The sequence below is a fragment of the Stygiolobus caldivivus genome (assembly GCF_019704315.1).
Lineage (GTDB): Archaea > Thermoproteota > Thermoprotei_A > Sulfolobales > Sulfolobaceae > Stygiolobus > Stygiolobus caldivivus.
Genome location: NZ_AP024597.1, coordinates 2,623,186 through 2,678,806, shown reverse-complemented (window position 1 = coordinate 2,678,806; position 55,621 = coordinate 2,623,186). Strand labels below are relative to the sequence as shown.

Sequence of the window (55,621 nt, the reverse complement as noted above, 5' to 3'; positions counted from 1 at the left end):
CCTCGACTTCTTTTACACCGTTTTGCTGGGCTTTAGCCTTAGCGTTTTCTACGTCAGTCTTAGCCTTATTGTAGACCTGTTGGATGACTTCACCAGGGATCGGTGCCACACCCATTCCTAGTAGTGCAGCTGTATCGACTACTTCTACTACATCGAGTTTAGCACCGTACTTGCTTGCAAGGTCTATTGCGACATCCAGTGCTCTGATCGCGTGATCCGAACCATCATATGCTACGAGAATTTTTTTAAACATACATGATCACTTTCTATTTCTTAGAATCCATTTAAAAAACTCACGCTATATTAATATTACCTACCTTTAGGGAGCGGGTATACACGTTTCCCTTTACCTCCTTATCTTTACCTATTCCCCCGATAATTCCCTTTAACATATCCTTTAAAGTGCCAGTAATTACGACTTCTCTAATTGCGACCTGATTATACCAAGCTACAGAACCTACTACTGAGAACTCACCAGTATCGAAATTGCTTGTATGAACTCCCTGAACTTGGTCTATGACTACCGTATCCTCTTCAGCGTCAGGGGCTATATCAATGTCGAGTATTGATGAAGAGATTACCGGTAATGAAGAATAAAACCTAGAAGATGAATGTGTATTAGCTTTTCCAGCCCTATTTGCCCAGTATGTATTAGATAGAAATGTCGTTACTTTACCATCACTCACTATTCTCGTCTCTTTAGAGGGTAAGCCCTCGCCGTCAAAAGACCTGCTATACGGAGCCCAGTTTATATTAGGATTATCTATAATATTTAATTTCTCACTTAAAATTTCACCTTCTTTTAACGTGCTCTTACCCCTATATACGTTCTCTAAAGACACCGCATAAGATAAAAGTGGAGACAGTAGAGAGGAAATAGCTTTAGGAGTAAAGACTGCTTCTTTAACTTTCTTGTCCAACACCGTCCTTTTCTTAAAGATCTCCCCTTTCTTTCTTGCTTCATCTACTATTTTCTGGGGGTCTAATTTAGATAAATCCCTGACGGTAATACCCTCATAAAATTCAGGTGTTATGAAGTCGTCACGCTTAAAATTAAATACTACCGAAACACTACCTAGACTCCTCTGTTCATTAACGTCAACACCCTCTGTGCTTATTACCTTAACTTCAGACACTGTAAACTCATAATATTCTGCAATTACATTTGCAAAACCTCTGATTTCTCCCAATACTCCTTCATATTCCTTGACCTTTTCTCTAACTTCGTTAAGCTCAAAGAACTTAAGGTTAATTCTATTTACCTTTTCAGGTGAAGGGAGGACGTTGAATTTGTCCTCTTTAGAAGCTTTAGAACTTTCTATAGCTAAATTAAGTATACCTTCATCGAGGACGGTAGAATAAGCAAAACCTACCCTACCGTCTTTGATAACTCGTAGCCCATAGCCCTGGTCGACGAGGTTGAAAGAATAGAACTGTTCCCCTCTCTTAACTTGGAAATTTTTAGACTTTACACTATATATCTCCGCTTCGTATCCCAAGTCTTTCGCTCTCTGGATTAACGTATACTCATCAACCAACTACACCACCCACCTTCATCTTCTCTACTTTTACATAAGCTCCTCCTGTCCCTACTGGGACAGATTGCCCCTCTTTACCACAGAACCCCGACCAAAAATCTAACTTATTAGAGATAGCTGTTATGTTCTTTAGGGTCTCCAATGTGTACCCTGATATCCCGACCAGCTTAGTAGGTCTAACTATTTCCCCGTTCCTTATCACATATCCTTCTTGGATACCGAACTGAAAAGTACCATCAGGACTCGTTTGACCTCCGTGTGGTGAAACCAGTAAAAGCCCGTTCCTTGTATCCCTTATCATTTCTTCATATGAGTGTTCACCGGGCGCTATGAATGTATTTCTCATCCTAACAATTACCGGGTTCCTGAAGTCCTCAGCCCTCGCATTACCCGTAGGCTTTTGACCCAAATATGCTGAGTAAAATCTATCGGTTAAATACTCGTTTACAACTCCGTTCTTAATTATATATACGTCCCTCCCTTCAACCCCTTCATCATCATAAGTTACAACACCTATTGCAGACGCGTAGTTTTGAACTGGAGAATCAATGATGTTCACAAACTCCGGGGCTATAGTTTTTCCCCTTAAGGGGTGTAAAATCCCGTTTATTGCTAAATCTGCTTCAGCTAAATGTCCTACAGCTTCATGTGCAAATACACCTACTACATCAGGTGCAAGGACTACTTCATAACTATCTGCCTTAACACTTTCACCTATGAACTGGTTCTCTATCCTTCTCTTTAACGTCTCTAGTATATTTTCCTCTCCTATCACTTCAATAGGATAACCCATGTAAGTGTACCTAGAAAACGTAGCAGAAGCTAAGCTATCTCCTTCTCTTGCAGTAATTACTATGGAAAGCCCAGCAATTGTATAGTTCATAGATATATCCCTTTCATCTGTACTCTGGTACTCCCTTCTTACCTCACTTTCGTGATACCTTATTGAAACACTCTTAATTCTGTTATCAAGACCTATTAGCTTCTCCCTCAACTTCTTGAGGTCGTTCATCTTCTCTTCAACGCTTTTATTTAGCTCCACTTTTGGCTTGATTTCAACCTTGTCGTGTTTAGGGGGTAAGTATACTATATTCACCTTTTCGTCCCCTACAGCACTATCTACTGCGTCCTTAACGTCGTCCCTCGTTAGCTCTTTACTAGATGAAAAGTACCCCCAGTTACCCTTATAGAGAACTCTTAAAGAATACCCGTCATCTACACCGTTCGTAGAGACGATCTCTCTATCTTCCGTTACTAAGAGCGATAATTCTTTCACCCTTATACGCCTTATGTCCGCAAAGGTGGCACCTAATTGTTGGGCGTAGTCCAATAACGAGTTCATACTTTTAACCACGCTAAAAGAGTATAAATTAATGAATGTGGAAAAGATTAGCGTATCTATCCCAAAAGAACTTTACGATAGACTCGAAAAGTATATGCAGACTAGTGGTGTTAGCGATAGGAGTAAAATTATGCAAACCGCTTTAAGAGACTTCCTTGACGAAAACGAGAGGGATGAAACATATGTTATTGGCATTATTAACATCGTCTATGATAACGAAAGTACGGCTAAGGTTACCTCAGTGCAACATGAGTACGAGAATAAAATAATATCTGTCTTACACGTCCACAGGGACGAGAAGTGCGTTGAGGCAGTCGCAGTAAAAGGTATGAAGTCGGAACTTGTAGACTTAGTAAATAAGTTAGCGTCCATCAAAGGTGTGAGCAAAGTAAAGTTAATAGTGTCAGACGTGCAAAATAACTCGCATGCCTAAGATAGTAGTTAGCGAAGACGCGAGAAAATTAGGCGTCTTTATTTCTTATACTGAAGTCACGAGTATAGTGGTTAGACCAACTGAAGGTGAACTTGAAGAAGAGATGAAAAGAATAGAGGAGAAATATAAACATATTAACCCAGAGTCACTGAAGGAGGACCCAGTAGTTAGGGCATACAGAGATTTCTATTGGAAAATAAATATAGACCCTACGAAGACGAGACCAAGCGGAGAGGCCCTCAGGAGGAGGATATCGAGAAACGGTAAATTACCCCGTATTAATAATGTAGTAGATATAGGGAATTTAGTAAGTGCAGATACATTAGTTCCTATAGGTATATATGACGAATCTAGGTTCAAGTATCCTATAACCCTGAGGTTAAGTAACGGAACTGAAAATTTTTACGGTATAGGTAAGAAAGAACCGGAAAAGGTCGCACCTAATATCCCGATATTAGTAGATAGTGAGGGGATTGTAATGCACATATATCCGCATAGGGACTCCCAACTCACCAATGTGATCGAGACTACTAAAGACGTACTTATTATCGGGGCTGGAGTTTTAGGTGTTAATAACGATCTGGTAAAAGAGGCGACTAAGAGAGTGGCAGAACTACTAGTTAAATATGCAAATGGTAAGTGGAATAAGGAGGTGTCGATTTTATGAAAGTCTTGGTAGCAGGATATGGTAATGTAGGTAAGGCTTTTGTAAAATTAATCTTTGAAAAGAAAGGTAAGTTGGAGGAGCTTAAGGACATAGAAATAGGCGGAATTGTAAATAGAAAGGGAATTATGGTAGGGTATAAAGACCAGTTCACCGTGGACATCGAGGGAGATGTTTTTACAGCATACGAGAAAATAAAACCCGATATAGTAGTCGATACAATGTCAGCAAATTATAAGGACGGTAATCCGTCTTTAAGCCTTTACAAATTAGCACTGAAGGATGGGACTAGTGTAATTACTACGAATAAAGCTCCTCTTGCGCTCGCGTTTAATGAAATAATGGGACTAGTTGGGAAAGGTAGGCTTGGGTTCCAAGGAACTGTCATGAGCGGTACACCTTCAATAAACTTACTGAGGATACTTCCGGGCTCCGAGGTGAAAAGGATACGGGGGATCCTTAACGGCACCACTAATTTTATCCTTACAATGATGTATAATGGGCAACCTTTCGAATCGGCATTAAAAGAAGCTCAGAGATTAGGGTATGCTGAAGAAGACCCTACCTTAGATATAAACGGTTTTGATGCTGCCGCGAAGTTAACCATCTTGGTTAATTTTGCGATGAAGAAGAGTGTTACCATAAGAGATATAAAGTTTACAGGGATACAAGGCATAAAAGGGGCATATGACGGACATAAGAAAGTCAAGCTAATTGCTTATGCAGATGAAAACGAGATCGAAGTGTCACCAAAGGTGCTTACTCCTGAAGACCCTTTATACCACATAGATGGGGTCGAAAATGCTTTAGAGATTATGACTGATATTCAAACCACCATAATTAGGGGGCCCGGAGCTGGGCCTATTAATGCAGCCTATGGTGCATTCTCGGACCTTATCCTCTTAAAAAGGAATTTCATTTAAAACGTTTTATAATCTCTTTACTCTACTGTAGCAAAATTGGTATGAATTAGAAGGAGTTCTAATAACCTAAAATAATATATTAACATTTTTCTTCTTTTTTCTTTTTTCATATTATTTTTAGTATTATAGCTACCATGAGAATTATAGCAAGATAAGGCGATGAAAACTTAAAGGACCTCCACGCCTCGTCTTTTGTTGGATTCTTCAATAATTTAAAGTTATAGTATAGAAGAATAGACGAGAATATGGCTGTTATTATACTATACACGATCCCTAAATAAACAGATAGGTATAAGGCAAAGGGTATCATTAAGATGTTTGATATTGCAATAGCCTTTGCAGAAGTTTTCTCGTCTACCAAAACCGGCAACATAGGTATTTCGGCTTTAGCATAATCATCCCTAAATCTTAGTGCCAAAGACCAGAAGTGACCTGGTGTCCACATAAAAACTAAAAGCCCTAACATAAGCGATTCTATATCAAATGCATTTGACGATGCTGCATAACCAGCCCATGCTGCAGCACTACCTGCCAGACCTCCGATGACTATATTCCACCACGTCCTGGGCTTAAGCCATATAGAATAAACTAGCACATATACTAAAAATCCTAAGGCAATAAATAGAGATGTAAGCAGATTATCTAACAGCCCTATTGCAGTTCCCGTAATGGCTAAGAATATCCCGACCATATAAGCTTCTTTTTTGCTCACTTCACCTTTTACAGTAGGTCTCCATGAAGTCCTTTGCATAAGCTTATCTTTTTCTATCTCTAACCCACCATTGATTATCATACCACCCCCGGCGGCTAGACTCCCTCCAATCAAAACTGGAATAACGTAAACCCATGACATTATATCTGTCACTTTAGTAAGGCCCAATACAAACCCTGTGAGTGCAGCCATGTCAAGTAGGCTTATTACTCTAGGTTTAGCGAGTTTAACGTAATCATTTAATTTCCTCGAAAAGGTAATTGACATCTTAAAATAACATTCGGTCTTCGAATTAAAAAATTTATTACAAATAATAGCTAACATTTTAAATCTATAAAATATTGTGATAATGAGACAAATTTAAATTATATGATTATAGGTAGAATGAAAATAGTTAAACTTTAATTTAATAGCTCATAGTTACCTTTAAATCTGCATTCTTATCCTTATATATTTTCACTTCTACACTAGTATCCCCACATCTTTTTCTTAAGATTATATATCCTTCCTCTTCTTTTACTGTAACCCTTAAATTACCGCAATTATTCAAAGCTTTTAATTTTAGTAAATAGGGAGGTTTTAATCGCTTTAGTGCTTTGCTATATACGTAGTCAAAAAGTTCTGTGGGACTTTCAAAATCTAGTGTTTTGACTGGTACTTTAAATATGATTTCTATGTAATACTCATTAACATTCACTTGTAAAGCTTCAAATTTTCTAGTGTTAAAATAAGCGATAATTAGTGGAGCGACGCTTACTATAGCTATGATCTCAAGGAGAAAATTTCTAAAATAATAATAAGAAATAAGAAAAGTAGAGAGTAAAGATAAGCCTACGGTGAAAGGTATATATCTTAGGGTTTCAACGAAATCTTTAAGGTATTCGGAAATAGAGAAAGAAGCTATACTACTCCCGGCATAAGGTATGACGCCTAAGAAAGCATAATAAAGAGGTTTTTTGTCCTTATCCATAGGTAATATTAGGGGAATAGGATTTAAAAGTCTTTTTCAAAGAACTTTAAATAAGGATTGGAGAGAATTTAGATAAAAATACCATCTATTGAATTTATTAATTCGTCTTTTACCTTACTCAGATAAAAAATTGAAAGAAACTATTTACCTTTGAAGCTAGGACTTTTTCCTTTCAAAGAATGCATCTATTCCTCGCTTAGCTTCTTCACTACTAAATACTACTCCCCAGCCTAAACTCTCCATGTTGAGCCCGGCTAAAATGGGGATATCTAGGCCTTGGTTTACAAGTAACTTAATTATCCTTAGTGCTACGGGAGACTTATCGGCAATTTTCATAGCTAAACTCCTCGTCTCCTTCTCGAGGTCAACCAAGGGTACTACTTTATTGACAAGGCCTATCCTTTCAGCCTCTTTAGCTGGGATCATATCACCAGTCATCATCATCTCCATAGCTTTTCCTTTCCCTATAAGCCTAATAAGTCGCTGAGTGCCCCCGAAACCTGGGTATATCCCTAGGGTTATCTCAGGAAGCCCTAACTGCGATTCCTCAGCTGCTATCCTTATGTCACATGCCATAGCTAGCTCTAACCCACCTCCCAGAGCATAGCCGTTAATCATAGCTATAGTGGGCTTCGGAATATTCTCTATATAATCCATTAATTCCCTACCTTTTCTTGCAAATTCCCAAGCCGTTAGACCGTTTAACGATTTGAATTGAGTGATGTCTGCACCAGCACAGAAGGCTTTCCCATTCCCAGTTATCACTATTACTTTTATTTGGTCGTCAAGGACTAAGTCGTCCACAGCTTGTCTCAAGTCTTTAATTAGTTGGTCATTTATAGCGTTACGTTTATCCGGTCTGTTAAGGTATATCCAACCTAATGGAGGTTCCTTCTTTAACTGGACTGTGTCCATCATAATCTATATAGAGATGGACATAAAAAAGTTATATAAATACTGGTTCAAACCTTTCCTCAAAAGCATGTTTAGATAGCTTTCCCTCTATTGGTAATTTATAACCGCAGTAAGAGCACCTCATGTCTTCGGTCAGGTGCCACTCTAATATCCTGAAACCGTCCCTACGTATTACCATCTTTCCACAGTTAGGGCAATACGTATTTTCATAGGGATGACCGGGTACATTTCCTATATACACAAAACGGAACCCTATCTCCCTCGCTAATTTATAATGCCTCTCTAGTGTCTCAACTGGCGTCCACGGTATATAGTCTAACTTGTAATCTGGGTGAAATCTGAGGAAATGAATAGGGACGTCGGGCCCCACAACATCGATCAAAGTATTGAGTAGTTTCTTAGCAGCATCAAGATCATCACCGATTTTAGGAATTATGAGGTCTGTTATTTCTACGTGAATACCATAAGATTTTAGTTGCCTGATAGTCTCTATTATAGGTTCCGGTCCTGAGGCACCAGTATATCTTCTCATAAATTTCTCTTCTCCGTTGCCTTTAAAATCAATAGTAACAGCATTAAGAAAATCCCTTACATAATCTACTAGTTCATCTGTCCAATACCCATTACTTACCATAGTGTTAAAGAGCCCGTATTTCCTGGCTATTACCCCAGTGTCATGTGCAAACTCAGCAAATATAGCAGGCTCATTATATGTGTAGGTAATACCTTCAGCTTCATAAGCCCTTGCTAAGTCAACCAACTCTTGAGGAGAGAGTTCCTCGCCTTCAGCTCTTCTCCTCTGACTGATATCAAAGTTTTGGCAATACATACACATCCAGTTGCATCCAAAAGTAGAGAAAGAGAATACCTTGGAACCGGGATAGAAGTGGACTAAAGGCTTCTTCTCAATGGGGTCTATATGGGCAGCTGCCACTTTACCGTAAACGTCTAAGTAAAGTTTACCGTCTTTAACACTCCTAATCCCACAGAACCCTCTCTGCCCCTCTCCTATAAAACATCTCCTAGCACAAGCTAGGCACCTCACTCTGTTCCCTTCTATCTTATACAACGTACCTTCCTTCGCCATTAAGTTATTATATAATACGCAATCCTTATAAATACATTTCTTTTAGAATACAGAACATGATAAGAAAAATATACTATTACAAGAAGGAAGGAATTTCATCTGATTTAGATAGTATTAAGGCGGTACTGAGACAAAAGGGGGTAAAACTAATAGATATTAGAGTATGTAAATATGTTGAAATAGACTTTTTTGATGAAGACGACGAAGACAAAGTGGTAAGGCTTTTAGGTAAACCGCTTTTCACAAACTGCGAGAGGTGTAGCTTTGAAGAGCTCTTTTTTAACTTTAGGTTTTGGGAAGCACATGAAGAATTAGAGAAGAAATGGAAAGTTGAGGAAGACATACAAAAAAAGAAATATTTACAATCGCTTATCTTGATCTCTGCTTCTCTAATAAAGTATTGCAAAGGCGAAGTTAACGTCTCCGATAAACTACTATCTAATGCGTTATCTCTTATAGCCGAACTTCCTGAGGAGCTCCTTCCTCTCTTTTATATCAATTTCGCTCTCGATCCCTAAAGGCGTATATCCGTCTACTACGCCTATAACTCCTCTTCCTTGGTCTGTCTCAGCAACTAGGACTTGTAGGGGATTAGCGGTAGCAGCAAAAATCCTTACGACTTCTTCCACGTTTTTTATTCTGTTTAGGACATTTATTGGATAACCGTTCTTTAAATAAATTACAAAAGTATGCCCTGCTGCTATTTTCATAGCAGTCTCTTGGGCTTTTTTAATTAACTCCTCATCATTTCCGTCCCATCTAATAAGCCTTTTGCCACTAGCTTCACAGAAGGCTATCCCGAATTTTAATGTCGGGCTTGAAGATGCCAATGTCTCATACAAGTCTTCAACAGTCTTAATAAAATGAGATTGCCCTACAATAACGTTAGTACCTTCAGGTATTTCTACTCTCACAACATCTATTTTTACACTCATCATAAGTTGTAGATCCTAGAGAAAAATAAAATCTAACTGTGAATCAGGCGAGGACCACAACATCACTTTTCAGGCGTACTCCGCGTTCATCACGACTTTAAGTACGCATAATCCAATACAACCTCTGTGTTGCCGTTTACATTTATATTTTTAGTAATGTGAAATACCGTGAATAATAAAGTGTATCCGCCAGGCTTAACGTAAAACACCGCGACACCGCTACTATTTGTCAAAGTCTGGTTTAGGAATTTTCCATTATAGTACAGCCATATATCAGCAGAACCTAGGGGTCTTGAGCCGCCCCCGAAAGGACCGTAGTTAACGAGGATTTTGACTACTAACTTATATTCCCCATTAGGTAAAGGAGTTCCTCCCAGGTTTTGTGAGTATATCACCGTCTTATATGAGCTATTAGTCACGTAAACTCCTATAGCTGTCAATATTATGACTATCAAGGCCAACACGAGGTATATGCTATTTCCCATCGGTAATGTTTGTTTAAGCCTAATATATAAGTTCGTTCATCAATAGAGTGTGTCCAATAAGCTGTGGGAAGCGTTCAGAGTATCTTTGAGGAACGACAAGCACCTAATTAGGCGTTATATAATTCTCGGTGCCTTTGACGGGATCTTGGTAGCTATCAGTGTACTGCTAACATCCGTCTTGGCTAGAGAAAGCACCCCTAAAATAGTTTCAGTAGTCGTATCTGGGATTATAGGTGTAACTATATCTTCGATGTGGAATACGATGGTGGTTGAGGTCAAAGAGAAAAGAGAAGAATTAAGACAACTAGAACTACAAATGATGAGAAAATTAAAAGGCACTATCTATGACTACTCGTTTAAAATATCTATAATCTTAACTACACTGTCCCACTCTCTCTCCCCTTTTTTCGGTCTAGTCAGCCTTATAGTATATTTGAGTACACGAAGTATTATGTTAACAGTACTGATCTCAGCGGTTATCCTTTCAGGTCTAGGTATACTATACGAAGGTGACCTAAAAGAAAAAATAGGGACAGCGATCTTGATGTTCATAGCCGGAATAGTAGCGTCATTGCTTTCTATTCTTATATCCACCAACCCGTAATACTCCAACACCCGAACCTACTGTAGAGTTCGATACAGCTTTTCTTATCTCCTTTATTACATTTTTCGCATAAAGGTATATAGTCATTTACGGTCTCTTCATCACAAACTACTCTGCCGCATATTTCTACACATTTTCTCCCTTCAATCTCAACGTAACATTTAGCCACTTTCATGCACCTTTTTAAACTTTTTAAACAATATAAACATATGTCTAAAGTCCTTCAAAGAACCGACAAACAAGGGGATATTGTAGATAGGAGAGAACAAATTAGGCAAATAATAAATCAAATTGAAAACGAAAGCGAAGACCTCAAAGTAGTAGCTTTTATGGAACATACTACACCCCCAGAGACTGTAAAGCCAAAGGTAATAAAGTTCCAACAAGTAATAAAACTTCTTAGGGTATTAGCTGAGGATAATCCTATAGAGAAAGGAGTAGCAAAGGTAATGTTCTATTCACCATCAACAGGTAGATCTAGAGGGTTAACACCAACTATGATGCCAGGCTTCCAGTACATTAAAGCTGGAATGCAGACTAAACCGCACTCCCATAATATGGCATCAGTCTACTTAGTAGTTAAAGGTAAAGGCTACAGTATAGTGGACGGTAAGAAGCTAGAATGGGAAGAGGGAGATGTATTTGTAGTACCGGCTAATATGGTTCATTATCACGTAAATACCTCTAAAGAAGACGCAGTATTATTTGATGTGACTGATTCGGGGCTACTAGAGAATTTAGGAATATTAGAATTTAGAGAAGAATAGAACCAAATAAAAATAATAGAGTAGATGATATATTGTTTTTTATCCTTTCTATTTTATCCTATTTTATCACACTTTACCCCTAAGCAGCTTTATTAGAGATATGAGTTTCTCATCTCTCCACTTTGAAATTTCCTGGAACGACTTGCCCTTTAGGAATTCGTATTCTTTCATCTGCTGCACAGATCTCACCACTCCAGTGTACGGGAATTTATCGTATTTAGCTAAAGTATACATCCATTCGTTAGCACCATATCCAAAGCCTCTACTAAAGAAGTATTCTAATCCTCCTTCTCCTCCACCGAGGTGGTAAGTTAAGAACGGACCCATAAAAGCCCACCTGAGACCTATTGCGGCGGTCATTACTTTATCGATATCTTCTACGGTGGCTATCCCTTCATCGACCAAGTAAACAGCTTCTCTAAATAGAGCAAACGCAAGCCTATTACCCAAGAAACCTGGGACTTCCTTTTTCAGAACCACAACTACTCTCTCTAGTTTGTTTTCCATAAACTCCTTCGAGGAGTCTAATACTTCCTTTGATGTCTTTTCTCCGGGAACTATTTCAACTAGAGGTAATAAGTGAGGGGGGTTCCATGGGTGTATGATCACTCCCCTCTCAGGATGCCTTGGCATTGCCTTCTGTATTTCCGTCATCAATAAGCCTGAAGTACTACTACCCAGTATTACCTCTTTGTCCAATTTCTCGTCTAGTTCTTTAAAAAGCTTCTTTTTAACGTCATATTCTTCTATTACAGCCTCTAAAACTAGGTCTGTGTCCTTGATAGCTTCATCGAAACTAGTTGTAGGATGGATAAACTTCATATAATAATCCGGTTCTTTCTCTACTAATTTATTCTCATGCAATACATTCAAATAACCTTTTATTTTAGCTAACCCTTTATCTAAGGTTTCTTTCTTCTCGGTATAGAAATAGTTCTCGTAGCCTTTTACAGCCAAGAGAGTACTCCATCCTGCTCCTATTACTCCTGCACCAATCACAGAGACTTTACGTATCTGTCTCATAGCTTTTAAAAAAGTATAAAGAGTATAAGTATTTTTTGTCCAAAAACAGTATAATTATGCGATTGCTTTATTTATTAATTAATCCACTTGAGTCATGAAATGGATATTACGATACAAATAAAGGAATATGTCGAAAAGATAACACCGAGGTTACAAGAGAGGTTTGACAGTAGAGAAAAATTACTATTATTATCTAGAGAAGTAATAAGGTATGCTGGTGAAACGATATCACTGTCACATAAAATGAAGGAGGAAGAAGCTAGTAAAAAGTACCAACAGGCTATACAAAAACTAAAAGAATTACAAGAAGTTGTTAATAATTTTCCTGAGCTTTTATATGGTGATGTAGGTACAGCGTTTCAAGAAGTAGCTGAGGCTAGTGTTGTTTATTCAATATATTTCGGTCAAAAAATACCTACTGGTGAGGAGCTGGGGATCCCCGATGTTTACTACGTCTTAGGAATAGCTGATGCTATAGGTGAATTAAGGAGAAGGGTACTGGAGTTGCTAAGGAAGAGAGAAGTAGATAAAGCTGAAGAGACGTATGCAGTTATGGAGGAACTTTATGAGATCCTATGGGAACTTGAATACCCGAAAGCCCTAGTGCCAAACCTGAGGCAGAAAATAGATTCTCTTAGGAGGCTTTTAGAGGAAACAAACCACGACTTATTCTTAGCTCACTTAGAATAAGCCTCTTTAACATAATCCACTAGCCTTTCTGGGACATTAATATTAGTCGCTACCATAAACCCCTTAAATTCAGGTACATCATTAAGCTCATTGACTACATAACCCTTAGAAGGGTGTTCAAGTATATCTATAGATACGAATTCTCCGCCTACAACACCTACTGCTTTCAACACCGTTTCTTCCAATTTACTGTCGACGTCTATCTTAGATGGGTATCCACCCAAGGCAATATTAGCCCTCCACTCGTTCGGGGGTATATTCCTAGCATAACACCCCAGTAATGTCTTACCCATTACTATACACCTTATATCCCTTCCTTTATACTGAATATACTCTTGGACGATATGTACCTTTAAGGCTGAATTGCCCATTAGTTCTCTATGTTCTACTATAGTTTTCCCTTCAAAATTATCTCTGATTAATGAGACTAGCCTACCCCAGCTACCTATTGGGGGCTTATCGATCAGTGGGAAACCTTTTTGCTCATACGCCTTAAGTGTAGCATCTGGAGACATTGCTATAATTGAGTCTGGAATCGGTATACCGTGTCTGTAAAGCCTGGAGTATGTTAGGATCTTATCGCCACATATATTTATCGCATCAGTTGAGTTAATTGTGTGAACTCCTGCTGCTTCAAATACTGCCGAAGCATAAAGGGCTCTATACATACTAACTGGTCTAATTATAGCTACATCATACCTGCCTAGTCCTTTATTGAATGGTATTGGTTCTTGGCCTACATTAATAATGTCATATGGTACTTGCTTGGTGTCTAATGCCTTTGCTATTAGCTTCTCCTCTTGCCTTATTATATCTACTATTAAGGCTACTCTCATATCCCCGCACCATATTCCTTAAGTTCTTTAAATGTTAACCTATCTTGAATAGAAAAAGATTTAGTTATTTCTGCTCCTAACCTACCATTTAAAATTATGGGTACGTTATAATCGACGGCAATACGCCTCACCTCATAATCTAACTTCTTAAGATATCCATCAGTTACTACAATATCAACTTTTCTATCCCTGATAAGCGTTATTGCTTCTTTTATCCCAACGCTTTCAACTCCTTCAATCTCTGCACCTTGCAGGGTATAAGTAACTACACCGTATTCATCCAAATTTTTAGCTGCTAAAGCCAAGTACTCCTTGTTGCTTTTACCGTATACTAGAGCTGTTGTACCCCTTGAAGGGACTTTATTTGGGGTCACAGCTAACCAGCTCTTGAGTAAAGCATCATAGAAATCCACACCTAAAGACGCAGCTTCTCCAGTGCTCCTCATTTCTGGGCCTAAGAAGGGATACGACCCTTTTAACTGAGCCCATGAGAACTGTGCGGACTTAACTCCCCAAGCACTTGGCTTCAACTCTTTAAACCCATCGAAACTATATCCCTTTAAAATACCTTCTAATGCTAGTGTTATGATATTCTTTCCAACAACCTTACTGCTAAATGGCATAGACCTACTCGCTCTCAAGTTTAGTTCTATAATATACGGTTCGCCGTCCTTTACTACGAACTGAACGTTAAATGGCCCTTTTATCTCTAGTTCACGCATTATAGCATATACTTCATTTTTCATTTTATCGACGGCATTTTCGCTCAACTTCCTATACGGAATTGAGATAGTAGCGTCTCCGCTATGCACTCCAGCTTCTTCTATATGTTCCATCACTATCCCATACACCCCCTTACCGTCAGAAGCACCATCTATCTCAGCTTCTATGGCGTTCTCTATATACTTTGAAATTACGGCAGGGTGTTCAGGTGATATTTCGGCAGCTCTCCTGAGATATACTAATAGCTCATTATCGTCATGGACTATCTTCATTGCTGAACCGCTTAACACATAGCTCGGCCTAACTAAAACAGGGTAGCCCACTCTTGACACAAATTTCTTCACTTCTTCTATTGACTTAGCTGAAATCCATTCTGGCTGCTTTATTCCCAATTTGTCTAATAATTTAGAGAATTTTTCTCTGTCTTCCGCGTTGTCTACGCTTTTACCCGAAGTGCCTAAAAGCCTTACACCCTCGTCTTCTAGCTTCTTTGAAATACTGTTCCCTATTTGACCTCCGGTAAACGTAGCTACATAATTAAACTTCTCTTTCCTAACAATGTCTAAGACCCTTTCAACGTTAATCTCGTCAAAGTAGAGCTTTCTAGTTATGTCCCAATCCGTAGAAACTGTTTCTGGGTTATAGTTAAGTATTGTAACTTCATCAAAATATTGCTTTGCCGAATCAAGTAGAGAAACTACACTCCAGTCAAATTCTACCGATACGCCTATCCTAAAACCCCCTGCCCCTATAATTAAGAGTTTTGAGCCAGTATCTGAAAATTCGATATCGTCCTCCGTCCCGTTATAAGTTAGATATAAATAGTTTGTTACGGCAGGCCATTCTCCTGCCAAGGTATCTATCTGCTTTACTTTAGGTTCTATCCCTAGCTTTTGCCTTAGTAGCCTAACCTCTCTCTCATTAATGTTCATTGCCTTTGCTATCTGGTAATCACTGAAACCTAACTTCTTAGCTTTAAACAGAGCCTTTTCATCAATCCTTTTAGTTTTCTTTAGCTCCTCATAAAACTCTACTACATTCTTAATTTTATTCAGAAAGAACTTACTAACACCAGTAGCGTCGTATATCTCGTCTATCGTAGCCCCTTCTTTAAATGCTTTAGCTGCATACAAGAACCAATAAGGCCTTTTGTTTTTAAGGCTCTCAAGGGCTTCTTCTTTTTTCATTCTAGATTCATAGATCTTCCCTCCGACTAAACCCGGTTCACCTATATCTAACATTCTAACGGCTTTTTGCAACGTCTCTTCAAATGTCCTACCAATGCTCATAACTTCACCTACACTCTTCATTTCAGTGGCTAGGCTTTGCTCTACATTTTCAAACTTATCTAAGTCCCATCTAGGGATCTTAACGACTAAATAGTCAAGGCTCGGCTCAAAGCAAGCACATGTAGAACCGGAGACTTTGTTTAACACCTCATAAAGGTCATAACCTAGTGCCAATTTAGCCGAAACGTAAGCTAAAGGATACCCCGTAGCTTTACTAGCAAGTGCACTCGATCTAGACATCCTAGGGTTTGTCTCTATTACGTAATAGTTATAACCCTTAGGGTCTAGAGCGAATTGGACGTTACATTCACCTATCAGACTAATAGATCTAGCGACATCAATAGACATGCTCCTCATATCTTGGAACTCTTTGTTATCCAATGTCTGGCATGGCGCTATTACAGTAGACTCTCCCGTGTGAGTGCCCATCGGATCTAGGTTCTCAATGCATGCTATTACAGCAGAGTTACCGTGCTTATCCCTCATCACTTCGTACTCCAATTCGACCCAGTGATAAAGGTATTTCTCTATTAATACCTCGTGGATATAACTTTGGCTCAGAGCCCTACCTATATCCCTTTTTAGGTCTTCTTCATTCCACGCAACTGTAGAACCTCTTCCACCAAGATTAAAACTTACCCTGACCATTACTGGGTAGCCTATCTGTCTTGCCTTTTCTAATGCCTCTTCTTCGTTTCTAGCTGAAAGACTGGGAGGTACTGGTATACCTACATCGATCATAGTTTCCCTAAATTTCTCCCTGCTGAGCGCTTTCTCGATGCCGTCAATGGGAGTCCCTAACACTTTAACACCATATCTTTGGAGTACGCCTTTTTTGAATAAATCAATACCCACATTCAAGGCAGTCTGACCGCCAAAGCCTATCATTATAGCATCTGGTCTTTCTCTCTCTATTACCTTCTCTACAGCCCACCAGGTCACTGGAAGTAAGTACAGTTTATCAGCAAACTTATAGCTAGTCTGAACTGTGGCTACGTTAGAGTTAACTAAAATTGTTGAAATCCCTTCTTCTTTCAACGCTTTCAATGCTTGACTCCCTGAGTAATCAAATTCCGCAGCTTCAGCTATCTTAATTGGACCTGAACCAACTAATAGGACTTTTTTAATTGACTCACGCATTTTTAACCACCATCTTCTTAAATTTATCAAAAACCCATGTTACGTCCCAAGGTCCTGGCCTTGCCTCAGGGTGGAACTGCGTAGTTATTATAGGCAGTTTTTCGTGAACCCACCCTTCTACTGTCCCGTCATCCGGGTTGTAAAACCACATCTTAGTGTTAGGTGGTAGGTCTTCTTTAGATAGAATACCATAACCGTGGTTATGGGTGGTGATATAACACTTATTGTCAGTAGTGTCAATAACAGGTTTATTTACTGCTCTGTGTCCGAATTTCATCTTTTTCACCTTACCGCCCAATGCTATCGTAGCGATCTGGTGACCTAAGCATATACCCAAGATAGGGAGTTTATATTCAACTATTTCTCGGAAGTTCTGAGATAAACCTACAAGTAGGTTTGGATTACCCGGACCGTTCCCGAACACTATCCCCTTGGGGTCAAAGTCAATTATCTTATTAACAGAATAAGAGCACGGTACTCTGACTATAGTAAAACCCCTCTGATATAGTTGATATAATATACCGTGTTTAACACCACAATCCACTAAGACTACTGTTTCCTCTGATTTACCTTGGTGTATAATTGGGGCTTTAGGAGAAGTATATTGTGTAAAATCGATTTCATCATATCTTTTCTCTAAATATTTTTTCACATCAATGTCACCAAAATCTATGCCAGACGATATTACTCCCATCATAACTCCATAAGACCTTACTTTTTTCACTATTGCTCTGGTGTCTACTCCTTGTAGTCCCGGTATCCCCTCCTTTTTTAACCATGTGTCCAATGTCATTGATGAATTCCACTTAAATGGTTCAGTGTGTTCAGCTACTACTACCCCCTCTACCTGGATCACTTCTGATTCAAAGTTAGTTAATATCCCGTTTACCGTATTTTTCTCAGGAATACCGTAATTTCCTATAAGAGGATGTGTAAAAACTAATATCTGGCCTCTGTAAGAAGGATCGGTCAGGCTATCTGGGTACCCGTTCATTGCAGTAGTAAACACGATTTCTCCTGCTCTAATACCCTTAGCCCCAAACCCACTTCCTCTAATTATCGTCCCGTCTTCTAGGTATAGAAAGCCTGTACTTTCACTGTAGGATTCCATCTTCTATCACCTTAAGTTCCGAAATTTTATCTATAAATTGTGATTTATATTCTTTAAATATATTCCATTTTCTTTCTAGTTTGTCTTTCTTAAAGCTTATCTCGTCTTTAATTAGTTCCGGGTTTGGAGAGCCTATTACTGCCTTTTTTTCTATAGAAGTTTTAAATGAAATTTCTGACTGAAAAGTGCCCGCTTTAATCTTGTTAGCAACCTCCATATAAGCTTTTCTATAGGGTATTCCGGTAAGAGCTAAGTCCTCAGCTACGTCAGTTGCCGTTATACTTTTATCATCAAACTTGCCTATAACTTCCATTTTTTCTAATACGTCCTTTACCACATAAATAGTCGGGATCACATGTTTTACACATTCCCAATAATGCTTGTTAAGTTCTTGTAAGTCCAAATTATAACCTGATGGTAAAGCTTTATAAATAGTCATCAAAGACATAAGATGACCTAAACATTCACCTACCTTAGTCCTCAAGACCTCCATAGTAACTGCATTCCTCTTTTGGGGCATTAGACTGCTGGTACTTACGTGGGTGTCAGGAAGCCTTATAATACCTATAAAGGAAGATGATAAGAGCACAAGGTCTTCAGACAACCTACTGAACACTAACATCATAAGAGTTAATGAAGAGATTGCAGAAATCAAGTCTAACCTCGACGCTGTCGCTGAAATCGTGTTATAAACTACTCCTTCAAATCCTAATAATTCAGCTTCCCTTTTCCTATCGAGTTTTACATTAGTACCTACGATCGCCCCGCTCCCTAAAGGGCTTCTATTCACGAGTTTTAACGACGTGAAAAGCTGGTCCCAGACGGAGTCCAATTCTTCATCTACGTAAAGTAAGTAATGGGCAAGGGACGAAGGTTGCGCAGGCTGGAAATGAGTATAAACGGGAAGGAGTATATCTGTGCTTTTTTCAGCTCTGGACAATAAAGAGGAACGTAAATTATATAGTGCCTCAAATACGTCCACTAACGCATCTCTCATTTTTAACCTCAGAGCTGTAGAGACATGATCATTCCTACTCCTACCTAAGCCTACCCATCCACCTTCTTCACCTACCATCTTTATAATATAGTCTTCAAGTGCCTCATGGACATCTTCATAGTCCCCGACGTACTCTCTAAAAGAATTTATTGCCTGTAATATTTTCTTTGCCACATCCTTTTTTATATAACCAGATAGGTAAAGTTCAATTACATGGGCCTTCATTACCGTTTTTACTTCCTCAAATATCTCTCTGTCACTCTCGTTAGAGGAAGTGTAAGTTACTACGTAATCTTTCTCTGATCCCCATTTACGATATAACATATCACTCACTTCTTACCTCTCTAGTTAGGAGCGAATGCATGCCGAATATCTCTATGAACCCCTTCGCCATCTCATCCGTAGGATACCAGCCTTTGTTATAACTGGCAATTTTATCAGAGAAAGGTGAATATTTGGGTTTCCTACCTAGTATCCTCATTCCGCTACCTTCTATTTCTACCTGAACCTCTCCTGAAACCCATTTGTTTAAGTTATCTCCAGCTAACTCAAGAGTTTCCCTTAGTGGTTCATACCAGAGACCTTCATAAACAAGGTCAGACCACTGAGCGTCAATTATCTTTTTGAACCTAAGTTCTAACGGAGAATATGTAGATTTTTCAAGATCTTTATGGGAATATATTAGGACTAGTGCTGCAGGTGCTTCATACACTTCTCTGGATTTAAACCCTACAACTCTGTTCTCGAGGTGTTCTACCCTTCCGAATCCTCTAGACCCAGCTACTTCATTTAACACCTGGATCAATTTCACTAATTCCATTTTTTCGTTATTTATCGCTACGGGGACACCTCTTTCGAACTCAACAGTAAGTTTAATTTTTTCAGTGCTTTTCCTTTTAGTCCATTCAAAAGCGTCCTCCGGGACTTCTACTGACGGATCGGATATTATATCCCCTTCTATGCTCCTCCCCCATAAGTTCTCATCGATACTGTATTTACTACTTTCTGACTTAACCGGTATGCCCTTCTGTTTTGCGTATTCTAGTTCAGTCTCTCTAGTCATCTTCCATATCCTAGCAGGTGCTATGATCCTAGCCTCCGGGTATAGAGCTTTAACAGCTAGGTCGAACCTGACTTGATCATTACCTTTTGATGTAGACCCGTGGGCTATAGTATCAGCGTTTTCTTTTCTAGCTATTTCGACTACTTTTTGGGCTATTAACGGTCTTGCTAACGCTGTAGCTAATGGATATACATCTTCATACAGAGCGTTCATTTTCACCGCGTATGCTATAAACTTCTCTGCAAACTCTTTTTTTGCATCGATTGTGTAGTGTTTTTCGGCACCAGCTATATATGCCCTCTTTTCTATATCATCAAAATTATCTTTTTGCCCTACGTCAACGGTGACTGTTATAACGTTAGCGTTAAAGGTTTCCTTTAACCACCTTATGGCCACTGTCGTGTCTAGCCCGCCTGAATATGCAAGGACTATTTTCATTTCCGTTTTTACAAAGAAAATTTAGTATTTAAGATATGGTTATCATCAGAAAAACGAATTCTTTATGAAGGGAATGTTAAGGCAGTCCTTTAGCCCTTCTTTCTATGGACGTAATAATCTAGGGCTTGTCTTAAGAAGTCGGTTCGACTGTCTAAGCCTAGTTCCTCTGTATACTTATCTATTTTTGAAACAATATCTTCTCTAAGTCTCACACTTACAACTTTTTTCATATTCTCAGTAAAAAATAGTCTTACCCTCTTAAAAGAGTAACCTTTAAAAAACATCTAATAAAAAGCGTTTGAATTCATTAAAAACTTTTAACTTACTGAAGTAAGTATTACAGCGTTCTTATCTTTCTTGTATTCTTCTAACCTTTCTGTCATAGTTTTTATCGTAGCTGTAAGTATGTCCTTGTGGTATTTTCTAACATGTTCCTCCGCATCTTCTTTAGGAACAGAAATATCACAAATCGTACACGTATATAATTCGTCTTCGCCCTTCTTGACTATCGGTTTAATGTCCTTTGATATTTCTTTAATAATCGGAATAATCTTCTTTGCTCTTGACTCACTGCCACTCTTCTCTATAATCCTCTGTGCATAACCCCTAAGCTGATGTTTTGATATTTGATACTCATAAGCTACTGATGCAGGGCCTTCTCCTTTCACTAAATATTTCTCTAGAGCATCTATTATGTAGTCGCTACCTCCTAGTATTTTTAATGCTATATAATTAATTAAAGATTTTGTATCCATCTGTTTCATATATAGTCACTAGACACCTTTATTATCGCCAGAGTTTAAAAGGACTACTGTTACTTTTTAAAAATTAAGAACTTGATTCTTATATGTAGTTATCATTATTCCTTCTCCTTCCTCTACTCTTCCTAATTCAAACACTTTTTCAGTTTTACTTAAAATCTTTATAACTTCGTCCTCTTTTTCTTTATCCACAAACAGAACCATACCTATACCCATATTAAAAACTCTGTGCATCTCTTTGTGAGAAACTCCGCTATTTTCTATAAGTTTAAAAATATCGGGAGGCTCGGGCAATCTAATGTTAATTCGATAAGCTGTTATCCTCTTGAGTTTTGAAAATGAACCTCCGGTAATATGTGCAGCAGCTTTTATCTTTTCAAAAACCGATAATAACGAGTTAGAGTAAATACGAGTAGGCCTTAAAAGTTCCTCTGCCCACTTATCTAAATTGATTTTCCCTTCATCAATAAGCTTTCTAACCAACGAGTAACCATTAGAATGGATCCCATTACTCGCCAGCCCCAATACCACATCACCAGGCTTCACATCATTTCCGGTCTTTAATTTATCTGCTATCCCGACTACTGAACATGATAAATCATAACCGCTAATCACCCCGGGCATTATAGCTGTCTCACCGCCAACAACCACTACATTGGACTCATCTGAACCTTTTTTTAAACCTTTCATTACCTTTTCGACCACGTCGTCCATAGGTTTTTCTAGTGCTAAGTAATCAACTAGGGCTAATGGTCTAGCCCCTACACACGCTATATCATTTACATTCATAGCCACACAATCTATCCCGGTAGGTTCTATTATCCCCGTTTTTAACGCTAGTAAAGTCTTAGTCCCTACACCATCTACATGCATTACAATATACTTATCCCCGACCTTTATTGCACCGGCATAATGCCCTATCTTTATTGGTAATTCTGATGAAGAAAGATAAGACGAGATAAATGAATGGTAGCCCCTCAATTTATCTAAATCAACACCGGCTTTAGTATAATCACTCACCAAAGACCACCATTTGGAGACCAGTCAGCAGAGACGCCTAATATTCCGGCCCTCTCTCTAGCTTTATAAGTGTATCTTACAATTTCAGCTTTCTCCACTTGTGTATCTATACTATTACCGATATCATGCCTGTAGATTAGTTTAGTATCGGAAGAGATCATTGAGAAACATTGGTCTAGTCTTTTACTAGCATTATTAAACTCGTCGATCACCACTAGTTCTAATGCCCTCGAACCTTTAGTCACTAGAGACATACCTTCTATAGCTACCGAGCCAAAATATACTTTGCAACCTATTTCCCTCATTTTAGGCAAATCTAAGGAGATCTTGTGGCCACTCGCCATCTTTTTGTCTAAAGGGTAGCCGAGGGGTGCTACAGCCCTTACAATTGAGGGCTTTTCCGTTACATTTATCTTAGCCTTACTCAAATGTCTAGTAGCGACCATTTCAAGTATTTCGCCAAAATCGCCTTCTAGCCGAGGTATTATAGCAGAGGCCTCTGGGTCTCCCAATCTAGAATAATACTCTATAATTGTAGGACCCCATAAACCCGTTAACATCATCTGCCCAGATAAAATACCTATGTAGTCTTTTCCAGTTTCTTTCTTAATAGCCTCAGCAGTAAGCCTTACTATGTCTAGCGACTTTGAATACTCCTCTTCATTTATAAATGGGAGTGACCAACTTGGGCCAGATATCGATCCCATACCTCCAGTTTCAGGACCTATGCCGTCCTCATAGGCGTTTTTATAATCTTGGGCTAAAGGTAAAGGAAGATACGAGTATCCATCTGTTAATACATGGAGTGTATATTCTGGACCGTCAACTTTCTCTTCAATAATAAGTTTAACATCGTCCTTAACTAAACCCGCTATACGGTCTACTCCTTTGCTTAAGGCGTTTCTCTTTTCCTCGCTTAAATAAGCCTGAAGGTCTGCGACCACTTTGACGCCTTTACCTCCTACTTGTTCCGAGGGTTTTATAGCTATTGAGCCACCAAAATCAAGAATAAATTTCGAGGCTTCTTCTAAGTTATTAAACGCTTTAAATCTAAGCCTGCCTGGAATTTCGTATTTCCACATTAATTGCCTCATCCATACCTTAGATTTCTCTATCATTGCGTCTTCCTTATCCGGCCCTACTACCGGAATTCCTTCTTCCCTGAAGACGTTGGCAATCCCTTCAAATAAAGGATCCTCTGGCCCTACTACACCAAAATCGGGACTGGTATCCTTTATTACTCTTCTTACCTCCTCAGGCGATAAAATATTCCCGAGATAGTACTTACCGCCGGTGTTATTTACTACTTCCTTTATGCCGGGGTTAGTATATGTGGATAGTGCGTATACCTTATAACCTTTACTTGACTTACCTAGAGCTTCTGCTAATGCGTTTTCCCTTGCACCGTCTCCTATAAGAAGGACTTTAGCCATACTTTACACCTCCTTAGGGTAAAATTTGGTCATACACCCTACGCATAAATTCCTATGACCTATTACTTTATATAGCCCTTCTAGGCTTAACCAGTAAATTGAGTCCGCACCGATAACCTTTGATATCTCTTCATCCGTCAGGTTAGCAGCAATGAGGTCTTTTTCTTCAGGCACTTCCATACCGTAAGGGCAATAAGACACGAGCTTGGGACTACCTATCAGGACGTGGACTTCCTTAGCCCCTAAAGACCTTAAACTGAAAATTGTATTCTTTAATGTCCTGCCGGTGACCATAGAGTCGTCTATTAAAACGATCCTCTTTCCTTTTACAGAAGCCTTTATTGGATTAAGTTTAAGTTGAACGCCGATAACCTTAAGAAACTCGTCTGATGCTAGCATCGTCCTTATAGGACTCCCGGTCCTTGTAAAGCCTAATGCGAAAGGTATCCCGGTCTTCCTTGAATATCCGATCGCATATGGGATAGCTGTATCCGGTACCCCGATGACAACATCAGCTTCTATCTTCCTCTCAGAAGCTAATTGTTCACCTATCTTTACCCTGATATCGTATATATCAGCATTGAACACGTGACTGTCGATCCTGCTCTGATAAATAATGTCTATGGAACAATACTGAGGTTTAGCTTCCTTTATTTTAGCGTAAGAGACACTGTATTGGTCTATATAGACCATTTCACCTGGCGCGATCTCTCTCTTAAACTCACCACCTATTACAGAGATCCCTGAGGTCTCTGAAGACAGTATCGCTAAGTCAAACCCGAACCCACCGATCTCGAGGGGTTTTATTCCACTCTCATCCCTATACCCTATCATCCTGCCGTCCTTTGTTAAGAAGACTAATGAGAAAACGCCTTTACTTTCCCTCAATCCGCTCTCTGGATCTTTATATATACTTCTGAGGAGGTTTTCTGGGTCTCTCAATACTCCATCTATGACTGCAACGCCGTAATCCGTGACCATTGGGTAACCTCCTTTGGTTCCGCTATATCCTACGCCAGACCAACCCTCTAGTCCCTTTATATCTAAATCCTCTGGCGCTACATTATCTAGAACTGTAGAAAACCCTTTTTCATTTAGAGCCGTTATACCGCTATAGGAGTAGCCTCTGTGTTGTAATCCTATTAGACCGTAGTATAGGAATTTGCTTACATTCCATATCTTATCAAATGCGTATATACCTAGTATTCCACCCATCAAGTTCACCTCTTAAATATAGATTCTAACTGGGACATATTATACGAAAATTTTAGGGGATATACCCCAGAAAAACATGCATGACATAAGTCCCTCCTGCCTATTGACTCTATCATCTCCTCTATAGTAAGGTATTCAACTGAGTCAGCCCCTATTTCAAACGCGATTTCCTTTTCAGTTCTACCATAAGCTATGAGTTCATTAGATGTAGGAAAGTCTATCCCCATATAACAAGGGTAACGTATTTTAGGGGAACCCACTCTGACATGGACTTGTAATGCACCATTATCTTTAAGCAGTTTTACTATCCGCTTCATAGTATTACCCCTAACTATAGAGTCATCTATTAATACTATTCTTTTACCCCGCACAACTTCACTTACTACCCCGAACTTTTCCTCTAGTACACTCTCTCTTTTATCTTGAGTTGGCATTATAAATGACCTCTTAGCTACCATACTCCTTACTAAGGCAAGTTCTAGGTGGGTTCTAGCTTTTCTGGAATAGCCGATAGCTATGGGAATTGATGACTCTGGTATCGGGACTACTATATCCGCATCAACGTAATGCTTTTCGGCTAGGATCTCTCCTAACCTAATTCTAGCATTATAAACTGAAATTCCGTCTATTTTAGAATCAGGTCTTGCAAAGTATATATATTCAAACGAACAGAAAGAAACACTACTAGTTGAGACAATTTCACTTTCAATATTTCCTTCTTTGTCTATGTAAACCATCTCTCCGGGTCTTATATCTCTAACCACTGTTCCTCCCAGTTGCCTTATGGCGGAGTCTTCCGATGCAATAACATAACTGGAACCTATTTTACCTAGGACTAAAGGCCTAAACCCTTTTGGGTCCCTGAAGCCGACCAGTTCACCTGCCGAGGTTAGTATTACTATTGAATATGCACCGTCAGCTAAATCGGTGAGTTTCCTAATTCCAGATTTTATATCATTGCTTTCACTTAGTACTTTAAGAATAAATTCGGTATCAGTCCTAGTCCCAAACTTATAATAATTAGGAATAGTACCGTTAAACGCAATTGAGATTTTACCATTACTGAGGGGTTGAGCCTCATCAATTGTACCCTTTCCAGTAGTGGAATACCTAACGTGCCCAATGGATAGATTAGAATTTCTAAGGAAAATAGGGTCTATAGCGTCTTCTACTAACCCCATCCCCTTTAAGGTCTTAATTCCGCTATCTAAATACGAGATGCCTGCAGACTCTTGACCCCTATGCTGTAAAAGTTTTAGCACCTCGTAAGTGACTAAAGTAGCCTTATCGTCTTTACTCCACACTCCTACTATACCACAATGTTCTTTAATCATTTTCTATCACCCTGAAGAAATAATTATAATAATTATCGATCTCTTTACTTAATTCGAGCGACTTATCATCTATTTTAAGTACACCACTGCTCTTAGTCACCTTACCTATCACAGAGGCTATTACTCCCTTTTTGTTTTCTAAAAACCATTCGGGCTCTTTTGTCAGGACTATAAACCTTCCGGTGGATTCCGAGAATAGCTTTACTAATAAATCATCTCCTATATCAGCCTTAATCCCATTACTCCTTATATCGACCCCATATCCTCTTACCAATATCGAAAATAATGCTGAAACGAGGCCTCCCCTACCAATGTCTTTGGCAAACAATATTTTACCTCGGTTTATCCCTTGGACTACTAACTCGCTCGCAACAAGATCTTCGTTTAACCTTACTTTAGGAGTTTCCCCGAAATTACCATACAGTTTAGACAGGAAAGTACCCCGCATCTCGTCTCTTGCCAGCCCAAGCATTACAATACTTAGATCTTCTTCAATACTACCTCTTAGGAGTTTGTCCTCAACTAGCCCTGCCATTACTACAAGGGGTGTAGGCTTTATTGCTTTACCCTCTTTATTCTCGTTATAAAATGATACCTTACCTCCGACTACTGGAGTATTGAAAAACTTTGCTGCCTCAGCTATGCCCCTTAGGGCTTCCACAAAAGTATAATATACCTCAGGTTTTCTAGGGTCGCCAAATTGCAAATGATCGACTATTCCGATCCCTTTAGCACCTACGGTAGCTAAATTTCTATAAGCCTCGGCCACTATGTATTTTCCACACTCGTAGGCATCATTTTCACATAAATCCGGATTTGCGTCACCTTTAACAGCTAATAATTTTCCGTTCGGTAAAGCTATTACCGCGGCATCTGCTTCTCCCGGTTTGATCACTGTTGATGTCCCTACTTCATAGTCAAACTGCGAATATGCCCATTCCTTACTTACAAAATCTGGATGAGAGACTACTTTTCTTATCGCTTCTTCTATGTCAATCTTAGGCCTCTCAATTGAAGGCCTTTTATGTTTTCTAACCTCCCACATGAAAAGAGGAGGAGATACTAATAGTTCTGAAGGCAGATTAACTATTTCTTTGCCTCTATAACGAAACCTAATCACACTGTCATCTGTAAAGTACCCTATTTCAGCGCAAGGGTATTCGTAATATTCAAATTCAGCACAGATTTCCTTTACCCGTTCTTCTTTTACAGCAAATAACATCCTCTCTTGGGTTTCAGATATTAAGATCTCTTCCGGTGTCAGATCACTGACTCTGAGCGGGACTCTGTCTAAGTCTACGACTGCACCGAACCCATTAGCCATCTCGGTAACTCCCACGACTAATCCTCCACCGCCTAAGTCTTTGATAGCTTCAACTTTATCGGCTATGGATAGTGTAACGTCGAGTACTATCTTCCCTGCGAACGGATCAGCAATTTGTACGGCACCTATTTCATTTTCTCCGCTTAATTTCCTAGAAGCGAAGGATGCACCGCCTAGTCCGTCTAACCCGGTTAGCCCAACTATAACGATCTTGAGCCCAGCTTGTTTAACTACGCTGGGGACGATCTTATCTTTTCTAACTACACCTATTCCAGCCACATCAACTAGCGGGTTATCGTCGTATGTATCATCGAATGAAAGCTCTCCACCGACTACTGGTACACCTATACTGTTACCGTAAAACCCTATTCCTCTAATAATATTCTTTAACAACCATCTATTTCTTTCTCTATTTAAATTCCCTACCCTTATCATGTCTAAGAGGGCTATAGGAATTGCACCCTTGCTTATTATGTCTCTAATTATACCTCCTACACCCGTAGCTGAGCCGTTGAACGGGTCTATTGCAGAAGGGTGATTATGGCTCTCTAACTTCAAAACAATAGCCCAGCCATCTCCCACATCTAGTGCTCCTGCGTCCTGCCAATCCTCAATCCCCATCACTACTCTTTCTCCGCTACTTGGAAAGCTCCTAAGATATACTTTAGACGACTTGTAGGAACAGTGTTCAGACCACAAAGCGTCTATAGTTGCCCACTCAGCTTCATTTGGCTCCCTGCCTAACCTCTTCCTAGCTATTTCCATTTCAAAAGGGGAAAGAGTGAGCTTTACCATTTCTTTAACCCCCTAAATAATAATAGACCGTCTGTCTCTCCGTCAGGTGACGTAAGCTTAAAAGAGGCCCTCTCAGGGTGCGGCATCATACCTATTATATTTCCTTCCTCATTTGCAATAGACGCTATGTTTAAAAGAGAACCGTTAGGGTTATATTTTTCATCTACCTCTCCTTTCGGTCCTACATAATAGAGTACAGCGAACCTCTCTGCCCTACTTGGGTCATTATGATAATACCTACCTTCAGAATGAGCTATCGGCATTTTAATGATCTCTTTTTCAAGACCTCTAGTAAGGACTGTATCTTTTCTACCTACTTTAAGGTATACCCACCTACTCACAAACCGCAAATTTAGATTAGGTAAAAGGGCACCTTCTAAAAGCCCGCTTTCCACCAAGATCTGAAAACCGTTGCAGATGCCAATTATTATTTTCCCTTCATTTGCCATTTCTTTCACTTTTTTTATAGTCTCCGTACTTGCAGCTATACTCCCGGCTCTGAGGTAGTCTCCGAAACTGAACCCGCCGGGTAGGATTACAGCTCCATACTTATCTGGATCAAAGTCCTTAAACTTTACAATCTCGGCGTCTACAGATGCCTCAACTAAAGCCTTGTATACATCTACTTCACAAGTGGTGCCAGGGAACTTAATGACTGCTGTTTTCGTCCCTTATCACCCTTACTATAATCTTATGGACTATTGGGTTGTAGAGCCTTCCTTGTTCAGCTATTGTTTCCACTACTTTTTCCGCCTCCTCGGGGTTTGACGATTCTACCTTGAAAAGGATATATTTACCAGCCCTTGTATTCTGTATATTTTTGCTTATTTTTTCCACTACATATTTCTGTATAGTTTCTCCTTCTGGGTCTCTTATCCCATCCTTATTTAAGATGATTAATTCTACGTTGTATATCATTTTCATTCTTTACCTCATGTGCTTATTCTCTTAAAAAACTCCTCGTAGTTTTTCTTTACTGTATCTAGGTCAGCACCTTTTCTGTACACGTCTTTGTCGAGGATCCTTAAAGTATCTTTTTCCCTTATTCTCATCGAATCTAACGTTATTTCGTCACCTATAACAAGTCTATCTTGGTATTTGCCAAATTCAAGTTTAAAATCATAGAGTAAAAGTCCCTTTTCAAGGAAGAACTTGTATAATACATTATTTACTTGTTTCATTACTTCCTCTACTTGCTCGGCTTCTTTTCTGCTAAATAACCTAAAATATTCCATGTGTGAGTAGTTTAGAAGTGGGTCATGCCTCTCATCATCCTTTAAGAAGAACTCTATTATAGGTGGGTCAAATCTTTCGCCTTCTTTTATGGGTAGCCGTTTCACTATACTCCCAGTAGCGATATTCCTCAGGACTACCTCCACTGGGATCATTTTCAACTTTTTCACGATCATAGTCCTCTCATCATACATCCCTACGTAATGAGTTTCTATACCTTTAGACTCTAATAACCTAAATAAAATCGCGGACGTCTGTGCGTTTAAGACCCCTTTTCCCGGTATCTCGTCCTTTCTTGCACCATCGCCCGCTGTTATAGAGTCTTTGTAATAGAGTAAATAATGGTCTTTATCATAATCATACACTATTTTCGTTTTACCTTCACTGACCTTTGTGAAATCCATAATCGACATTTCATTAAATAGTATAAAAATCTATTGTAGATGGAGGGAAATTATTCACTTAACCAAGTAAAAGACATTATTTTATTTTGCGATAAACCAAAATAGTAACCATGAGCGAGATAACTATTGACGATTTCGCAAAATTAGACTTAAGAGTAGGGGTCGTAAAAAGTGCAGAACACATAGAAGGGACAAAATTACTTAGATTAGAGGTAGACCTTGGGGCTGAAACTAGACAAATAATTAGCGGGATAGCGGAATTTTACACACCGGAAGAGATAGTAGGAAAGAGAATAATAGTGATTGCTAATTTAAAACCTAGAAAAATAAGAGGGTTTGAAAGTCAAGGTATGCTCTTGGCAGCAGGATGTAAAGAAGATGAAGAGAAAGGAATAAAACCTAGGGTTATAACAGTAGACGGGGAAGTACCCGCAGGAACAAAAGTATGTTAAACCCGTTTGAAAAGATAAAAATCCCGCCCGAAGTAGAAGATTTTATAAAATCTTATATTAATAAGCTACCATCAATTGGAGGGACTACAGTAAAGGATAGGGAAATAAGAAGAATTAAATCATTAGAAGATTCTCTCTCTCGCTATACTGATTTTATAAACACGTTTCCGAGGATTGATAAGTTACACCCATTTTACCAAGAAATGGTAAAGATCGCTTCTGGCGGAGACGTTGATAAGTTAAAGATGTGTTTAGGTGCTATAAATAGGGCTGTCTTGTTATCAAGAAAAATTACAAGACAGTACATTAGTCTTATCAGGAAAAATCCAGAGGAAGAAGCTAATAAGTTGATGAGACAGTGTGTTGGAAGAGTAAGTTCAATCCTTAGGCAAAGAAGTGAGTGTGTAAGTTGGTCCATTAAAGTAGCTAAAACACTAAGGAAGTTAAACGCCATAGACCCATCCCTACCTACAATCATTATTGCAGGGGCTCCTAATGTAGGCAAAAGTACTCTGGTAGGGAAAATTTCAAGTGCTAAACCTGAAGTCGCTTCCTACCCATTTACGACAAAGGAGATCCACGTAGGACACATAGATATGAGGGTCTATAAAGTCCAGGTTATTGACACACCTGGTATCCTTGACAGACCTATGTCAAAAAGGAATAATATAGAATTACAAGCTATTAATGCGATAAAGAACTTAGAGGGTATTATTCTGTTCATATTTGACGTATCTAAAACTTCCTTATACGGTTCTAAGGAGCAGATCGACCTCTATAAAGAGGTTAAGTCGCTAGGCAAAAAAGTGATCCCGGTTTTGAATAAAATAGACGAAAAGGACGAGAACTTGTACACAGAGATAAAATCAGAGACTAACGCCCAGTTTGAGATAAGTGCGGAAAAAGGAGAGGGCATAGGTGAGCTTTTAAATTATGTATTATCCTTAATCAAAAATGAGATCGGAAATAAAATACTGGATTAGTGAGATTTTCCAATCGATTCAAGGAGAAGGCGAAATAATAGGTACGCCTTCTAATTTCATTAGGCTCGCGGGGTGTCACTTGAGATGCATATGGTGTGATACTAAATACTCATGGTTTAAATATGAAGGAGAACTGATGACTATACCTGAGATTTTATCCAGACTTCATAAAAGCCTCCCACTTACCACAATTACCGGAGGAGAACCATTACTTCAGGACATTTTACCTCTCGTGGGCGCTATAAAAAATATTTTAGGTCAAAAAGTCCTGGTAGAGACAAGTGGCACTATAACTCCTTCCAAAAAACTTATGGAGTTAGTGGATATTTTTTCTGTATCGCCTAAGCTAACTAACTCAGGATATAAGTTTAATTATGATTTTAAAAACCTAAAGTGGCCAACGTACTACAAATTTGTAATATTAAATCCAGAGACAGACCTCAAAGAAGTTATTAATTTCGTTACAGACAACAAGATACCCCCTGAAAGAGTGATCTTACAACCCGATGGTAGAGTACCTAACTATAAGGAAGCACTTAAAAAATTAGCCGACACTGTAATGGAACTTGGTCTCCCCTTCAGAGTACTCCCCCAACTCCACAGGATTATCGACTATAGATGATGCCACACTGTCTTTTAAGCGCCTCAACTTTTCTTTCCCTTTCTGCAATACTTCAAGTGAAATTCCAACTAATTCCTCTAACTCTTTATAACTTAAAGAAGGGGACAGATAATGAACCATTTTTACTCCAGTCCTAAGCTCTACTAAAATTCCTTTATTATTTGATGTTAAGATCCCGCTGTGTTTAAAACCGGCTCCCCTAGCTGTCTTTATTATATTCCAGGCTTCCTCTTGATCTTTCGTATACACATGAAGTATAGGACCTTGAACGATAAGCCATAGCCTCCTTACATACCCCTTAGAGATAGTATCCTTTAGATCCTCAAGGGAAAAGGTTATGTGGTTCTTATAAACTACTGTAGAATCTTTTCTTTCCCATGGAAGATAGGAATCTACAATAGATACCCTACCACTACAACTACTCTGAGTATAAGCCTTTTCCCTCTTAAAAAATACCTCAAGTACATCAAATATATCTGGGTCTAAGTAACCGATTTCTTTATCCCTCATTATCCTTTCCCAAGCCTTCTTTTTGTACTCTTTCCACTCATCCACGAGTCTTTTTAGTAATATGAGCCTAAAAAGTATTAATGAATAAGATAATGGAAAAATTTCTAAGGGCTGAAGAAGCGGTAATAAGGGTCAATGAGGACGAAATATCGTTACAGGAACTTTACGACGATATACCTATAGGAGTTAGGGTAATTATAGTTAGTGAAAAAAATAAGAGGAAAAGAGTCGTAGATTTAGGTTTATTAAGTTTTATTCTTAAAAATTGCAAAGATGGGGAAAAATTCGTTAAAGCATACATAGACCTTTCGAGGTCGTTAAATGACATAAAAGAGGACTTCGGAGTAATTACAGAGTTAGAATACCTTTCTTTATGCCCAGAAGAAAAATTAAAGACGTTAGATAAGGACTTGGTTAGCGTTTTACAAAAGCTTAAAACCCATCTATCGAGGAGAAATAAGGAAAGTCATGAATTATGATGTAGTAGTCGTAGGCGGAGGAATAGGCGGATTAACTACAGCAATAAGGAGCGCTGAACTAGGTAAAAAAGTAGCTATAATAGAAAAGGAAGAGCTAGGGGGAGAATGTTTAAACAGAGCGTGTATACCGTCAAAGACTCTTATAGATGCTGTAAAACTCGTGTATAAAACAAGTAAATCAAACTGGATCAACGGAAAGGTTGAAATTAATTACGATAAGTTAGGTCTGTTCAAAAATGAAATAATTAAAAACGTCAAAGATTCCTTTACTTCAGTCCTATCAAAATACCATATTGACGTAATAAAAGGACAAGCTTCAATAACGAGAGAAGGCGAGATAGAAGTTAACGGGAATACGCTTACCACTGATATGACGGTTATAGCGACGGGCTCAGAACCACTTTCGCTGGCAGATTTCCCACTTAACGGGAGGAATGTAGTAGACCCTTGGACTGCGATGAACTTACCCTCGTTACCTAACGATATAATTATTGTGGGCGGAGGGGTTGCTGGAGTAGAACTTGCTACTCTATTTAGGGCTATGAATAAGGACGTAACTATCATCGAATTAATGCCAAGGTTACTCCCAGTACCCGGAATAGATATAGAAGTTGCTAATGAAGTTAAGAAAAGATTAGAAGAAAAAGGGGTTAAAATATACTTAAATACGAAGTCGAAAATCCTAAAAAGTGAGGACAAAGTAATTTTTACTGCTCAGACGCCTTCTTCTACGGAAGAGGTAAAGGGGGATTTAGCAGTTATAACTATAGGTAGAAAGCCCGTAGTTAACGGTATTGACCTCAAGGCTATAAAAGTGGAGACTGACCAGAGAGGGTATATAAAAGTTGATAGCAGAGCTAGGACGTCTAACCCTAAGGTTTATGCTGTAGGCGATGTAGCTGGAGCACCTCTTTCAGCAACTAAAGCATGGAGACAAGGAGTCGTAGCAGGTGATAATATAGGGGGAAAGAATAACGAAATGCCTAAGTATATACCCTCTTCAATATTTGCCGATTTAGAAATAGGGGTGGTAGGACAGACAGCGGAAGAGCTTAAAAAAGCTGGTGTTGAGGCGAGGGAAATTAAAGTCTTCATGAAGGAGATACCTAGAGCTTGGACTCTTAATGAGCCAGAAGGATTCCTCAAAGTTTATGTAGACTCTACGGGGAAGATCTTAGGTGCTAACATGGTAGGAGAAGGAGCTACGGAAGTCATAAATACACTAGCTCTAGCGATGGAATTATCTCTTAAGTTGAGTGATCTTTACAGAGTACAATTCTCTCACCCCACGATATCTGAGGTTATTACCGAGATATCCCAACGTGGGATTTACGGAGAGATTTATTAACATTATTGACCTTTTGTTATCCCATAGTGAGTGATAAAGAGCTCAAGCAAGTGAGAAAACTTTTCAAGTTTCTCTTTTTAGTCTCGAGAGGGGGTAGTACTAGGATAAAAATAGTAAAATTGTTAGAAACCTCTCCTATGAACGCAAATCAGATAGCTAAGCAACTTTCTATGGATTATAAGACTATTACTCACCATTTAGAAGTTTTAACTGAAAACCAGATAGTATATAAAGAAGGGGATGGCTATGGAGCACTATTTAAATTAACGTCGTTCTACCGCATGTACAGTAACGTCTTAGATGAACTCCTTAAGGAGTCTAAATCCTCTTAAATGTTTAGGCTCAAATCTGAGTATTTGTGAGGAGGAAGAAGACACTACCAGAGCTTATTGCCGATGTTAAGATCACAATTAACAAAATAGACTTTTGGATATCTAGAATAGATAGTAGAGTAAAGAACTTAGAGCAGTTATCCCTATCCAATATAGGGAGATTTCCCTATCTCAGTAAAGAATATATAAAGGAAGCTGACGTGAATAAAAATATAGTTTCAAAACTATTTCAACTTAAAGTAATTCTTGAAATCCTTGAGATAAGACTTGAGACAGTTCTAATCTTGGGTGAACTGAGGGGTTATCTGGCACCTGTATTAGAGGCAGTAAAAATTATAAAAAAGGATATTGGTATGTCGATTGAGTTTACCCCGCTTATAGATGAGATCTTAGACTCATTGATACCAATTATAAACATAGATAAATCCTTTATACCAAACATATCAGAAGAAGCTAATAAAATACTCTTAGAGTCCGAAAATATTGCTAAACAGGAAGTCGATAAAAAATATAAAGTCTCACAAGCGAGTATATAGTGAAAATAGACTATGATAAAACCTATAGTGAGAAAAATTCAATTAACGGGTGGCTCAACATATATCATATCACTTCCTAAAAGCTGGGTAAAGGAACACTCCCTAAAGCCTGGAGACGAAATTGAAATACGACAGGACAAACAACTAAGGCTAATTCTATCACCGAGGAGTAGCGAAGCAGACGAGAGAAAAGAGAAAATAATTACCCTTAACTGTAGTAAGCCCGACCTGTCTTTTGTAATAAGGGAAATTATATCTTATTATATGGCTGGCTATTCCCTAGTTACCGTCTCTTGTAGTAAATTTACAGCAGATGACAGGGAGACAATAAAAGACGTTATAAGAAAAAGGCTCTTAGGAGCTGAGGTTATAGACGAGAACGCTAACAGTTTGATGATACAGTTCCTAGTAAATGAAAAGGACTTATCTTTGACAAAATCAATAAGTAGAGCGTTTAATATCTCTTATAACATGCTGAGGGACTCAATGGACGCGTTATGGGAGGGCGACGAAGAGCTAAGCAAAGAGATCTCTGACAGAGACGATGATGTGGACAGGTTTTACTTTTATACCGTTAGGCAACTGTCACTAGCAGTTGAATACTCGGAGATTTTAGAGAACGAAGGATATAATCTTACCCAGCTCATTAACATATTCTCTGTAGCTAAGTCTATAGAGAGGATCTCTGACCATTCAGTAAGGATATTGCAGCAACTCAGTACCCTGAAAAAGCTTGAAGACAAAAGAGTTTATGACCACGGTAAGACCAGCGCTGAATTTTATAAGACATCCATAAATGCTTTCTTTAACAAAGACGGTAATATAGCACACGATGTTATTAAAAAAGAATATGATTTATTAGGCTCTAACTCGTCCATATCTCAGTCAATTTTATCATCACAAGTCGACCCTAAGAAAACTGGTTCCCTTCTGATAATAATGGATTCACTTAGAAGGGCGATTAGGTACTCTATCGATATAGCTGAGGCTACGATAGACCTACTAGCTAAACAAAACGAACCAACCGCAGAGCTAACTGATTGAACCTAGAATTCTTATATCCTCCTAGTACCTCTTCTAACGTCTTGCTCTTCTTTGTGACCTTGGCTAGCTTCTCTAATTCTTTTTGGTCTTCTATCGTGAACACCCCTCTCCTATAAATCAACAAGGCACATTCATCAGTAGTTACCCCAACTAATAGGTAATTCTTCACAAACAAGTAAGACGCTGTTTCGAGATCCTTATGCGAAAAAATACAGATATTAGGATGAGTATGCGTAGATGAAATTGCTGATGGATGAGGAATTACCACTTTATCCTCTTCTCCTTCAAGGACTATATAGTTCCCGTCGTTCAGCAAAATATTGATAAACTCTATCTCGGTCTCTTTAGTCCTAGAAGCATAACTCCTCATAACAGAGCTAATGAAGCTGATGTAATTCTTTGTAAATTCGTCATAGAGAACTAAGTAGCTTAGCTTCCCCTTCCCTTTCTGACTACCTTCCGCTCCGGACTCCGTATAAAGTTTTTCTAAATCTGTTGTGGGCTCTTCACCAATTTCCTCATGGATTTCTTCTGCCTTATAGATAAGGCCGGCTAGCTTTGCAAGCAATATACTTTGTGCGTTACTTTCTATCTTTTGGAACTTTTTTGCACTCATTTATTTTTGCCTCCTGCTTCTCCTTTATCTCTAGACTTATCCTTTCTGGCTCATTTGACGAATATATACTTCTACCTATTATCTCGAAGTCAGCCCCGTTACATATAGCGTCACCGATTTCAGCACCTTGAAAACCTACACCAGGTGAAATAATTATCTTCTGCGGGAAGTCTGCCCTGACATTCTTAATCATCTCCGGTCTAGTAGCACCAACCACAAAACCCTTAGGATTTACCCTTTCCGCGATATTTTTCAGATAGGGGTAAAAGGAATCATTCCACCCTTTGTGTGACATAGATAATACGAGATAAAGCCCTTTATTTTCTCGAGATAGATATGTCATTAAGGAATCAAGAGCGCCTTCATAGCCTATAAAAGAATGAGATATGAAAGAATCAGAAAGGTCCCTCAATGCGCTTACTATACTAATCATAGTAGAATCTATATCCGCTAGTTTCAAGTCGAATATTACCTCATCCCATTTTAATTTGTATACTTCTCTCAGATAACCTAACCCGCCTTGTAATAGAGTAACATAACTGAATTTTACCCTAGAGATATACTCCCTTATTTTTGTAAGGGTGGAAAGACCTATTACACTATCTAACGCTAAAATAATTCTACTCAATATTACTCACCAAATAGTCCTTAATTACCTTCTTATCGCTTTCGCTAACAAGTTCTGAAGAGAGGAGATAATTGAGTATCTCACTGATCTTGTATACAGAAATAAGCTCCACATCAACGTTCTTTAACCTCTTTGAAGCGCCTTCTTGTCTATCCACTATTGCTAAGGCATAATTCACTATACCGCCAGCTTTCCTCACTTCCTCAATCGCCTTTAATATAGAACCTCCAGTCGTCACTACGTCATCGACAATTATTACTTCTTTATTCTGTACATCAGCTTCAATCAGGCGGTCAGTACCATACCCCTTTTTTTCACTCCTTATGTATCCTAACGGTTTCATGAGTTTACATGCTAAAAAAGACGCAAAAGGCACTCCTCCAGTAGCTATACCTAAAATCATATCAAACTCTATCCCTTTGAGAAGCTGTATAGCTTTATTCGTTACATCACTAAATATTTCCGGATAGTTTGGTAACCTCCTTAAGTCTAGGTAATAAGGGCTTACTTTTCCAGATGTAAGTATGAAATTACCTATTAGAAGCAGTCTTTTTTCTAAAAGATTTTTCGCAAAGTCCATCCCTGATCGGCTAATTATTTAACGTAAAAGACTTTAAATAATCTTCCAAACAACCATTTTCAAGGGCTTTTGTGAAAAATATAATCTCTTCATACGACTTCACGAGGGATGAAATAATCCAAATTTTTGAACTCGCCACAAAGTTTATCAGAGAGCCTCGAAATGAGACGTTAAAAGGTAAGACAATCGCCCTAGCCTTTTTTGAGCCAAGTACAAGGACTTATCTGAGTTTTAATAAAGCTATAATAAACCTAGGGGGCAACGTAGTAGGATTTTCTGGGAGTGAAGGCACTTCTGTAGCCAAAGGAGAAAACTTGGCTGATACTGTTAGGATGCTGGATAATTACTCAGAAGCAATTGTAATCAGGCATAAGTTTGATGGTGCTGCTAAGTTTGCTTCAGAAGTTACAGATAAACCGGTAATAAATGCTGGAGATGGTAAGCATGAACACCCTACGCAAGCGTTAATAGACCTTTTTACGGTATATAAAAACTTTGGGACAATAGACGGATTAACGTTCGGAATTTTAGGAGACCTAAAATACGCTAGGACAGTAAATAGTTTACTGAGAATGCTTACAAGGTTTAAGCCTAAAGGCGTGTACTTAATTTCTCCACCCCAATTAAGGGCTAGAAATGAAATACTAGAAGAATTAAACTATCCTTATAGAGTCACTTCCGATATAATAGATGTAATCGAAGACATAGATGTACTTTACGTCACAAGGATACAGAAAGAGAGGTTCTTAGACGAGCTAGAATACGAGAAGATTAAGGAGAGCTATATTGTAAACCTAGACCTAGTTAAAAAAATGAAAGAAAATAGTATAATACTACATCCTTTACCTAGAGTAAACGAGATTGAAAGGAAAGTAGACAAAACAAAACAAGCAAAATATTTTGAACAAGCATCTTATGGTGTCCCAGTAAGGATGGGGCTACTCTCAAAAATAATGGGTGAGTAAGCGATGGAAGTGAATACAAAAAAAGAACTCTTAGTTAGCAAAATAAGAAATGGGACAGTAATAGACCACATACCAGCAGGGAGGGCGTTAGCAGTATTAAAAGTCCTTAACATCACTGGTGCAGAAGGGCTTAGAGTCGCAATAGTCTTGAACGTAGAGAGCAAAAGAATAGGTAAAAAGGACATAGTAAAAATTGAGGATAAGGAGGTAAACGAAAACGAAGCTAACATAATTACACTAATTGCACCAACCGCAACTATTAACATAATAAGGGATTATGAAGTAGTGGAGAAAAAACAGCTAAAAGTGCCTACGCTTGTAAAGGGAGTCCTCAAATGCCCTAATCCCCACTGTATTACTAACAACGATATTGAAGCAATACCTATATTTAAGACGATTAAGGCAAAACCCCTTGTAATGAGGTGTGAATATTGCGAAATAGAGATAAATGAGAACGACGTATTAAAACAGATCCTCGGTAGCCCACAAGCTAAACCGGTGTAGGTTGATGCCTTTTGGCGAACTAACTTATTCTCAATTAGTCTCTGTACATTTTGACCACGCATACGGAGTGAATAACGTCATTTTGAAATACCCTTATAAACCTGGATTAGGACAGTACATAAGTCTAGTTTTCCCTAGCGAGACTGAAATACCTCTAACTGTAGGGGATTATGAAGAAGATACGAGGAATCTATCATTATATATCGAGAGCGAGAGGATCATTTCAAAGTTAACGGGCAAGAAGTACGTATTAGTAAAAGGACCGCTAGGTAGACCTATTACAATAACAAATATTAAGACTGTATTGGGAGTAATAAAAAATAAGTTTAACTTCCTTGACTTAAGGTACATTTTAAAGGAACTTCGCAAAAGAGGTATAACCGTAAGAGTAGCTTGCCTTGACGGATGTAATATAGAAGGTTTTGAAAACGTTAGAAAACTTGACGATAATTATGACTTGATAATAGCTTCTGTACCTGAGAGTGAAATAACCTCTCTGCCTAAAAAAGCCTTGGTATATGTAAGGTGGGTTAAAATGAACTGTAATTTAGGAGTATGCGGTGAATGCAACTATAAAGGTCTTCTACCTTGCATAGAAGGGCCTTTCGTGGAAGTGAAGGAACTTGTGGATTAAGGGAAATGCCTACTATCTGGGTGAGGTTTCTAACCTCTGCATAAATTTCGATAGAGACATCAAAGATATTAGAAAGTCGTGCAAGCCTGACATAGAGTTTAAACAAGACGAACTTATAGTCCCCGCTTCGATAGATATACACGTCCATGTAAGGGGAGCACAACTATCTTATAAAGAAACCGTAGCCACTGCTACAAGCGAGGCTGTATATGGAGGTGTCGGCACAATATTTGACATGCCTAATACTTTACCACCCGTTAACACTAAACAAAGGGTGATAGAAAGGTTAAGAGAATTCGATTTATACTCTAGAACGGATTTCGGAATATATAGCGGAGTTACTAACGAGTTCACTGAAATAGATCAATTGCCCATAGCAGGTTATAAAATTTTTCCAGAAGATTTAGAGAAAGAAGAGACTAAGGCGATCCTCGAAAATAGTAAAAAGTTGAAAATACTACATCCTGAAATACCTTTAGCCTTAACTGTTGATAGGAGGTTAAGGACTAAATGGATGGAAATGGCTTCGCTGTATCTAGTAAAAGGAAGGGTGCATATAACACACATAACTAGCTTGGATAATTTAAGATTAGCTAAGAGCCTCGGCTTCTCCACGGATATAACACCTCACCATATGTTGGTCGAGGGGGAAAGGGACTGCCTGAGTAAGGTTAACCCACCAATAAGGGACTATAAAACCCGCTTAGAACTACTTCTTATCGGCTTACACGAAACTGATGCATTAGCTAGCGACCACGCCCCACATACTAAGAAAGAAAAGTCAATGCACTATGAATTATGCCCCCCTGGGATAGCTGCTGTTTCCTTCACAACACCTTTCCTTTACAGCTTGGTATTTAAGGGACTCTTAGATATAAACAAGGCTGTAAAGCTCTTGGCTGAAAACCCGGCTAAAATCGTAGGTATTAAATCTGGTTTTATTAAAGAAGGTTTTCCAGCAAACTTTACTGTGATAAAGAGAGAACCATGGAGATATTCAACCAAGTTTAGTAAAGTGACCGAGACACCATTAGACCTTTACCCGTTAGAGGCTAAAATTACTCATGTTATAGTTGAAGGTAAATTAGCTTATGACGGTAAAGACGTTTATCCTATTAAGGGAGTGAACATAATTGGTAAAGGTAGCTAATGTAGAGTTTAAAGACCCGTTCATAATAAGTTCAGGAATTATCCCTCTGGTATCTAAGTTCATAAGTAACGTCTGCGTTAAATACGATATTTCAGGGATAACTACTAAGACCTTGACACTATCTCCATTAGAGCCTCATAGACCGCCAACCGTTATTAAGCTTGAAGAAGGGTGTTATATGAATGCGATAGGCCTCGGCAACCCCGGGATAGAAACGTTAAGGGAATTTCAGGTCAAGGGAGATTGTAATCTAATAATAAGTATTGGTGGAAGCGGTGTGGAGGATATTATGAAATCTGCTGAAAAAATTGAGGATATAAGGAGACAGAATATTAACTTAGGAGAGAAAGTCAAAATACTAGAACTAAACTTGAGTAGCCCTAATAGAAAGGGGTATGGTGAGTCAACCTCAAAGTTTACCCTAGAGATAGTTAAAAACGTGTCTGGGGTTACCTCTCTTCCGGTCTTCGTTAAGTTAGGTCCTTGGGATAATACGATAGAATTAGCTGGGAAAGCTCTAGAAGGAGGCGCTAATGGTCTGACACTTATAAATACTATAAAAGGGCTGGCTATTAGTAAAGAAGAGTTTAAACCTATATTAAGTTATGGGACAGGCGGTATTTCTGGCAAATGTATTCATCCGTTAGCGGTTAGAATAATCCATGATGTATATAAAGAATACAAACCTGAAATAATAGGTATGGGAGGAGTATTCACGTGGGAGGATGCTATAGAATTAATGGCTGTCGGAGCCAAGTTAGTAGGGTTGGGGACTGTAATAATCGATAGAGGTTATCAAGTAATTAATGATATACGTTTAGGTTTTCGGAACTACCTTAAGGAGAAAGGATTAAAGATTGAAGAGGTTATTGGTATAGGAGTGAGAAATTGAATAGAATCCCTATGAAAGGGAGAGATATAGAGTCATTACTCTACATGGGTAAGATTGCTTCAGTAAACGTGGAATATTGCGGTGAATCAAAAAAGGAAGCTAAAGTCGTAGCCAAACTTATAACTGGTGAAGAAGTTGAGACCGAATGTATACCGGTTAGGGCTGCAGGTAAGATAAGTATTGTAATTAAGCATTACCTTAAGATGGGCGTAGATAAATTAATAATTCAAGATATTGATATGAAAGAAATAAGAAACGTAGACACGGAAGGAGGAGAAGAGGATGAAGTTCAGGATAGACAAGATTCCAAAGAGTGAAGACGATATAGCTGAGATCCAGAGAGAGGTTGAAGGTGAGCATCATCATCAGCATGAACATGACGAAGAAGATATAGTAGCCCAGTTACTTTATTCCCTACAAAACTTAGAAAGCAGGATAAACGGACTTCAATTAAGTAATGAACAGTGTAAGAAAGAGATCTCTACAATATACAAACTGTTGAGCAAATTAGTTTTAGCTTCTTTTACTGAAAACAAAGAGGAAAGAATTAAAATTCTCAAAGAAGTCTTAAGCCTCTTAGAATGACCGACGTATTTTCACCAATTCCCATAATTACGGTAAAGCTTTTTGCAATTATAGATCCTTTTTCAGTCCTCCCTTACTTACTAGCAGTATATGAGGAAGCCTCTAAAGAGGAAAAGATAACTTGGAAATTCGTAGTCAATAAAATAACGCTAGCAATAGGGGTCCTCTTAGTATTATTTTCAATAATTGGTAGACCTTTACTAGATTTTTTAGGTATTTCTCCTCAAGCCTTAGAAATAGCTGGGGGTATTTTACTTGTTTACTTAGGAATAGACACTATGGGTGGGTTTCAACAGTTAAGGTTTATCAGAAAGCTTGAAGAGGCACTAATAACTCCCATAGCCACGCCATTACTCGTTGGTCCGGGTACTATGACGGCATTAGTAACTCTTTCAGTTTCGTACAGTCCTTTTACGTTAATTATTAGTAGTGTAGTGGTCACAATTTTAGTATACCTATCTTTGCTAGTTGGGCCATTAATAGTGAAAGCTTTAGGAGAAACTGGGACAGTTGCCGCGGGTAGGTTTACAGCTATCATTATAGCGGCGTTTGGAATACAGTTAATACTTGCCGGTATATCTCAGCTTAAGTTTGTATGACAAACCCTTATTAAAATGAAAATTTTTTAACGGGCAAATTATTATAATCTTGAACTTCATGTCTGATAGAAAACGTGTTGAAATTGACACAGTAGATAGGAAATTGTTAATTGAATTATTAAAAGACTCAAGAGTAAGCCTAAGAAAACTAGCTGAAGAGATGAATGTATCACCTGCAACACTTCATAATAGGCTTTTCAGGCTCGTTCAAGAAGGAGTAATCAAAGGTTTTACCGCGTTAATTGACTATTCTAAGCTAGGTTACTCCCTTACAAGCATAATAATGGCTAAAGTAGACGGGAAACACTTAGTGGAATTTGAAAGGGAAATAGCTAATTTAGATAATGTAATCCTGGTCTATGATATAGTAGGAGAGTATGATGTCGCTATTGTGGCTAAATTTAGAAATGTAGAAGACCTAGATAATTTCTTGAAAAGCTTGTTAAAGAACCCCAAGGTAGAAAGAACGCACACCAGTATAGTATTAAACGTGGTTAAAGAAGATCCTAGAATTAAAATCGTCTAGTTTTTTATATCTTTCTTACTGTGAAATTCCCGTAGATTATACTTCATTATAATCCTGTTTTATAAAGGAGTTAACCTAGGATCAGCCAACATGAGCAAAAGCCTTTTATACACTTTCTAGGCTTTACTAGAATATATGGTGACCAATTAATGCAGTTCTGTCCTAAATGTGGTGGAGTACTAGTACCGACCAAGAAGGATGGTAAGGAGGTATTAAAATGCAACAAATGCGGATACGAAAAGGAGCTAAGCGAGAAAGCTAAGAAGGAATATAGTGTAAAAGAGAAGATAGATAAAAACAATAAAGTACTTACAACATCACTTGTAAGCGATAAAGGGGAAAGGAAACTTGAAGAGGATCAACTAGAGCAAGAAAGAGAAGAATATTATAAGGAAATAGGGCTAGAACTGCTTAGGGAGGAATTTGAAGAGAGTGAAGAATCAGAAGAGGAGTAGTTAAACTAGGAATCTCCTAATCTTCTCCGCATAGTCTCTCATCTCAGCTTCGTCCTTATATCTGGTCCTATCTTCTATTGTGTCGATCTTAATCTTATCACCGTGATACCGCGGGACTACATGAAAATGTATATGAAAAACACGTTGACCTGCGGCTTCATCGTTATTTTGGACTATATTAACTCCGTCTGCCCCTAATTTTTTTATTGCAATTGCAACTTTTTTCACCACCACTATTAGTTTTTCTAACTCTTCCTCAGGGATTTCATAGATATTATCATAATGTTTCTTACTTATAACTAGTGTATGACCTTTATGAATCGGGTTTATATCTAGAAATGCAATCACATTTTCATCTTCATAAACTTTCTGCGATTTCAATTCGCCTTTTACTATTTTACAGAATACACAAGAGTCCATTGTTTTCCCCGACATTAAAGTTAAAGCTTTAATCCCTATAAGTGTTAAAGGAAGTACCATGAAGATATCTAACGTCGAAAGTAAATACATTGTAAAAATAGGAAGAGAGGAAATACTAGTTCAACAAGCTAGAAATGAAAGAGGAGAAAAGATATATATTTTCCAGACGTTAAAAAATATAAAATTAGAAGAAGGAGAGGAATGGAATGAGGATTTATCTAACGTTCAGACAGTAGATTCAAGAGATAAACTACCAGATGACGTTAAAAGAGTCCTTAGAAATGTGCTTAAATGATATTTAAAGGAGTCTTTATAAATATAAGTTCCTAAAGTCATAGAAGGTGAGTTTTTTGGAAGAGAAATTTGACTTTATTATAACTACCGACAGATGCCTAATGACCAACCATCATGGTAAAGAGTTCTTAGGGTTCTTAGGTACAGGGCCTGCCATAGGGATCCCTGAGAAAGCATGGAAATGGTTAGCGTGCCCTAAGATGAAAACAGATGAACTAGGCAGGCCACGAGAAGCACCTTATGGGATGAGAAAAATAGAAGCAGCCTTAATAGATGCTGGATTTAAAGCAGCTATAATTGACCCCGATCATTTACACAAATATTTACCCGATGCAAAAGCTCTAATGCTTTCTCACCATGACTATTTCGCATTTGGCCCGCCTTCTTCTACGTGGTGGGGTATAACTAAAAAAGAACCAGTAAATTACAAGAGTTTCCAAGAACTCATACATAAACCTGAGATAAAAGAAGCTAAACAAAAAGGAATGAAAATTATAGCCGGAGGACCGTCAGTATGGCAGTGGTTGTGGAAAACAGACATGATAGAAGAAATCGGGGTAGATACCTTAGTTGATGGCGAAGCAGATACGTATATAGTAAAACTAGCAGAAAAAATAATGAACAATGAACCACTACCTAAATACGTATATATAGGTGCTGACGAGGCACCGTCAGTTGACCAAATACCGGAAATCAAAGGGGCCAGCGTAAACGGCCTCATCGAGATAATGAGGGGTTGCGCTAGGTCTTGCAGGTTTTGCTCCGTTACACTAAGACCGACTAGGTATTATCCTTTAGAAAAAATAGAGAGAGAGCTGCAAGTTAATGTCAAGAACGGAGTAAAACACGGAGTTGTACATAGTGATGACGTACTATTTTACGGTGCAGTAGGAATATACCCAAGGCCAGAACCCCTTATAAAACTCCATAAGCTTGTAAAGAAATACTATAAAAGTATAGCGTGGAGCCACGCTAGCCTAGCAGCTATACGCTATTCTGAAGAAAAATATGGCCTAATATCAAAACTCACAGAAATCATATACGAAGACGGAAACCAGAATTACTTGGGTGTTGAAGTAGGTATTGAAACCGGTTCCTCTAGATTGGCTAAGGAGATAATGCCCGCAAAGTCAGCACCATATAAGGTGGACGAGTACCCTGAGACAGTTGAAGAAGCCTTCAAAATAATGCATGAGCATAATATAGTCCCAGCTGGAACTATGATAGTAGGTCTCCCAGAAGAGACTGAAGACGACGTTTATAAGACTATTGAATTGGTCGATAACCTAAGGCCTTACAGGAGTATTTTAGTACCTATGTTCTTTGTACCTATGGGGTATTTTAAGAACAAGGACTGGTTCACCCAAGTTAAGCTAAACGATGCTCATATAGAGCTTTACAAGAAAGTGTTCTGGCACGACGTGTATTGGGCTGAGGACATACTCAACAGGTTTTACCTCAAATCACCGATATATATGCCTGTTAGGTTAACGCTTAAGCTTTTCCTGAGAGTTGCGAAGAGCCAGATGAAAAAAGTAGAAGCACAGTTAGAGGGCTATCTCAGAAAGTGATCAATCTTTTTTAGGATATATATAGTCTTTAGGTGCTGCGCTGAATGCTTCTAGGTATTTCCTTAAGACCTTAGGAATTTCTACTACTCCGTCCTCTCTTTGGTTGTTTTCAAGGATGGCAGTAATAGTCCTAGTGCTTGCTATAGCCGTACTATTTAAAGTGTGCACATAACCCTTTCTATTGTTTTTATAGTCTATGTATCTTATCTTCATTCTAAATGCCTGCCAGTCTAGACAATTACTACAACTTACCATTTCCCTAAATTTAGCTTGTGCCGGCATCCATACTTCTAAGTCATACTTTTTAGCTGCACATGAACCTAAGTCTCCTGAGGCTATGTTTATAACCCTATATGGCAATTCCAGTCCCTGAAATATTTGCTCTGCATTAGAAAGTAACTCTTCATGGTATTTCCAGCTGTCCTCAGGCGGTGAAAAGATAAACTGTTCTACTTTGTGGAACTGGTGTACTCTAAAGATCCCCTTTAAATCCTTGTTGGCAGCACCAGCTTCTTTTCTGAATGCTGGGCTTACTCCTACAAATTTCAAAGGTAATTTCTCTCTCGGAATGTCTTCTTTATAGAACAAAGCTGCAATAGGATGTTCTGCAGTAGCTATTAGATATAAATCTTCATTTTCGATCTTATATATAGCATCTTTAAAAGTATCTAGGTCAATCACGCTCTTTATAACTTCTCCCCTTAACATATAAGGGGGCAAAACTAGCGTATAGCCTTTAGAAGTCATAGTATCTATGGCATAGTTTAATAATGCAATATCAAGCCAAACTATATCGTTAAATAAATAATAGAACCTTGACCCGGCTATCTCTCCCGCTTTCTTGGTATCCCCGAGTTTTAAAACATTTTCAAGCATATCAGCATGTCCTATAGGTTTCCACTTTATTACTTCGTAATTTGGATTTAGGCCCTTTACTTGTTTCAAAAATTCTTCTACATCTTTCTCATATACTTTAAACTTTCCCCATACTTTAACCGGGACGCTGTAGTTCTCGTCTGGGCCTAAAGGTACGGAGTCGTCTACAATATTTGGTAACTCGGATAAAATCTGATCTCTTTCCTCTTCTATCTTCTGCAACTGTTTCTCTTTATCTTCTAGAATTTTCAATAATTCTTTTGCTTTCTTAATGAGTTCTTGCTTTTGTTCCTTAGGAGCTTTGGGAATTTGGGAACTAATTACATTATGTTCGTGCCTTAACCTCTCTACCTCTTGTAGTGTAGCCCTCCATTCCTTATCTAGTTCTAATGCTTTGTCAACAAGAGAAACGTCTATAAACCGCCTTTTTATACTTTCCTTCAGTTTTTCAGGGTTGGTTCTTAGTAGTTCCAATATACTCCAAGACACAAGTAAGAAATAGGTGAAAAGATTTTATGCCTTCTGTTCCTGTTGTTGTGTATCTTCAGTTGGTAGTCCGTAGGTTTGAACCCACATCTCTACTATATCATAGCCATACAATTTCTTAAATTTCTCTCTCCCTTCTGGTGTCATTTTTAAAGGAGACCAAACAGTCTCTAAATCTATATCTACTTCTACTGATTTAGCTGGGACGGTCTCTTTTATGACCTGCTCTACTGTATATATTAAGTCGTCCACTACCGGGCAACCTGGTGCAGTTAGACCGAGTTTTATGTATACGTCCCCTTCATCTGAGATTTTCAACTCATAGATCAACCCTAAGTTCACTATATCGACGGGTATTTCAGGATCGTAAACTTGAGTTAGCGCTTCCATAATTTTCTTTTTCCACTCCTCTTTATTGACCTCTACCATCTTTAACCCAGTTAAAATATGTTAAAACAAGTATTAACTCTTTACGCCTAATTCTTTTTCTTTATTTAAATCACTAACTAAATCGCTATAAGATCTATAAAAACAGGTCTTATTACCCGTATGACAAACAGGTCCTACTGACTTAACAAAAAGCACTATAGCGTCCCCATCACAGTCTATTTTAAACCCTTCTACAATCTGGTAATGCCCGCTTGTTTCCCCTTTCAACCATAGTTTTTTCCTGCTTATAGACCAGAAATGGGCATAACCCTGCGTAAGAGTTTTTATAAACGCTTCCCTATTCATATGCCCTACCATTAAGACTTCTTTGGATTCTACGTCTTGTAAAACCGCTATAATAGTAGAATCAGTATGCCTGAACCAGAGATTATCAGCTATTTTCATAGCTTCCTCATAGCTAAGCTTAATCATTTTTTGACCCACCTGTAAAGGTTGCCTAAGAAAACCTTTCCGACCTTACTACTTTTTTCAGGATGAAACTGGGTCCCGATTAGGTTACCAGAACAGACTATCGCAGGGTAGGAAATACCATACACACTTACGGCCCTTACAATACTCTCGTCATCAGGATATGCCACATAACTGTGCACATAATATACATATTGGTTATTCAAGCCCTCGGTGAGCGGACATGTGAGGTCAGTCACAACCAGTTTTTCCCAGCCTATATGAGGGAGTTTTAACCTTTCCTTATTATTTTGAATTAATTTATCCACTTTACCTTTGAACCAGCCTAATCCCTTACTGATACCTCCTTCAGTCCCTTCTTCAAACATTACTTGCATACCGAGGCATACACCTAAAAAATATACACCGCTTTTTCTCATATCTTCAAACACCTCTCTACGAGAACCGAGATAACCCGAAACAGCACTAAAAGAACCTACACCTGGTAGGACAACAAGATCCTCATTGCCAAAAGGTTCTGAATTTACTGAAACTTCAAAGCCGACCCTCTTCAGACCTGAAGAAATACTGAATAAATTTCCTACTCCATAATTGATAACAGTAGCTCTCATTAGCCTTTCATCCTCCTCTTTAACTCTTCATAAACTTCCTCAGGTTTAACATTATTTACAGCCATCAAGACTAATAAATGGTAAAGAAGATCAGCTATTTCACTAATAAGCCTTTCTTTACCCTCAGCTAATGATGCCACGATTACCTCACTAGCTTCCTCCCCCACTTTTTGTGCAATGTAAGGTTTACCCCTTTGATAGAGTTTAACAGTATAACTTCCTTCTCTTTGGGATGAAAGCCTGTCAAGGATAATCTTATACAACTCATTTAATACTTCACTACTCTCTGCCATATCTAACACCTATACTCTTAGCATGAAACTCAAAACCCTCGTGCCTAGCTAATACCATAGCTGATCTGATAAGTTTCTCATCAGGTTTTTCTGTATAGGCGTACATAACGGGCTTAAGGAAGTCGTAAACGGTTACGCCACCCTTGAACCTAGCCCAGCGGTTAGTAGGTAGGATATGGTTAGGGCCTGCAGCGTAATCGATAATCGCAGGTGGTGTAGCTCCTAGACTTATGGCACCTGAGTTAGCAATTTTATCAAGGTATTTCTTAGGGTTAGCCACATAGAGAGAGAGGTGCTCAGGCGAGATTTCATTTAGGACTTTAATAGCTTCCTCAATGGTGCTCACTTTTATGATATAATATATTATATTATCGTCTTTAAGTTGAGGGACGACTTGGTCAATAAGGCTTTGTGAAGTAGATAACAATACTATAAAAGTGGAGGTACCGTGTTCAGCCTGAGCTTTCATGTCTAAAACGATTTCTTTAGCGTCTGCGTTCTCATCTGCTATAATAACCAGTTCCGTGGGGCCTTCTATTCCATCTATCCCTATTTCCTTACTTACTAGAAATTTAGCAGCTTGAACATAAATGTTACCAGGGCCTACTATTTTATCAACACGTATAACTGATTCTGTACCATATGCAAAAGCAGCTATAGCTTGAGCTCCACCCAATCTATACAATTTTTTAATTCTTAGTTTTTTTGAAATATAACATATTGCTGGGTCAATTTTACTAGGAGGAGTCGCTGCGTAAATCTCACTGACACCGGCAACTTTAGCAGGGATACCAGCCATTAGTAGTGTTGACGGATATGCCTTATTTCCACCCGGGACGTATATACCGACTTTTTCTACAGGTTTCCATAATACCCCAAACTCTACCCCTTTCGAGTTCCCTCCAGCATTATATGGCTTTATGGACTCATGGAATTCAGTCAACTGGTCATAAATGTAGTCTATGGCCTCCCTAAGGTCTGGGGGAATTTTTTCCGCTAACTCATCTACTTTGTCTTCTACTACCGAATCTAATTTTACATGATCGAATTTTTCTTCTAGTTCTAATAGAGCAATATCACCTTTTTCTCTTACTCCTTTTATAACTTCTTCAACAACAGGTAGTACTCTTGTAAAATCATTTGGTCTTGATTTAGGTAACTCAAACGAAATCATAATCTCATCTCCATACCTTGTGATTTCAAATACATCTTAAGTTCGTGTATTTTAATTATTCCGTCGTGGAAAACTCCTGCTGCTAACGCAGCATCCGCAACCTTTAGAGCTTCAAGAAAATGTACTTCTTTACCTGCTCCACCGCTTGCAATTACTGGAATGTTAACTGAATCGGAAATCGCCTTAGTTAAAACTATATCATAGCCTTCTCTAGTTCCATCTCTATCTATACTTGTAAGCAAGATCTCTCCTGCACCTAATGCTTCTACTTCTTTAGCCCATTTAACTGCATTAAGCCCCGTATTGTATGTACCCGATTTCGTAAAAACTACATATTCTTTACCTACTTTTTTAGCATCTATTGCAACGACTACCGCCTGAGAACCGAACTGGAGTGCAGCCTCAGTTATAAGTTTTTTATTTTCAACGGCAGCTGTATTTATACTTACTTTATCAGCTCCGTTACCTAAAATTGTCGACACATCTTCAATATTCCTTATACCCCCTCCTACAGTCAAGGGAATTGAGAGGACGCTAGCGGTATTTTTAATTACCTCAAGAAGGGCTTTTCTACCTTCTATTGTAGCTGTAACATCAAGGAATACTATTTCATCTGCCCCTTCGTCTTCGTATCTAGCCGCTAACTCAGTCGGATCCCCTTTGTCCCTAAGGTCTAGAAAATTCACTCCTTTCACAACTCTTCCGTTCTTAACGTCTAGGCATGCAATAATACGTTTAGCAGTCATAAGCTTCCCTTCAAACTTATTATATCTTGTGATATTATTCTACTGGCTTCATACAAACTCAGACCTAGTGCTTTAAATGAAGCCTCAATAACATGATGAGTGTTAGTACCCCTTAATTGTATAATGTGCATATTAACCCCAGAGTGATATGAAAATGACTGGAAGAAATGAAATACGTTTTCAGTCGCTAACCCCCCGATTTCACTTCTTGAAAGATTTAGTTCTACGTTACTTATGCCCCTCCCAGATATATCTACTGCTACGAGGACTAAAGCGTCGTCCATAGGTATAACGAAATTAGCAAACCTCCTTATCCCTTTTTTATCCCCTAAAGCTTCTTTAAACGCTTCTCCCAAAGTTATGGCTACATCCTCTACCACGTGATGGTCATCATAACACTGCTTATCCTCAGCTATTACCATTGAGGTGGTATTCATATAATAAAGCAAAGTAGTAAGCATGTGGTTAAAGAACTTGACCGGAGTTACCACTTTAACTTCTCCCTTTTGGTCTATATTTAATTCCACCTCTACTTTAGTTTCTTTTGTCTCCCTTACTTTTTTTACACTTCTATTATTATACAACTTTTACACCTCTGAGCCTACCATTATAAAAACTCATTCCGACAATTGCATAATCAAAGCCAAGTGTCTTAAGCTTTAACAGATCGTCAATTGTATTAACACCACCAGCATACTCTTTCACTTTATTAATTTGTTTAGTGTAACTCCCTATTTTCTCGTCTATCCCTCCTTTTGTACCCTCTTTAGGTACATATGTGAATATAAAACCGTATACGTCAAACGAGAGCATATCATATACTTTAACGTCTCTTTTTTCCTTCCACCCCTTGATAAGGACGTTTCCTTGTTCATCATAATCTATGGAGAGAATAATTTTCTCTTTCCCTATTTTTTCTTTTATCTCTTCAAATTTTCTTGGATCAGTAACTGGTAAAGTCGAAACTACAACATATTTACACTCATTTATTATCCTACTGGCTTTATCAAGACCCCTGATACCTCCCCCTACTTGAGTGTGTGCAAAACTCACGTCTTTACAAATCCTTCTAATAATCCCCTCATTATCCCCCACTCCCTCAGCGGCGTCTAGGTCGACTATATGGACTTTATCATATCCCTCGTTGTATATACTCTTAGCTATTTGTAACGGATCGCCTAAGACTAGACCGGAGCCTCTCTGGCCCCTTATCCTCTTCACAGCCTTACCTTCACTAATATCAATACTTGGGATAATTTCTATCGTCATTTTATCACCTTCTCTATGTCTATTACCACAATATCTCTAGCCCCATTAGCAATTACTTTACCTATAATATCCGGTAAATCGTCCTCATTTATTACCGTTATCACTTCCCATGCTTCACTCTTTGCTAGCTTAGATAAGGTCGGGGATAGCATGGCAGGTAACACTGATAAAACTTTATCAAGTTTTTCTTCAGGCACGTTCATGAACACCATTTTCTTATGCCTAGCAAATAGGGCGCCTTTCATTAAAGTGAGGAGGAGGCTTATCCTTTCGGCCTCTTCACCCTTCATCCAGTCTTTATTACCTATAACCACAGCCTTACTCTCCATGACAGTGTCTATAGCTTTCAAGCCGTGCAGCTTAAGAGTAGTCCCGGTACTCATGACATCTATTATTGCGTCTGCAGCACCTAAGGAGGGCATAACTTCTGCAGCACCGCTTATCTTAACTAACTTAGCTTTAATCCCCTTTTGTATAAGATAGTTCTTTGCTATGTTAAAGTATTTCGTAGCAATACGTATCTCCCCTTTAATATCCTGAGGGGAAGATATATTCCATGAATTGGGTACGGCTAGGACTATTTTAGCTTTTCCAAAATCTAGATCTACTAACTCCTCTACGTCTACTCCTGACTCCATAACATAATCATAACCCGTAATTCCTAGTTCAGCCGCTCCTGCTTCAACAATATTCGGTATATCTTCAGTCCTCACCATAACCAATTGTACTCCCTCCCAATTCGTAGGGACTATTAGAGCCCTTTCATCGCTCGCCAAAGGTTTAATGCCAACACTATTTAAAAACTGGATTACGGGCTGTTGTAATCTACCTTTATTTGGTATTGCTATCTTCAAGGATCTCACCTAACACCTTAATTAATAACTCACACTGCTCTTTAGTACCTATTGATATTCTATAATAACCGGATATTAAGTTCCTAATTGCTATAGACCTAGCCATAAGCGGAGTTAGAAGGTCTCTATTATCTTTAACAAAAAGGAAGTTAGTATAAGAGTTGAACACTTTAAGCCCAAACTTTCTAAGCTCTTTTAATAAATATTCTTTATTTACATTTATTTTATTTACTACATCCCTAACATAAGAAGGGTCTTCTAACGCCTTAATTCCTCCTATTAACCCAGGTAAAGACACATCAAATGGCGTTGATGTTTTTTTGAGCACCTTTATTAAATCCTCATTACCTATTATGTATCCTACTCTAAGAGATGCCATAGAAAACGCTTTGCTTAAGGTCCTAACTATCAAGACGTTAGGATACTCATAGACTATACGAGCAAAAGTCTTTCCGTAGAATTCATAATATGCTTCATCTATTACTATAAAACCTTTAACATTACTTGCGAGTTCTTTAACTAATTCCTCATCAAGCATAGGCGAACCTGTGGGGTTATTAGGATTATCTATCACTACTAACCTAGCATCTTTACTCTCTTTCACTAAAGTATCTCTATCTTCATACCACCACTCTTCACCTTCTATAAGTTTCACCTTAACATGTTTAAGCCCTCTAACTGACGAATAAACCTTATACATGCTATACGCTGGAAAATTAGTGATTACCTTATCACCAGGCTGTGCAAGGTTATAAAATACTGACCTGAGAGCTCCGTCTCCACCTGGAGTTGGGAATATGTTCTCTGGTTCTACCTTGTTATACTCAGCAGCCAGTTCAGAGAATCGCTGTGTTAGTTCTGGGTGCTGGTATCTGTTAGCGTATTGTAGGTATTTTTGAATTGCGTCTAAAATATGTGGTGGAGGAGAATAAGGCGATTCATTTAAATGCATTCTGACTCCTTCTTTTATATCGTCAAAGTTATACTCCTCTGCGTCCAGAAGCCAAGGGTATATTAAATCTTTTACGGTTGGTGCAATAGGAAACCCTACATAAAAGACGCAAACGTAAAAATAAGCTTTACTCTAGCATGACTAAATATAATAACCCTTAAATCTCGCTTAGGGTCTTCATTTAATTTATATGGATGTTATAGGAAAAATCCTGGAAAAACCGAGGCTTATTAGAAGTTATTACTATAGCGTTAACCTAGTCATTATTATAAATGCTGCACAAAGAATATACTCTCAAGGCAAAAAACCTTGTATAATCAACTTTGACAAAATTAAATGGGAATTTTATCCTTACGACATAAATTTTAAACAGATTTGCGAGGAAGAATCTGAAAACCTCGTGTTCGAGGCCGAAAAAGTAAGTGAAATACCCATTAGGTTTAGGCTTATCACTTCCGTAAAGAACTTTAATTTAGGTTGTGAGGTTAATACGATAGAAAAAATAGGGAATAATTTATATAAATTAAGACTAACAGATGATACGATTATTTTCCACGTTAAGGACGGTAAGCT

At 38.4% G+C, this 55,621-nt stretch carries 69 protein-coding genes and 1 pseudogene (2 of these 70 running past the window's edge); 28 read left to right on the top strand and 42 right to left on the bottom strand.

Annotated elements, in window-relative coordinates; genetic code table 11:
* The 3 genes in view from KN1_RS13430 to tldD are tightly spaced (at most 40 nt apart) and all read right to left on the bottom strand, a layout consistent with a single transcriptional unit that may run on beyond the window.
* Nucleotides 1-253, bottom strand: the 5' portion of a protein-coding gene (locus tag KN1_RS13430; RefSeq protein WP_221288170.1) for a universal stress protein. 176 nt of this gene lie to the left of the window's left edge; only the first 253 of its 429 coding nucleotides appear in the window; the start codon lies at nucleotides 251-253; its stop codon lies off the left edge, out of view.
* Between the two features lie 40 nt (nucleotides 254-293).
* A complete protein-coding gene (locus tag KN1_RS13425) occupies nucleotides 294-1,538 on the bottom strand; it encodes a TldD/PmbA family protein (RefSeq protein ID WP_221288168.1) in 1,245 nt (414 codons plus the stop codon).
* Nucleotides 1,531-2,880 carry a zinc metalloprotease TldD gene (gene tldD / locus KN1_RS13420; RefSeq protein WP_221288166.1) on the bottom strand — a complete coding sequence of 450 codons (1,350 nt, stop codon included), beginning with the start codon at nucleotides 2,878-2,880 and terminating at the stop codon, nucleotides 1,531-1,533. The genes KN1_RS13425 and tldD overlap by 8 nt, the downstream gene beginning before the upstream one ends.
* Nucleotides 2,881-2,911: 31 nt before the next feature.
* Between tldD and KN1_RS13415 the strand changes: the two genes are divergently transcribed.
* From KN1_RS13415 to KN1_RS13405, 3 genes are read left to right on the top strand one after another with little or no spacing between them, the layout of a single operon-like run.
* A complete protein-coding gene (locus KN1_RS13415; protein ID WP_221288164.1) occupies nucleotides 2,912-3,313 on the top strand; it encodes a CopG family ribbon-helix-helix protein in 402 nt (133 codons plus the stop codon).
* The gene (locus tag KN1_RS13410) at nucleotides 3,306-3,980 is read left to right on the top strand and encodes a B3/B4 domain-containing protein (RefSeq protein ID WP_221288162.1); all 675 of its coding nucleotides are present in this window, start codon (nucleotides 3,306-3,308) and stop codon (nucleotides 3,978-3,980) included. Before KN1_RS13415 ends, KN1_RS13410 begins: the two co-directional genes overlap by 8 nt.
* Nucleotides 3,977-4,900 (top strand): homoserine dehydrogenase, encoded by a 924-nt coding sequence (locus tag KN1_RS13405; protein WP_221288160.1) that lies wholly within the window; start codon nucleotides 3,977-3,979, stop codon nucleotides 4,898-4,900. The genes KN1_RS13410 and KN1_RS13405 overlap by 4 nt, the downstream gene beginning before the upstream one ends.
* Before the next feature lie 106 nt (nucleotides 4,901-5,006).
* On the opposite strand, the gene cyoE is transcribed toward KN1_RS13405, so the two are convergent.
* The 4 genes and pseudogenes from cyoE to amrS all read right to left on the bottom strand — a co-directional run bounded on the left by cyoE (nucleotide 5,007) and on the right by amrS (nucleotide 8,584).
* Entirely contained in the window at nucleotides 5,007-5,879 is an 873-nt protein-coding gene (gene cyoE, locus KN1_RS13400; RefSeq protein WP_221288159.1) for a heme o synthase, read from the bottom strand.
* A gap of 139 nt (nucleotides 5,880-6,018) precedes the next feature.
* Nucleotides 6,019-6,582 carry a hypothetical protein gene (locus KN1_RS13395; protein WP_221288157.1) on the bottom strand — a complete coding sequence of 188 codons (564 nt, stop codon included), beginning with the start codon at nucleotides 6,580-6,582 and terminating at the stop codon, nucleotides 6,019-6,021.
* Between the two features lie 140 nt (nucleotides 6,583-6,722).
* Nucleotides 6,723-7,497: pseudogene (locus KN1_RS13390) on the bottom strand (enoyl-CoA hydratase/isomerase family protein).
* A 31-nt stretch (nucleotides 7,498-7,528) separates the two neighbouring features.
* Nucleotides 7,529-8,584: an AmmeMemoRadiSam system radical SAM enzyme gene (gene amrS / locus KN1_RS13385; RefSeq protein ID WP_221288155.1), complete on the bottom strand. Its 1,056-nt coding sequence runs from the start codon at nucleotides 8,582-8,584 to the stop codon at nucleotides 7,529-7,531.
* Nucleotides 8,585-8,640: 56 nt separating this feature from the next.
* On the opposite strand from amrS, the gene KN1_RS13380 reads away from it, so the two are divergent.
* Complete coding sequence (locus KN1_RS13380; protein ID WP_221288154.1) at nucleotides 8,641-9,102, top strand: DUF309 domain-containing protein; 462 nt, start codon at nucleotides 8,641-8,643, stop codon at nucleotides 9,100-9,102.
* Here KN1_RS13380 and KN1_RS13375 read toward each other — a convergent pair.
* Entirely contained in the window at nucleotides 9,031-9,519 is a 489-nt protein-coding gene (locus KN1_RS13375) for an adenosine-specific kinase (RefSeq protein ID WP_221290797.1), read from the bottom strand. The genes KN1_RS13380 and KN1_RS13375 overlap by 72 nt on opposite strands.
* Before the next feature lie 89 nt (nucleotides 9,520-9,608).
* The gene (locus KN1_RS13370; protein WP_221288152.1) at nucleotides 9,609-10,004 is read right to left on the bottom strand and encodes a hypothetical protein; all 396 of its coding nucleotides are present in this window, start codon (nucleotides 10,002-10,004) and stop codon (nucleotides 9,609-9,611) included.
* 49 nt (nucleotides 10,005-10,053) lie between these two features.
* Between KN1_RS13370 and KN1_RS13365 the strand changes: the two genes are divergently transcribed.
* Nucleotides 10,054-10,608, top strand: a complete 555-nt coding sequence (locus KN1_RS13365) for a VIT1/CCC1 transporter family protein (protein ID WP_221288150.1) — start codon at nucleotides 10,054-10,056, stop codon at nucleotides 10,606-10,608.
* Here KN1_RS13365 and KN1_RS13360 read toward each other — a convergent pair.
* Nucleotides 10,589-10,777, bottom strand: a complete 189-nt coding sequence (locus tag KN1_RS13360) for a hypothetical protein (RefSeq protein ID WP_420857149.1) — start codon at nucleotides 10,775-10,777, stop codon at nucleotides 10,589-10,591. The genes KN1_RS13365 and KN1_RS13360 overlap by 20 nt on opposite strands.
* 40 nt (nucleotides 10,778-10,817) lie before the next feature.
* Here KN1_RS13360 and KN1_RS13355 point away from each other — a divergent pair, with 40 nt between their 5' ends.
* On the top strand, nucleotides 10,818-11,375 hold the full coding sequence (locus KN1_RS13355) for a cupin domain-containing protein (protein ID WP_221288147.1): 558 nt from the start codon (nucleotides 10,818-10,820) through the stop codon (nucleotides 11,373-11,375).
* Nucleotides 11,376-11,441: 66 nt separating this feature from the next.
* Here the strand turns inward: KN1_RS13355 and KN1_RS13350 are convergent, their stop codons facing one another.
* A complete protein-coding gene (locus KN1_RS13350) occupies nucleotides 11,442-12,398 on the bottom strand; it encodes a 3-hydroxyacyl-CoA dehydrogenase family protein (protein ID WP_221288145.1) in 957 nt (318 codons plus the stop codon).
* Between the two features lie 99 nt (nucleotides 12,399-12,497).
* Here KN1_RS13350 and KN1_RS13345 point away from each other — a divergent pair, with 99 nt between their 5' ends.
* Entirely contained in the window at nucleotides 12,498-13,088 is a 591-nt protein-coding gene (locus KN1_RS13345) for a translin family protein (protein WP_221288144.1), read from the top strand.
* On the opposite strand, the gene lysX is transcribed toward KN1_RS13345, so the two are convergent.
* The 15 genes from lysX to purC all read right to left on the bottom strand — a co-directional run bounded on the left by lysX (nucleotide 13,076) and on the right by purC (nucleotide 30,204).
* A complete protein-coding gene (gene lysX / locus KN1_RS13340; RefSeq protein WP_221288143.1) occupies nucleotides 13,076-13,924 on the bottom strand; it encodes a lysine biosynthesis protein LysX in 849 nt (282 codons plus the stop codon). The two genes, KN1_RS13345 and lysX, sit on opposite strands and share 13 nt — an antisense overlap.
* A complete protein-coding gene (gene carB, locus KN1_RS13335; protein WP_221288142.1) occupies nucleotides 13,921-17,076 on the bottom strand; it encodes a carbamoyl-phosphate synthase (glutamine-hydrolyzing) large subunit in 3,156 nt (1,051 codons plus the stop codon). Before carB ends, lysX begins: the two co-directional genes overlap by 4 nt.
* Nucleotides 17,069-18,187: a glutamine-hydrolyzing carbamoyl-phosphate synthase small subunit gene (gene carA, locus KN1_RS13330; protein WP_221288141.1), complete on the bottom strand. Its 1,119-nt coding sequence runs from the start codon at nucleotides 18,185-18,187 to the stop codon at nucleotides 17,069-17,071. The genes carB and carA overlap by 8 nt, the downstream gene beginning before the upstream one ends.
* Nucleotides 18,171-19,508 (bottom strand): argininosuccinate lyase, encoded by a 1,338-nt coding sequence (gene argH / locus KN1_RS13325; protein ID WP_221288140.1) that lies wholly within the window; start codon nucleotides 19,506-19,508, stop codon nucleotides 18,171-18,173. Before argH ends, carA begins: the two co-directional genes overlap by 17 nt.
* 1 nt (nucleotide 19,509) lies before the next feature.
* Nucleotides 19,510-20,685, bottom strand: a complete 1,176-nt coding sequence (locus KN1_RS13320) for an argininosuccinate synthase (RefSeq protein WP_221288139.1) — start codon at nucleotides 20,683-20,685, stop codon at nucleotides 19,510-19,512.
* An 89-nt stretch (nucleotides 20,686-20,774) separates the two neighbouring features.
* A complete protein-coding gene (locus KN1_RS13315; protein WP_225905708.1) occupies nucleotides 20,775-20,969 on the bottom strand; it encodes a ribbon-helix-helix domain-containing protein in 195 nt (64 codons plus the stop codon).
* A gap of 33 nt (nucleotides 20,970-21,002) precedes the next feature.
* Complete coding sequence (locus KN1_RS13310; RefSeq protein WP_221288138.1) at nucleotides 21,003-21,449, bottom strand: hypothetical protein; 447 nt, start codon at nucleotides 21,447-21,449, stop codon at nucleotides 21,003-21,005.
* A gap of 57 nt (nucleotides 21,450-21,506) precedes the next feature.
* Complete coding sequence (gene purM, locus KN1_RS13305) at nucleotides 21,507-22,469, bottom strand: phosphoribosylformylglycinamidine cyclo-ligase (protein ID WP_221288136.1); 963 nt, start codon at nucleotides 22,467-22,469, stop codon at nucleotides 21,507-21,509.
* Entirely contained in the window at nucleotides 22,463-23,899 is a 1,437-nt protein-coding gene (gene purD / locus KN1_RS13300) for a phosphoribosylamine--glycine ligase (RefSeq protein WP_221288134.1), read from the bottom strand. Before purD ends, purM begins: the two co-directional genes overlap by 7 nt.
* 3 nt (nucleotides 23,900-23,902) lie before the next feature.
* Nucleotides 23,903-25,114, bottom strand: a complete 1,212-nt coding sequence (locus KN1_RS13295) for an amidophosphoribosyltransferase (RefSeq protein ID WP_221288132.1) — start codon at nucleotides 25,112-25,114, stop codon at nucleotides 23,903-23,905.
* 5 nt (nucleotides 25,115-25,119) lie between these two features.
* A complete protein-coding gene (gene purF, locus KN1_RS13290) occupies nucleotides 25,120-26,448 on the bottom strand; it encodes an amidophosphoribosyltransferase (protein ID WP_221288130.1) in 1,329 nt (442 codons plus the stop codon).
* Entirely contained in the window at nucleotides 26,441-28,567 is a 2,127-nt protein-coding gene (gene purL, locus KN1_RS13285) for a phosphoribosylformylglycinamidine synthase subunit PurL (protein WP_221288128.1), read from the bottom strand. Before purL ends, purF begins: the two co-directional genes overlap by 8 nt.
* Nucleotides 28,561-29,220, bottom strand: a complete 660-nt coding sequence (gene purQ / locus KN1_RS13280; RefSeq protein WP_221290779.1) for a phosphoribosylformylglycinamidine synthase I — start codon at nucleotides 29,218-29,220, stop codon at nucleotides 28,561-28,563. Before purQ ends, purL begins: the two co-directional genes overlap by 7 nt.
* Nucleotides 29,216-29,485, bottom strand: a complete 270-nt coding sequence (purS, locus tag KN1_RS13275; RefSeq protein ID WP_221290786.1) for a phosphoribosylformylglycinamidine synthase subunit PurS — start codon at nucleotides 29,483-29,485, stop codon at nucleotides 29,216-29,218. Before purS ends, purQ begins: the two co-directional genes overlap by 5 nt.
* 14 nt (nucleotides 29,486-29,499) lie before the next feature.
* Nucleotides 29,500-30,204 (bottom strand): phosphoribosylaminoimidazolesuccinocarboxamide synthase, encoded by a 705-nt coding sequence (gene purC, locus KN1_RS13270; RefSeq protein WP_221288126.1) that lies wholly within the window; start codon nucleotides 30,202-30,204, stop codon nucleotides 29,500-29,502.
* Between the two features lie 110 nt (nucleotides 30,205-30,314).
* Here purC and metG point away from each other — a divergent pair, with 110 nt between their 5' ends.
* The 3 genes from metG to KN1_RS13255 are packed head-to-tail and all read left to right on the top strand — an operon-like array spanning nucleotide 30,315 to nucleotide 32,261.
* On the top strand, nucleotides 30,315-30,656 hold the full coding sequence (gene metG, locus KN1_RS13265) for a methionine--tRNA ligase subunit beta (RefSeq protein WP_221288124.1): 342 nt from the start codon (nucleotides 30,315-30,317) through the stop codon (nucleotides 30,654-30,656).
* Nucleotides 30,650-31,639, top strand: coding sequence for an NOG1 family protein (locus KN1_RS13260; protein ID WP_221288122.1), 990 nt, complete (start codon nucleotides 30,650-30,652; stop codon nucleotides 31,637-31,639). The genes metG and KN1_RS13260 overlap by 7 nt, the downstream gene beginning before the upstream one ends.
* Nucleotides 31,623-32,261, top strand: coding sequence for a 7-carboxy-7-deazaguanine synthase QueE (locus KN1_RS13255; RefSeq protein WP_221290778.1), 639 nt, complete (start codon nucleotides 31,623-31,625; stop codon nucleotides 32,259-32,261). The genes KN1_RS13260 and KN1_RS13255 overlap by 17 nt, the downstream gene beginning before the upstream one ends.
* Here KN1_RS13255 and KN1_RS13250 read toward each other — a convergent pair.
* Nucleotides 32,184-32,771 carry a tRNA(Phe) 7-((3-amino-3-carboxypropyl)-4-demethylwyosine(37)-N(4))-methyltransferase gene (locus tag KN1_RS13250; RefSeq protein WP_420857169.1) on the bottom strand — a complete coding sequence of 196 codons (588 nt, stop codon included), beginning with the start codon at nucleotides 32,769-32,771 and terminating at the stop codon, nucleotides 32,184-32,186. The two genes, KN1_RS13255 and KN1_RS13250, sit on opposite strands and share 78 nt — an antisense overlap.
* Before the next feature lie 80 nt (nucleotides 32,772-32,851).
* Between KN1_RS13250 and KN1_RS13245 the strand changes: the two genes are divergently transcribed.
* The 5 genes from KN1_RS13245 to KN1_RS13225 are packed head-to-tail and all read left to right on the top strand — an operon-like array spanning nucleotide 32,852 to nucleotide 36,510.
* A complete protein-coding gene (locus KN1_RS13245; protein ID WP_221288118.1) occupies nucleotides 32,852-33,250 on the top strand; it encodes a hypothetical protein in 399 nt (132 codons plus the stop codon).
* A complete protein-coding gene (locus KN1_RS13240; protein ID WP_221288116.1) occupies nucleotides 33,240-34,598 on the top strand; it encodes a dihydrolipoyl dehydrogenase family protein in 1,359 nt (452 codons plus the stop codon). The genes KN1_RS13245 and KN1_RS13240 overlap by 11 nt, the downstream gene beginning before the upstream one ends.
* A 26-nt stretch (nucleotides 34,599-34,624) precedes the next feature.
* Nucleotides 34,625-34,930 carry a winged helix-turn-helix domain-containing protein gene (locus KN1_RS13235; RefSeq protein WP_221288114.1) on the top strand — a complete coding sequence of 102 codons (306 nt, stop codon included), beginning with the start codon at nucleotides 34,625-34,627 and terminating at the stop codon, nucleotides 34,928-34,930.
* Nucleotides 34,931-34,956: 26 nt separating this feature from the next.
* Nucleotides 34,957-35,466: a cell division protein CdvB3 gene (gene cdvB3, locus KN1_RS13230; RefSeq protein ID WP_221288112.1), complete on the top strand. Its 510-nt coding sequence runs from the start codon at nucleotides 34,957-34,959 to the stop codon at nucleotides 35,464-35,466.
* Between the two features lie 12 nt (nucleotides 35,467-35,478).
* Nucleotides 35,479-36,510, top strand: a complete 1,032-nt coding sequence (locus tag KN1_RS13225) for a phosphate signaling complex PhoU family protein (RefSeq protein WP_221288110.1) — start codon at nucleotides 35,479-35,481, stop codon at nucleotides 36,508-36,510.
* On the opposite strand, the gene KN1_RS14850 is transcribed toward KN1_RS13225, so the two are convergent.
* Genes KN1_RS14850 through pyrE form a run of 3 tightly spaced genes read right to left on the bottom strand, consistent with a single transcriptional unit; the run spans nucleotide 36,473 to nucleotide 38,334 of the window.
* Complete coding sequence (locus tag KN1_RS14850) at nucleotides 36,473-37,126, bottom strand: hypothetical protein (protein ID WP_225905707.1); 654 nt, start codon at nucleotides 37,124-37,126, stop codon at nucleotides 36,473-36,475. The genes KN1_RS13225 and KN1_RS14850 overlap by 38 nt on opposite strands.
* Nucleotides 37,092-37,754 carry an orotidine 5'-phosphate decarboxylase gene (locus KN1_RS13215; protein ID WP_225905706.1) on the bottom strand — a complete coding sequence of 221 codons (663 nt, stop codon included), beginning with the start codon at nucleotides 37,752-37,754 and terminating at the stop codon, nucleotides 37,092-37,094. The genes KN1_RS14850 and KN1_RS13215 overlap by 35 nt, the downstream gene beginning before the upstream one ends.
* Nucleotides 37,747-38,334 carry an orotate phosphoribosyltransferase gene (pyrE, locus tag KN1_RS13210; RefSeq protein WP_221288108.1) on the bottom strand — a complete coding sequence of 196 codons (588 nt, stop codon included), beginning with the start codon at nucleotides 38,332-38,334 and terminating at the stop codon, nucleotides 37,747-37,749. Before pyrE ends, KN1_RS13215 begins: the two co-directional genes overlap by 8 nt.
* A gap of 71 nt (nucleotides 38,335-38,405) precedes the next feature.
* Between pyrE and pyrB the strand changes: the two genes are divergently transcribed.
* The 10 genes from pyrB to KN1_RS13160 all read left to right on the top strand — a co-directional run bounded on the left by pyrB (nucleotide 38,406) and on the right by KN1_RS13160 (nucleotide 44,644).
* Entirely contained in the window at nucleotides 38,406-39,299 is an 894-nt protein-coding gene (gene pyrB / locus KN1_RS13205) for an aspartate carbamoyltransferase (RefSeq protein ID WP_221288106.1), read from the top strand.
* A gap of 3 nt (nucleotides 39,300-39,302) precedes the next feature.
* A complete protein-coding gene (gene pyrI, locus KN1_RS13200; protein WP_221288104.1) occupies nucleotides 39,303-39,803 on the top strand; it encodes an aspartate carbamoyltransferase regulatory subunit in 501 nt (166 codons plus the stop codon).
* 4 nt (nucleotides 39,804-39,807) lie between these two features.
* The gene (locus KN1_RS13195; RefSeq protein ID WP_221288102.1) at nucleotides 39,808-40,437 is read left to right on the top strand and encodes a hypothetical protein; all 630 of its coding nucleotides are present in this window, start codon (nucleotides 39,808-39,810) and stop codon (nucleotides 40,435-40,437) included.
* Entirely contained in the window at nucleotides 40,427-41,587 is a 1,161-nt protein-coding gene (gene pyrC, locus KN1_RS13190) for a dihydroorotase (RefSeq protein ID WP_221288100.1), read from the top strand. The genes KN1_RS13195 and pyrC overlap by 11 nt, the downstream gene beginning before the upstream one ends.
* Nucleotides 41,571-42,479 carry a dihydroorotate dehydrogenase PyrD gene (pyrD, locus tag KN1_RS13185; protein WP_221288098.1) on the top strand — a complete coding sequence of 303 codons (909 nt, stop codon included), beginning with the start codon at nucleotides 41,571-41,573 and terminating at the stop codon, nucleotides 42,477-42,479. Before pyrC ends, pyrD begins: the two co-directional genes overlap by 17 nt.
* The gene (locus tag KN1_RS13180) at nucleotides 42,476-42,796 is read left to right on the top strand and encodes a hypothetical protein (protein WP_221288096.1); all 321 of its coding nucleotides are present in this window, start codon (nucleotides 42,476-42,478) and stop codon (nucleotides 42,794-42,796) included. Before pyrD ends, KN1_RS13180 begins: the two co-directional genes overlap by 4 nt.
* Nucleotides 42,762-43,064, top strand: a complete 303-nt coding sequence (locus KN1_RS13175; RefSeq protein WP_221288094.1) for a hypothetical protein — start codon at nucleotides 42,762-42,764, stop codon at nucleotides 43,062-43,064. Before KN1_RS13180 ends, KN1_RS13175 begins: the two co-directional genes overlap by 35 nt.
* A complete protein-coding gene (locus KN1_RS13170; RefSeq protein ID WP_221288092.1) occupies nucleotides 43,061-43,663 on the top strand; it encodes a MarC family protein in 603 nt (200 codons plus the stop codon). Before KN1_RS13175 ends, KN1_RS13170 begins: the two co-directional genes overlap by 4 nt.
* Nucleotides 43,664-43,721: 58 nt before the next feature.
* Nucleotides 43,722-44,189 carry an Lrp/AsnC family transcriptional regulator gene (locus KN1_RS13165; protein WP_221288090.1) on the top strand — a complete coding sequence of 156 codons (468 nt, stop codon included), beginning with the start codon at nucleotides 43,722-43,724 and terminating at the stop codon, nucleotides 44,187-44,189.
* 149 nt (nucleotides 44,190-44,338) lie between these two features.
* Nucleotides 44,339-44,644, top strand: coding sequence for an RPA12/RPB9/RPC11 RNA polymerase family protein (locus KN1_RS13160; protein ID WP_221288088.1), 306 nt, complete (start codon nucleotides 44,339-44,341; stop codon nucleotides 44,642-44,644).
* Here KN1_RS13160 and KN1_RS13155 read toward each other — a convergent pair whose 3' ends face one another.
* Nucleotides 44,645-45,064, bottom strand: coding sequence for an HIT family protein (locus KN1_RS13155; protein ID WP_221288086.1), 420 nt, complete (start codon nucleotides 45,062-45,064; stop codon nucleotides 44,645-44,647). It abuts the gene before it with no gap.
* A gap of 58 nt (nucleotides 45,065-45,122) precedes the next feature.
* Between KN1_RS13155 and KN1_RS13150 the strand changes: the two genes are divergently transcribed.
* A complete protein-coding gene (locus KN1_RS13150) occupies nucleotides 45,123-45,359 on the top strand; it encodes a hypothetical protein (protein WP_221288084.1) in 237 nt (78 codons plus the stop codon).
* A 46-nt stretch (nucleotides 45,360-45,405) separates the two neighbouring features.
* The gene (locus KN1_RS13145; protein WP_221288082.1) at nucleotides 45,406-46,929 is read left to right on the top strand and encodes a B12-binding domain-containing radical SAM protein; all 1,524 of its coding nucleotides are present in this window, start codon (nucleotides 45,406-45,408) and stop codon (nucleotides 46,927-46,929) included.
* On the opposite strand, the gene serS is transcribed toward KN1_RS13145, so the two are convergent.
* The 11 genes from serS to hisC are packed head-to-tail and all read right to left on the bottom strand — an operon-like array spanning nucleotide 46,930 to nucleotide 55,048.
* Entirely contained in the window at nucleotides 46,930-48,294 is a 1,365-nt protein-coding gene (serS, locus tag KN1_RS13140; RefSeq protein ID WP_221288081.1) for a serine--tRNA ligase, read from the bottom strand.
* A gap of 24 nt (nucleotides 48,295-48,318) precedes the next feature.
* The gene (locus KN1_RS13135) at nucleotides 48,319-48,720 is read right to left on the bottom strand and encodes a metal-sulfur cluster assembly factor (RefSeq protein WP_221288080.1); all 402 of its coding nucleotides are present in this window, start codon (nucleotides 48,718-48,720) and stop codon (nucleotides 48,319-48,321) included.
* Between the two features lie 33 nt (nucleotides 48,721-48,753).
* On the bottom strand, nucleotides 48,754-49,152 hold the full coding sequence (gene hisI, locus KN1_RS13130) for a phosphoribosyl-AMP cyclohydrolase (protein WP_221288078.1): 399 nt from the start codon (nucleotides 49,150-49,152) through the stop codon (nucleotides 48,754-48,756).
* Nucleotides 49,149-49,760, bottom strand: coding sequence for an imidazole glycerol phosphate synthase subunit HisH (gene hisH / locus KN1_RS13125; RefSeq protein WP_221288076.1), 612 nt, complete (start codon nucleotides 49,758-49,760; stop codon nucleotides 49,149-49,151). Before hisH ends, hisI begins: the two co-directional genes overlap by 4 nt.
* Complete coding sequence (gene hisE, locus KN1_RS13120) at nucleotides 49,760-50,053, bottom strand: phosphoribosyl-ATP diphosphatase (protein WP_221288075.1); 294 nt, start codon at nucleotides 50,051-50,053, stop codon at nucleotides 49,760-49,762. The genes hisH and hisE overlap by 1 nt, the downstream gene beginning before the upstream one ends.
* On the bottom strand, nucleotides 50,040-51,227 hold the full coding sequence (gene hisD, locus KN1_RS13115; RefSeq protein WP_221288074.1) for a histidinol dehydrogenase: 1,188 nt from the start codon (nucleotides 51,225-51,227) through the stop codon (nucleotides 50,040-50,042). Before hisD ends, hisE begins: the two co-directional genes overlap by 14 nt.
* Nucleotides 51,224-51,973 carry an imidazole glycerol phosphate synthase subunit HisF gene (hisF, locus tag KN1_RS13110; RefSeq protein WP_221288073.1) on the bottom strand — a complete coding sequence of 250 codons (750 nt, stop codon included), beginning with the start codon at nucleotides 51,971-51,973 and terminating at the stop codon, nucleotides 51,224-51,226. Before hisF ends, hisD begins: the two co-directional genes overlap by 4 nt.
* On the bottom strand, nucleotides 51,970-52,557 hold the full coding sequence (hisBd, locus tag KN1_RS13105) for an imidazoleglycerol-phosphate dehydratase (RefSeq protein ID WP_221288072.1): 588 nt from the start codon (nucleotides 52,555-52,557) through the stop codon (nucleotides 51,970-51,972). The genes hisF and hisBd overlap by 4 nt, the downstream gene beginning before the upstream one ends.
* Nucleotides 52,550-53,242: a 1-(5-phosphoribosyl)-5-((5-phosphoribosylamino)methylideneamino)imidazole-4-carboxamide isomerase gene (gene hisA / locus KN1_RS13100; protein ID WP_221288071.1), complete on the bottom strand. Its 693-nt coding sequence runs from the start codon at nucleotides 53,240-53,242 to the stop codon at nucleotides 52,550-52,552. The genes hisBd and hisA overlap by 8 nt, the downstream gene beginning before the upstream one ends.
* Entirely contained in the window at nucleotides 53,239-54,096 is an 858-nt protein-coding gene (gene hisG, locus KN1_RS13095) for an ATP phosphoribosyltransferase (RefSeq protein ID WP_221288070.1), read from the bottom strand. The genes hisA and hisG overlap by 4 nt, the downstream gene beginning before the upstream one ends.
* Nucleotides 54,074-55,048: a histidinol-phosphate transaminase gene (gene hisC, locus KN1_RS13090; RefSeq protein WP_258712518.1), complete on the bottom strand. Its 975-nt coding sequence runs from the start codon at nucleotides 55,046-55,048 to the stop codon at nucleotides 54,074-54,076. The genes hisG and hisC overlap by 23 nt, the downstream gene beginning before the upstream one ends.
* 190 nt (nucleotides 55,049-55,238) lie before the next feature.
* On the opposite strand from hisC, the gene KN1_RS13085 reads away from it, so the two are divergent.
* Nucleotides 55,239-55,621 carry the 5' portion of a hypothetical protein gene (locus KN1_RS13085; RefSeq protein ID WP_221288069.1) on the top strand. The gene runs 205 nt beyond the window's last position, so 383 of the gene's 588 nt are visible here — the first part of the coding sequence; its start codon is at nucleotides 55,239-55,241; its stop codon lies off the right edge, out of view.

What these genes read in the sequence shown, in the direction of transcription:
- KN1_RS13355 (WP_221288147.1), top strand. Translation starts at nt 10,818, where the DNA reads ATGTCTAAAGTCCTTCAAAGAACCGACAAACAAGGGGATATTGTAGAT.
- pyrI (WP_221288104.1), top strand. Translation starts at nt 39,303, where the DNA reads ATGGAAGTGAATACAAAAAAAGAACTCTTAGTTAGCAAAATAAGAAAT.
- KN1_RS13225 (WP_221288110.1), top strand. Translation starts at nt 35,479, where the DNA reads ATGATAAAACCTATAGTGAGAAAAATTCAATTAACGGGTGGCTCAACA.
- purD (WP_221288134.1), bottom strand. Translation starts at nt 23,899, where the DNA reads ATGGCTAAAGTCCTTCTTATAGGAGACGGTGCAAGGGAAAACGCATTA.
- KN1_RS13310 (WP_221288138.1), bottom strand. Translation starts at nt 21,449, where the DNA reads ATGAAACAGATGGATACAAAATCTTTAATTAATTATATAGCATTAAAA.
- KN1_RS13395 (WP_221288157.1), bottom strand. Translation starts at nt 6,582, where the DNA reads ATGGATAAGGACAAAAAACCTCTTTATTATGCTTTCTTAGGCGTCATA.
- hisH (WP_221288076.1), bottom strand. Translation starts at nt 49,760, where the DNA reads ATGAGAGCTACTGTTATCAATTATGGAGTAGGAAATTTATTCAGTATT.
- KN1_RS13240 (WP_221288116.1), top strand. Translation starts at nt 33,240, where the DNA reads ATGAATTATGATGTAGTAGTCGTAGGCGGAGGAATAGGCGGATTAACT.
- KN1_RS13155 (WP_221288086.1), bottom strand. Translation starts at nt 45,064, where the DNA reads ATGGACTCTTGTGTATTCTGTAAAATAGTAAAAGGCGAATTGAAATCG.
- KN1_RS13375 (WP_221290797.1), bottom strand. Translation starts at nt 9,519, where the DNA reads ATGAGTGTAAAAATAGATGTTGTGAGAGTAGAAATACCTGAAGGTACT.
- KN1_RS13165 (WP_221288090.1), top strand. Translation starts at nt 43,722, where the DNA reads ATGTCTGATAGAAAACGTGTTGAAATTGACACAGTAGATAGGAAATTG.
- KN1_RS13315 (WP_225905708.1), bottom strand. Translation starts at nt 20,969, where the DNA reads ATGTTTTTTAAAGGTTACTCTTTTAAGAGGGTAAGACTATTTTTTACT.
- KN1_RS13320 (WP_221288139.1), bottom strand. Translation starts at nt 20,685, where the DNA reads ATGAAAATAGTCCTTGCATATTCAGGCGGGCTAGACACGACAGTGGCC.
- KN1_RS14850 (WP_225905707.1), bottom strand. Translation starts at nt 37,126, where the DNA reads ATGAGTGCAAAAAAGTTCCAAAAGATAGAAAGTAACGCACAAAGTATA.
- purS (WP_221290786.1), bottom strand. Translation starts at nt 29,485, where the DNA reads ATGATATACAACGTAGAATTAATCATCTTAAATAAGGATGGGATAAGA.
- KN1_RS13195 (WP_221288102.1), top strand. Translation starts at nt 39,808, where the DNA reads ATGCCTTTTGGCGAACTAACTTATTCTCAATTAGTCTCTGTACATTTT.
- KN1_RS13380 (WP_221288154.1), top strand. Translation starts at nt 8,641, where the DNA reads ATGATAAGAAAAATATACTATTACAAGAAGGAAGGAATTTCATCTGAT.
- metG (WP_221288124.1), top strand. Translation starts at nt 30,315, where the DNA reads ATGAGCGAGATAACTATTGACGATTTCGCAAAATTAGACTTAAGAGTA.
- purF (WP_221288130.1), bottom strand. Translation starts at nt 26,448, where the DNA reads ATGATTAAAGAACATTGTGGTATAGTAGGAGTGTGGAGTAAAGACGAT.
- KN1_RS13350 (WP_221288145.1), bottom strand. Translation starts at nt 12,398, where the DNA reads ATGAGACAGATACGTAAAGTCTCTGTGATTGGTGCAGGAGTAATAGGA.
- carB (WP_221288142.1), bottom strand. Translation starts at nt 17,076, where the DNA reads ATGCGTGAGTCAATTAAAAAAGTCCTATTAGTTGGTTCAGGTCCAATT.
- KN1_RS13415 (WP_221288164.1), top strand. Translation starts at nt 2,912, where the DNA reads ATGAATGTGGAAAAGATTAGCGTATCTATCCCAAAAGAACTTTACGAT.
- amrS (WP_221288155.1), bottom strand. Translation starts at nt 8,584, where the DNA reads ATGGCGAAGGAAGGTACGTTGTATAAGATAGAAGGGAACAGAGTGAGG.
- cyoE (WP_221288159.1), bottom strand. Translation starts at nt 5,879, where the DNA reads ATGTCAATTACCTTTTCGAGGAAATTAAATGATTACGTTAAACTCGCT.
- KN1_RS13170 (WP_221288092.1), top strand. Translation starts at nt 43,061, where the DNA reads ATGACCGACGTATTTTCACCAATTCCCATAATTACGGTAAAGCTTTTT.
- hisD (WP_221288074.1), bottom strand. Translation starts at nt 51,227, where the DNA reads ATGATTTCGTTTGAGTTACCTAAATCAAGACCAAATGATTTTACAAGA.
- argH (WP_221288140.1), bottom strand. Translation starts at nt 19,508, where the DNA reads ATGTTATATCGTAAATGGGGATCAGAGAAAGATTACGTAGTAACTTAC.
- pyrE (WP_221288108.1), bottom strand. Translation starts at nt 38,334, where the DNA reads ATGGACTTTGCGAAAAATCTTTTAGAAAAAAGACTGCTTCTAATAGGT.
- purL (WP_221288128.1), bottom strand. Translation starts at nt 28,567, where the DNA reads ATGGTAAAGCTCACTCTTTCCCCTTTTGAAATGGAAATAGCTAGGAAG.
- KN1_RS13150 (WP_221288084.1), top strand. Translation starts at nt 45,123, where the DNA reads ATGAAGATATCTAACGTCGAAAGTAAATACATTGTAAAAATAGGAAGA.
- lysX (WP_221288143.1), bottom strand. Translation starts at nt 13,924, where the DNA reads ATGAGAGTAGCCTTAATAGTAGATATAATAAGGCAAGAGGAGAAGCTA.
- KN1_RS13345 (WP_221288144.1), top strand. Translation starts at nt 12,498, where the DNA reads ATGGATATTACGATACAAATAAAGGAATATGTCGAAAAGATAACACCG.
- KN1_RS13370 (WP_221288152.1), bottom strand. Translation starts at nt 10,004, where the DNA reads ATGGGAAATAGCATATACCTCGTGTTGGCCTTGATAGTCATAATATTG.
- hisC (WP_258712518.1), bottom strand. Translation starts at nt 55,048, where the DNA reads ATGCATTTAAATGAATCGCCTTATTCTCCTCCACCACATATTTTAGAC.
- KN1_RS13250 (WP_420857169.1), bottom strand. Translation starts at nt 32,771, where the DNA reads ATGAGGGATAAAGAAATCGGTTACTTAGACCCAGATATATTTGATGTA.
- KN1_RS13295 (WP_221288132.1), bottom strand. Translation starts at nt 25,114, where the DNA reads ATGGGTGGAATACTAGGTATATACGCATTTGATAAGATATGGAATGTA.
- KN1_RS13245 (WP_221288118.1), top strand. Translation starts at nt 32,852, where the DNA reads ATGAATAAGATAATGGAAAAATTTCTAAGGGCTGAAGAAGCGGTAATA.
- KN1_RS13410 (WP_221288162.1), top strand. Translation starts at nt 3,306, where the DNA reads ATGCCTAAGATAGTAGTTAGCGAAGACGCGAGAAAATTAGGCGTCTTT.
- hisA (WP_221288071.1), bottom strand. Translation starts at nt 53,242, where the DNA reads ATGACGATAGAAATTATCCCAAGTATTGATATTAGTGAAGGTAAGGCT.
- hisF (WP_221288073.1), bottom strand. Translation starts at nt 51,973, where the DNA reads ATGACTGCTAAACGTATTATTGCATGCCTAGACGTTAAGAACGGAAGA.
- KN1_RS13405 (WP_221288160.1), top strand. Translation starts at nt 3,977, where the DNA reads ATGAAAGTCTTGGTAGCAGGATATGGTAATGTAGGTAAGGCTTTTGTA.
- KN1_RS13260 (WP_221288122.1), top strand. Translation starts at nt 30,650, where the DNA reads ATGTTAAACCCGTTTGAAAAGATAAAAATCCCGCCCGAAGTAGAAGAT.
- hisE (WP_221288075.1), bottom strand. Translation starts at nt 50,053, where the DNA reads ATGGCAGAGAGTAGTGAAGTATTAAATGAGTTGTATAAGATTATCCTT.
- KN1_RS13160 (WP_221288088.1), top strand. Translation starts at nt 44,339, where the DNA reads ATGCAGTTCTGTCCTAAATGTGGTGGAGTACTAGTACCGACCAAGAAG.
- KN1_RS13175 (WP_221288094.1), top strand. Translation starts at nt 42,762, where the DNA reads ATGAAGTTCAGGATAGACAAGATTCCAAAGAGTGAAGACGATATAGCT.
- KN1_RS13135 (WP_221288080.1), bottom strand. Translation starts at nt 48,720, where the DNA reads ATGGTAGAGGTCAATAAAGAGGAGTGGAAAAAGAAAATTATGGAAGCG.
- tldD (WP_221288166.1), bottom strand. Translation starts at nt 2,880, where the DNA reads ATGAACTCGTTATTGGACTACGCCCAACAATTAGGTGCCACCTTTGCG.
- hisI (WP_221288078.1), bottom strand. Translation starts at nt 49,152, where the DNA reads ATGATTAAGCTTAGCTATGAGGAAGCTATGAAAATAGCTGATAATCTC.
- carA (WP_221288141.1), bottom strand. Translation starts at nt 18,187, where the DNA reads ATGGAATCCTACAGTGAAAGTACAGGCTTTCTATACCTAGAAGACGGG.
- purC (WP_221288126.1), bottom strand. Translation starts at nt 30,204, where the DNA reads ATGGATTTCACAAAGGTCAGTGAAGGTAAAACGAAAATAGTGTATGAT.